Genomic DNA, 57,671 nt, shown 5'->3' with positions numbered 1-57,671 from the left:
CCCTTTAGAACTTACGAACGTCTCTTTATCAACCCGAAGTATATAAAGCAAAATGTTAAAAATCATCCTATTTTTATATTAGGTCATTGGAGAAGTGGTACCACACATTTACATAATTTGCTTTGTCAAGATGCACAAATGGGTTATACAACCACGTTTCAAAGTGTATTTCCAGATACTATTTTTAATTTCTTTGGAAATTTCTTGTTTGAAGGATTTGCTAAAATATTAATCCCAGGAAAAAGAGCAGGAGATAATGTGGTTTTAGGGACAAAATTACCTCAAGAAGAAGAGTTTGCATTGGGAGATAAAACACCTATTAGTTTTTATTATTTCTGGATGTTTCCTCAAAAAATTAAAGAATATTATTACCGATTTATTCAGTTTAAGAGAGTTGATTACAGTCAATTAGAGCATTGGAAAGTTAACTATAAATTGCTAATTAATAAATCTCTGAAAAACACGAATAAGGAAATTTATCTTTCTAAAAACCCTCCAAATACAGGAAGAATTAAGGTGTTGTTAGACATGTTTCCCGAAGCAAAATTTATTCATATTCATAGAAATCCAGTAGAAGTCTTTTTGTCGACACATAATTTTTTCTCAAAGATGTTGCCACATTTGCAATTGCAAAATATGCCTAAAGAGGAAATTGATGATATAGTTTTAGATTTATATAAAAATTTGATGAGTGATTATTTTGCTCAACGTGACCTAATTCCTAAAGAAAATCTGGTGGAAGTGTCTTTTGATAATCTTCAGGAAGATCCAATGAAAGTGCTAAATAATATTTATAAAAAATTGAATCTATTAGGTTTTGAAGCAGCTGAGCCTAAATTTAAAACCTATATTGAAAGTAAAAAAAGTTATAAAAAGAATACGCATAAAATAACTAAAAGTCATTTAGAGACATTAATGACTTCTTGTAAATTTGCTTTTGAGGAATACAATTATAATATTCCAGAAAATATAGAAATTATAAATGATTAAAAATTGTTTTAAATATAGTTGGTTGCTTTTTATTTTGATGTTTCAAAATGTGTTGGCGCAAGAAGATTGGGAAATGGTTAAGGAAGAAGATGGTATAAAAGTTTATACGAAACCAGTTAGTACATCAGATTTTAAGGCTTTTAAGGCTACAATGACTATAGATGAAAGTATTCAATCATTTCTTTCGGTTTTATATGATATAGAAGGACTTACAAGTTGGGGTTATAAATTGGAAGACGCTTCATTGCTTAAAAAATCTGGAGATTCTCTTCAAATTTATTATGCTGAAGCTAAAGTGCCTTTTCCATATAAGAATAGAGATGGAGTATATGCAAATACTTTTAAATGGGATGCTAACGCCAAAATACTTCATGTTGAAATTAAACTTCTAGATAAATATATTGCTGAAAAAGAAGGTTTAGTAAGGTTAACAGGAAAAGGATATTGGAAAGCTAAAGTTTTAACTTCTGGAAAACTTGAAATTGTTTTCGAAATGGAAGTAGATCCAGGAGGAGGAATTCCAGCTTGGATGGCCAATATGTTTGCAGATGATTCGCCTTATTATACGATGTTTGAACTTCAAAAAGTGGTTAAAAATAAAAAGTATCAGAATAAGACCTATAGTTTTATTAATTAGTCATTAATTTTTCAACTTCAAATTCTTCATCTTTAAGACCTTGATCGAATTTTACGTTTTTCATAACAATTTTTGTGGAATGATTTTTTTGTAAATCTTCCATTAATACTTCTTGAGCATACCAGTAGTTTCCTTTTTTAACATATTTGTAAGTAGCCAGTTTTTCATAGGCTTTATCTTTATCAAAAAATGCCATTTTTACTGGGTAATTATGTTTTTTATCTATAGAAATAACAATTTTAGAATAAGTTGTCTTATTTGTTTTAGGTGTTAATTCTAACATGTATGTGTCTGGTTTATCAGATTTAAGCAATTTAGGAGTATACCTTTCACTATAAGGCGTGCCACTCATGTCTTCATAAGAAAAATCTGTTCCAGTAAAAGATTGGTTTTTACTTAATAACGAAATCTTTATTGGCTTCCCAAAAGATGGCATATAAAGCCACATAATATCTCCAGGAAGGCTTAATGTAGCAATGCCAGCTTTTTTCTCAGGCTTGGTATATCTATACATTTTTCTATCTGTTCCTTTTTGTTTTAAAATAGCTTCACGTACTTTTTCGTCTTCATATTTATTAGTAACTGTCATTTCTACAATTGCTATTTTATCTTTTGGTGCAGACATAAGATTGTCCATATTTTGTAATAAAGTTTCAGCATTTTGTGCTTTAATTGAAACTGGAAATACAAGCAGAATAAAGGTTAGCGTAGATAATAATTTAAAGTTCATTTGAGTATTTATTTAATATGTTTTTTGTTTACTAAAATTAAAATGGCTGGAAGCAAAGTAATGGCTCCAAGTCCAGAACTTATCATGCTAATAGCAATAAGTAATCCGAAATATTGCAGAGGAACCATATCTGAAAAAACCAACATTAAAAAGCCAGCAGAAACTGCAATAACATTAATAATAATGGCATTTCCACTTATTATGATTGATTCTTTAATGGCAGTTTTAAAATTTTGCGTGTTTTTAAACACATGATTGAAATGTGAAATAATATGAATTGAATAATCGATTCCTATTCCTAAAGCAACACTTGCTACTAGAACCGTTGCAATATTTAATGAAATACCAGATAATCCCATAACTCCAAAGAGAATTAATATGGCTGCAATAATTGGAATAGAAGCATAAAAACCACTTTTTAATGAGCGTAAAATAAGTCCAACTATAAAGATGACGAATATAATGGCTATAGATATGCTTCCCATTTGACTGTTTATTAAACTTTGATCCATAGTGATATCTACAAAAGGCATTCCAGTTATTTCAATCTGACAGTTTTCGGTTGAATTTTCTTTAATAAAAGCATTCATATATTCTGCAAACACTTTTTTAGATTGATTGTCTGGCGATTTGAATTTCGAAATAATAATGCCTTCAACTAAGTCATCACTGACAAATCTCTCTAAAGCTTCGTTACCATCTAATAAAAACCAAAGTTGTTCAATTTGTACAGGATCTTCAGGAATATCTCGATTTCCAGTTATAGCAAAATTTAATTCAGAAATTAAAACAGCAATAGACATAGACGTATAAATATCTGGACTTTGCTCCATATATTCAGCTGTCTTTTGCATGGTTTTTAAAACTTCTGGACTTTGCATGTTTCCTTTAAATAAAACAAATACAGGTTTGGTGCCTCCAAACTTATCAACCATTATTTTTTCGGCTAATCTGGTTGGATTATTTTTTTTAAAGTACTCTTGGATATCTACACTTCGTTTAATGGAAAACAGACCAAAGATGCTTGTGGCTATTAGCAGAATCCAAATAACTAAAATACGTTTTGGGTACTTAAAGAGGAGTTTGTTTAAAGGTTCTAAAAGATAGGTGGTAATAGATGAATTGTTTGGATTTTTTATTTCTGTAGTTACCTTTTTTGTCTTTTTAAAAGACATGATGGCAGGAACAAAAAAGATTGATAATAGGCAAGCAAATAAAGTTCCTAAGGCTGTGAAAATGCCAAAATCTACTATCATTTCTAAATAGGCTCCAAAGATAAAAGATACAAAACCAATCATAGTTGTTGTGGCTGCTAAAATTACTGGAACCAATACATAGGCTAGAGCAGTTTGAACAGTATCACTTCTATTTTGAGCATGAAGTTGGTTAATTCTGTTAATAACATGTATGGCATAAGCGCTTCCGATTGCTAATAAAATGATAGGAATATTATTGGAAATCATAGACATGCTAAAGCCTAAAAATGCCATAAGGCCTAAACTCCAAACTATAGAAATAACGGCTGTTAAAAGTGGTAAAATAACTCCTGAAATAGTTTTAAAACTAAAGAATAAAATAAAAGCAATAACTAAAAAAGCAAGAGGTAATAATCTAGTTAGATCACTTTTCATTAACTCTGAAATATAAGTAACAAGCATTGGAGAGCCTGTATAATATAGTGTTTCTGGTAAATTGAGCTGTTTTGTTTTATCTAGAACATTTTTGGCAACGGCATTGACATTGGCTTCGTCTTCGAGATTAAAAATGATTAAGGTTGAGGTTTCGTCTTCAGACACAATAGTGCCTTTATACATATTATTTGAAAGAATGTTGTTTCTAAGTGTTTGAAACTCTTCAGGACTTGTAGGTAATTCAAATTCATCGACAAGTCTACCAACTTCAATACCATAATCACTTCCTTTAATATTGATAATGTTTGTTAAGCTTGAAACAGAGGCTATACCATCTATTTTTGAAAGAGAATCGGTTAAAATCCTTACATGCTCCAGAACTTTTGTTTGATAGATATTATCTGTTTCCAAGATAATAACTCCCATATTATTGCCACCAAAATTTTTGCTAATGTGCTTTAAAAGTTTCGCATTTTTATCGTCGTCTGGTAAAGATTTAATAATGTCTGCATCAATGGTTAAGTTAGATAGTTGAAATCCGAAGAAGCAAGTACTTATAATTACCAAGATTATGGTAATCCATCTAAAAGAGATTATTTTTTTGTAGATATTATTGCTGTTAAATGCCATATTTTAACGAATCTGAATCGTAGAATCAATATATAAATATCGTGAATTTATTTAGTTTAAAGTACAAATGGATTACCATATTTTTGGAATAATAGCTTTTCTGTTTTTTGGATAATCATCAAAATATTCTTGATACCATTTATGATGTTTTAAAGCTCTTGGTAGTAGGTTCGCTACAGTCCAGATTAGGAAGCATGTAGCTGGTAAATTCCAAGCCATTATTGCAAAACCTGTCCATTGAAACATCTCACTTAAATGATTTGGACAAGAAATATATTTAAACAAAAAACCATTAGGAATTTTGTAGCCTACTTCGTTAGGTTTCCTTAAATTAATTAGAATGTTATCACTAATTTGATTTGTTATGAAGCTAAGTACAAAAATAGTTAGTCCTAAGTAAAACGTCCAATTTTCAAAAGCTAATTCACTATAGTTTTCAAAATGTGCTAAGAAATAACCATTTAATCCTGCATTTATAAAATTGAAGAAGATGGCTGAAAACACTATGGTTAATGGCATTTTTTTTCCTTTAGTACGTATTCTAAAAGGAAAGATAAATGTTCTGTTAAAATAATGTATAAGCCAAAAAATGCTAAGAAATTGTGCGTAAGAACTCTGACTAAAATTTAAATAGAAATATAAGATAATTGCAAAAGAAGGTAGTTCCATTAGAATCCAACCTAATTTATTTGATATTTCTGGTCCCCAACCTTTTTTAATGTGTCTGCCATAAGGTGCAGTAACAAATTGTAATAATATAAATGTAGCAATTCCAATAATTGCCCAAATAATACAGATGGAATTAAATTGTTCTAAACTCATGTTTTGTTTTCTGTTTTAAACCATGTAATTAAATCACCAATCGTGTTTTTAATTGGTCTAATATTATGGTTTAAATCTTTAATTGCTTTAGACGAATCTACGTTTTTTGGTGCTTTTTTTAAGATAACTAAACTTTCTCTTGTTACTGGCCACCTCATCTTAAATAGTATATTGAAAACATATAAAATAGGACTTAAAAAAATCAAAAACCCTAATGGAATAATTATAGGATTTCTTTTTTTGTTAGTAATTGCAGCTATGTCTTTCAAGCTATAATAATTGCCACCAACTAAATAAACCTCACCAGTTTTTCCTTTTTTAAAACTATTAATTATGGTTTGAGAAACATCTCTAACATCCACTAAATTATATCCTCCAGTTGTTAATGCAGGAATGCTACCATTATACATGTCAAGAATAGTTTGACCAAAATGCGAAGGTATATAATCTGGAGGACCAATAATAGAAGTTGGTCTAATTATAAATGCATCTAATTGCTTTTTGTGTACAGCATTTAAAACATTTTGCTCAGAAAGTGCTTTGGTGTAACCATAAAGAAAATCGGTTTTTGTTTTATAAGGTCTGTTTTCATCAAAAACAGCATTGTTTTTAGTTTCTGTAACAGCATTTGAAGAACTAATATAAATTAATCGTTTATTTTTATTCAAACTGGCTTTAATGGCGACTTCGGTTCCATGAACATTTGTATTGTAAACAATATCTCGATCTTTATCACCTATAGAAATGATACTTGCAGAGTGAATTAGGATGGATGTGTTTTCAATAAGTTTTTCAATGCAATCCTTATCTGTAACGTCACCTTTTATCCAAGTTAAATTTGGATGATTTATTTTAGGAATGGTATTCCTATATAAAGCTTTAATGCTAAAATCTTGTTCTAAAAGAAGTTGAATTAAACAAGTTCCTAAATGACCACTTCCTCCAGTAAGGCTTATTTGTTGCTGTTTTGTCATTTAAGGAAATATAGAATATTTAGTTTTAGCCAAAGTAACTAAATAACATATTAAGTCAAAATATATAATTGAAATGAAATAGTTTTTATATGTTAAAATATCTATAATCCATAAGGTAAAATCATTTTTTTTGGTTATATTATAGTAAGTCAATTTATTAACTTAAAATTATATTAAAGAACATGGGAAAAGAAAGTAGTACGTTATTAGGAATATTAGCTGGAACAGCAATTGGTGCAACTTTAGGAATATTATTTGCTCCAGATAAAGGGTCAAAAACAAGGCAAAGAATTGCAGATGAAGCAGCTACAGTAAGAGATAAAATGTCTGAAGGAGCAGAACATTTACGAGATAAAGTAGCAGATACGGTTTCATCTAAAAGAGAAAGTTTAGATGAAAAACTAGATCATATTATAAGTGACGCTAGTCATAAAACGGAAGATGTTATAACTTCATTAGAAAAAAGGTTGAATGATTTAAAAGCTAAAAATAAGAAATATCAAAAATCTTAATCTGAATGAATATTTTAGAAACAATTAAAGAAACATCTGGTAAGATGGCAGATGCAGGAGAGACGTATGTTAAAAAAACAGAGGAATATTATAAATTAAAGGTATTTCAACAAATTACTGTCTCCATAAGTTTTGTTACAAAAGGACTTATTATTGGAGGTGTCTTATTTTTAGCATTATTTTTTCTAGCATTTTCGTTAGCATTTGCCATTGGTAAATGGTTAGATAGCCTAGCTTTAGGCTATTTAATTATAGCTGCTTTATTTTTAATTATAACAGTTATTTTATATTACAACAGACATGTTATAAACAAAAAAATTATTCAAGCACTTTCATCTAAATTTTTTGATTCTTAGACTATGAAGAAATATCAATCTTTTGAAGATATAGAAGCAGATTTAAAGCGACTAAGCTTGGAACGTAAAATAGCATTAGAAGAAATGAAACTTCTTAAAAGCGAGTTTAAAGAAGGTTTAAAACCAACAAATTGGTTTACAACTGTATTAGCTGTTGCAGGCAAATATGGTTTTTACGTGCTATTGAAGAAATTTTTAAAGTAATTCTTCGAATTAGCTCAGTACAGGTTTAAAGCAACTAAATGTTTTACACAATAATAAATATCAATAGAACCATAATAACTGTTAATAACTTATAAGTAAGGTTTTGTACAAAAAACCTACTTTTGTTCTATTAAAATAAATAGAAAAATGTCTGAAACAATAGAAAAAGTAAAGTGTTTAATAATAGGATCTGGACCTGCAGGATATACTGCAGCTATATATGCTGCCAGAGCAAATATGAAACCTGTTTTATACCAAGGAACGCAACCAGGTGGACAATTAACCACAACTAACGAGGTTGAAAACTTTCCTGGTTATCCAGATGGGATTACTGGACCAGAAATGATGATGGAATTACAAAAACAAGCTGAACGTTTTGAAACAGATGTTCGTGATGGTTGGGTAACTAAAGTTGATTTCTCTGGAGATGTACACAAAGTTTGGGTAAACGATACTAAAGAAATACATTGTGATACAGTTATTATTTCTACAGGAGCTTCGGCTAAGTATTTAGGATTAGATTCTGAACAAAAATATTTAAAACTTGGTGGAGGCGTTTCTGCTTGTGCTGTATGTGATGGTTTCTTTTACAGAAATCAAGAAGTGGTGATTGTTGGAGCAGGAGATTCTGCTTGCGAAGAAGCACATTACTTATCTAAATTGTGTAAAAAAGTAACCATGTTGGTAAGACGCGACGAGTTTAGAGCATCTAAAATTATGGCTGCTCGTGTAAAAAACACTCCAAATATTGAAATATTATTTAATACAGAAACAGATGAAGTTTTAGGAGATGGACAAGTAGTTACAGGAGTTCGTGTATTTAATAATCAAACTCAGGAAAAACATGAGATTCCAGCAACTGGATTTTTTGTAGCTATAGGTCACAAACCAAACACAGATATCTTTAAAGACTTTTTAAACTTAGACGAAACAGGATATATTATAAACGTTCCAGGAACTTCTAAAACCAATATAGAAGGTGTTTTTGTTTCTGGTGATGCAGCAGATCATGTGTACAGACAAGCAGTTACAGCAGCAGGAACAGGATGTATGGCTGCTTTAGATGCCGAAAGATGGTTAGCAGCAAAAGATTCTACGTTTGAAGTTTCTACTTCGACGTATAACTAATTAGGTATATTTATAAAATATAGAAACCGAAACAAATGTTTCGGTTTTTTTGTACCTTGTTGTCACTTTCCCCAAGAAATTATTAGTAATATTTTATTAACACCTAAACTCAAAAATATGAAACAACTATTTTTTGCTCTGTTATTTTTATTTTCTTTTTCAGTTTTTTCTCAAGAATCTGTAAAGCCTGAACCACCACCACAAAAAAATGTTACAAATACGTATCATGGTATAACATTAAATGACCCTTATCAATATCTCGAAAACCTAGATGATCCTAGTGTTGTTGCTTGGATGAAGGATAACACTAATTATGCAAATTCAATTCTTGATAATATATCAGGAAAGCAAGAAATACTTGATAAAATGTTGGAGCTTATTAATAGAACTACTGCAGCCATTGGAAGTTTAAGAATAACAGATGATAATACTTATTTTTATTTAAAGAGAGTTCCAGGTGAAGAAATTAGTAAGATGTATAAACGTGATGGTTATGATGGAAATGAAGTTTTGTTTTTCGATCCGACACAATATAAAAAAGAAGAAGGAACTTATACGGTTTCAAGTATTACTCCAAATATTAAAGGTGATAAAATAGCAGTTTCTGTTTCAGCTGATGGTTCTGAAAACCCAGAATTACTCATCTTTAAAAAATCAGGAGAACAATTTAATGAGGTTTTGCATCTAGCCAGTGGAATTTCATGGCATAAATCAGGAGATAGTTTCTTTTATAATAAACTAAATTCAGCCGATTTAAAAGATATGAACAGACAAATATATACTTCAAATTATGTTCATAGAATAGGTACAGATCAATCTTTAGATGAAAAATATTTTTCAAAAGATGATTATGGTCCATTAAATATTTTTGAGTCTGAGTATCCTTATATTTCTTATTCAAAGGAGGCAAATAAGAATTTTTTGTTTACAAGCTCAGTAGATAAGAACTCAAAATTATATGTAGAGGATTTTAATATTCCTAATAATTGGAAGCCTATATTAACAAGAGAAAATAAAGTTACTAGTACAACATTTAATTCAACAGATGTTTATTATTTGACTTATAATGAAGCACCAAATTATAAAATTGTTAAAGCGCCAATAAGTAGTCCAGAATTTTCAAATGCTACGATTGTTATAGAAGAATCTAAAACAGAGAATATAACTCAAATTGCAACGTCTAAAGATGGTCTATATTATTGTACTGTAAAAAATGGAGTAGAGGCAAAAGTGTATTTTTTACCTTCAAACAAAACAATTCCTATTGAATTAGGACTGCCTTTTACAGCAGGAAGTGCTAGTGTTTCAACTAGAGGAAGTGATTATAGTGAGGTATGGGTAAATATATCTGGCTGGACCTCACCAAACAAAAGGTATTTATATAATGCTGAAAACAATACGTTTACCTATGAACCTTTATCTACTCCAGCTGAATATCCAGAATTAGAAAATCTTGTTGCTAAAGAAGTTATGGTGAAATCTCATGATGGAGTTATGGTTCCTGTATCAATTATTTATAATAAAGACATGAAAATGGATGGTCAAACTCCTGCAGTTATGTATAGCTATGGTTCTTATGGGAATTCTACTAGTCCATTTTTCAGTCCTATAACATTGGCTTATACTATATATGGAGGTGTTTTGGTAGTTCCACATGTTAGAGGAGGAGGCGAACTAGGAGATGCTTGGCATAAAGCTGGGCAAAAACTTAACAAACCTAATACCTGGAAGGATGCTATTGCAACAGCAGAGTATCTTATTGATGAAGGATATACTTCGGCTGATAAACTCTCGTTTTTTGGTGGTAGTGCTGGTGGTATTTTGGTTGGAAGATCTGTTACCGAACGTCCTGACTTATTTGTTGCAGCATCTCCAATGGTAGGAGCCATGAATACTGTAAGAATGGAAGAAACACCAAATGGTCCAGTTAATACGCCTGAGTTTGGAACTGTTAAGGACCCTGAAGAGTTTAAAGGACTGTTAGAAATGGACTCTTATCATCATTTAGAACCTGGAACAGATTATCCAGCTATGTTAATAACTGCTGGAATTAATGACCCTCGAGTTATAGCTTGGCAGCCAGCTAAATTTGCTGCTAAAATGCAGCATGATAATGCAGGAGATTCTCCTATTTTATTTTTGACTGATTTTGATGGTGGTCATGGTGGTGGAGTTGCATTAACTCAAGCATTGAATAACTTTTCAAACATTTTTACATTCTTTTACTGGCAATCTGGTCATCCAGATTTTAAACTTAAAGAAAAAGTGAAAAATTAATGTCATAAAAAATCCGAAACTTCATGTTTCGGATTTTATTTTATAGAGACAAGAAAAAGTTAAATTATAAGCCTGAAAGTTGATTATAATTTAAGAATTAAAATGAATTTAAACTTAAGACAAGAACATCCTAAAGATTATGTAGAGGAATTTATTGTTATTGAAAAGGCTTTTGAACCAGTAATGTTAAGCGATCATAAAGAGCAATTTTTAGTTGAACGCTTAAGGAAATCAAAGAACTTTATTCCTGAGCTATCTATAATAGCAGAAATTGGAAATAAAAAATAACTAAAACGTATTCAATTCATTAGCACTTGCTCCAGTCTCTGTTCTACCTGAACTCCAAGGTAAAGGAATTGGAAGTATATTAATCAAACATGCTCATAAAAGAGCAAATGAATTAGGATATAACTCTATTGTTTTATTAGGTCACAAAAATTATTATCCGAGATTTGGTTACAAGCAAGCAGTTAAATTCCATATCGAATTTCCATTTAATGCTCCAAAAGAGAATTGTATGGCTATAGAATTAACTAAAAATGGATTAGATGGAGTTAATGGATTGGTAGAGTACCCAAAGGAATTTTTTGAATAATACGCTTACAAAAAAACCATCCCAATCTTTAAGTGTCAAAGATTAAGATGGCTTTTACTATGGTTGATTGTTGTTTTTTTAATGTCCTCTTATAGAACCAGAAACACCATCGCTAGTTTTAATAACTTCTGGATTTCCTGAGTATCTTATATCGCCACCACTAGATGCCTTTGCAGTTAGCTTCTTAGAAGTGTTAACTCTAATGTTTGCACCACTTGTTGCTTTTACTTGAGCATTTAATGTGTTCAGATCTTCGGCTTCAATAGAGCTTCCACTAGTTGCTTCAGCAATAAAACTGTTAGTTTTACCTTTTAATTCTATATCGCTTCCACTTGTTGAGTGGCAATTAACAGATTCAGCATCTATAGATAACTCAATATCGCTACCACTAGTAGAATTAATTTCTAAATCTGAAACACGAATAGTATTTGTTGAAACTACATCACTACCACTAATTGCTTTTATGGCTGAAATATGATTGAAATGTAACATCACTTTTTTAGCAGATGATCTGCCAATATTTTCACTTGCTGTAATAACAAGTACATCGTTTTCTATGTTAGTAGTTATAATGTCGTGAAGATTTTCGTCTGCTTCAACACGTAAACTTTCTGAGTCGCTTTGTGTTAAATAGACATCTAGACCTCTGCTTATTTTAATAGTATTAAAAGATCCATCTAAAGGTCGTTCTTTGGTTATAACGTTTCCGTTTCCATTTACTCCAGTTCCAAAATTAGCATCGAAATTGCAAGACATCATTAAGATGGCTAGGATGATGGAAACCATAATTTTTGTTAGTGTACTCATAACTGTTCGTTTTTTGATTGATTAATTTTTTTTGATTGATGATTCAAAGATTGATTATATATGGATATTTATAAAAAATTAGTTACTTAACTGTTAATATTTATTCCTCAACTGTATCTTTATCTTCCGAAGTGATATTAATACCATTTTCATCTATGTTTACTCTAACAGTTTCACTTTCAGCTTTTACTCCTTCGTCGTCGATTTTAAGATTAGAACCTTCAGCTTTAATTTCTAAGCCATTATCATCTATTTTTATATGAGAATCGTTGTCGTTAATATTTACTCTTACTTTATATTCTTCATCAGGACAATCTAAACATTTAATTTCGTTTTGCATGATTTTTAAATAATGCTCTTCCATACCATTGTCTAAAATATCGTCATGATAACTAGAGTTTCTATGAAAACTATAGGTGTTGTCATCTGCATAAAGCGTAGTGCCTTCAGGTAAATACAAGATAAGTTCTACTTCTTGGTCGCTAAATTTATTTTCGTAAGCAGTAGTTAAGAAAGCGTCTAATAAGAGTTCATTTCCAATTAAAGCATAGTTGTAATTAATGTTTTTTGCTCTTTCTTTAGCTTGTTGATAACTACTTCCTTCGGCACTTTTTTCTATTTTTAAATATGCCAGACTATCTTTTGTAGATCTTACAATCAATCTGATATCTGAAGAATAGATAATTTTTTCATCATTATCATTGTAAACTAATCTAACTGAATTTCCACTTCTGTAAGCGTTATTTTTATAAGCATCATTAGAAGCCATTTTAACTCTAAGCGTATCATTAGCCGTAATATTAAGTGTTTCTTTATTGTTTACACTAGCATCGAAAGCGTGTTCTGAAGCTTGTTTAACACCAATAACAATTAAGCTGATTATTGCTATAAACCAGATTCCTAATAATGAAAACTTAGCTATGTTTCCAATAGACTTTAAGTTGTTTATTAGAATTTTCAATCCTAAATAGAAAACAAAAAAGAATGGGATTCCAATAGCAAATAACATTAATAAAGAAACTAGCCAAATAGGTGTGTTTGCTGCATTTGCTGCATCAATAAAGTCGAATCCAGGAACATGTATTAAATCTGTAGCTCCAACTGTAAAGAATCCGATTATTAACCCTATTAATGTCGCTGCTCCAACAATTATTAGCATGATGCCAATAAATTTTGCAAATACTTTAAGGAAAAACATTATGATATCTCCAATAGTTTCGAAAAACGATTTAGATGTTGATTTTAAACGATTTCCTTGTTTTTGAAAATCTACGTTTTTTGCTGCATCTGAAACTGAATCTGAAACATTTTTGGCTTTTTCTGAAATAGTATCTGTTACATTTTCAAAACCGTCTTTAATTTTTTTTTCGATGTTGCTAATATTTACAGGTTCACCTGTCATAGTTAGCTTGTCGGCTGTTGATACAGCTTCTGGAACTAAAATCCAGAATAATAAATATATAAAGATAAATGTACCACCAGAACCTAAAGCTAGTAAAATCCAAAGTAGTCTAACCCAAAGCGTATCTATGCCTAAGTAATGACCTAGACCAGAACAAACGCCTCCAATATATGAGTTGTCTGTATCTCTAAATAGCTTTTTAGCACGTCCAGATGGTCTACTTTGATATGTTTTTGGTTCATCTTCAAAGATTTCGTCATCCACAAGATAATCTTCCGGTTGTCCCATGATTGTAATCACTTCATCAACCTCTTTGTTTCCAATAACTTGTTTTTCGTGTTTTACACGTTCGCTAAAAAGTTCTGCAATTCTAGCTTCTATATCAGCTATTATTTCAGAGCGTCCTTGAGAGTCTGTAAATGAACGTTTTATAGCCTCAAGATAGCGTTGTAATTTAAGATATGCATCTTCATCTATGTGAAAAAATATACCTGCTAAATTTATGTTGACTGTTTTATTCATTTTGTTGTGTTTTTTTGTCTGGTTACTATATTAACTGCATTTTGTAATTCACTCCAAGTGGTGTTTAATTCATTTAGAAACAGTTTACCTGTTTCTGTAAGACCATAATATTTTCTTGGTGGTCCAGAGGTAGATTCTTCCCATCTGTAGTTGAGAAGTCCTGCATTTTTAAGGCGAGTTAGTAAAGGGTAAATAGTACCTTCTACTACTAACAATTTTGCATCTTTAAGTGTTCCTAAAATTTCTGCTACATATGCATCCTCATCTTTAAGGACAGATAATATGCAGTATTCTAACACACCTTTTCGCATTTGTGCCTTTGTGTTTTCTATCTTCATAGTGTCATTCGTTTTAATTTTTTTAAACTGTTCATTTTTTGATTTGATTTATGCTTCTACGTATTTAACATAAAAGGATTGATGATTTATTTCAAAAAGTTGATTGTTAATGGGTATTTATAATATTCTCCATCTTTTGCAGCCAAACTTGCTTTAACTATAAAAACTAATTCCAGTATAAATCCTGTAAAAGCAATAAAACCTAATCCTCCAGTTATATACAAAAGTGGTGAAGGTTTTGTTAGACTCAAATGGATGCTATCAAACGTGTTAATATCAATAAAGTCTAAGCCATTAAATAGGTTGAATATAAAAAAGGGAATAGTAATCATTCCTAATACAATGGCATATAATAAAATACTTATTTGAAAATTAATGGCCTGTTTTCCATGATCATCAACAAATTCTGATTTGTCTTTATTAGCAATCCATAAAATTAATGGACCAATAAAATTTCCTAGAGGAATAATAAATCTAGAGAATGTTGAAAGATGTATAAAAGTGGCAATATTTTTCTGATGATTATCTAACATTTTAAAAGCATATAATAGTTTCTTATGCAAATATATATCTAAAAGAAGGTATTATGCAATACAAAGTACTAAAATTTAACAAAAAATTAACAAATGTTTATTCAGTTATTTTTAATAAATTGTGACTTAGTTAGTATGTTTCAATATTAGATTGTTTATGGTTAGAAAATATTCTATTGTCTTTGTTTTACTATGTTCTATTTGTTTTTCTCAAACCTATCCTATTGATGAGAATATTATGGAATCAGTTTGGGAAGACTACCAACCACCAACAAATACACCTAAATATTTAGTGCCATTTTTAAATGAGCAAGGGAATGAAATTACTAGAATTAGTGATGCTGGAGTATTTGGTACAACAGGACAAAATTTAAGACATCACTATAGTTTAGACCAACCTTGGAACTCAGATGGGACATTAATTAAATTAGCTGGTTATCCAGCAGCAATATTAGATGGTAAGACTTATAAGTTTTTATACTGGAGAAATATACCTAGTTCGGCAACATGGAGTAATATAGACCCATTAAAGATGTATGGAACTTCAGGTAAAAGCATAGTTAGTTATAATGTTGTTACAAATGTTAGAACCACATTAAAAACTTTTCTACAATATGAAGAAATTGATTACGGTATAAACAAGGGTAATATAACTAATAATGATAAATACATGCCTATACTTGGAAAAGCTAGTGGTGTTATAGAATTAATAGTTTTTGACTTAAAACTAAATAAGGTTCATGCTCAAGTAAGTTTGCCTAGTCAACCAAATTGGATTACTATATCACCTCTTGGTAATTACGCTGTAGCACATTATTCTTTTTCAAGAGTAGATGTATATGATATTGATTTAACACAAGCTCCTAGAGCGATTACTAATTATACAACACATTCAGATTTTGGAATAGATTCTTTTGGTAATGAGGTTTATATAGCTTTTGGTGATTTAGAAACTAGACCTAATGATTACTATATGAAAATGGTAAGGTTAAGTGATGGCGTTACAACGCCTTTATTTTATCATCCAAATGGTTATGGTGTATGGAGTGGACATATAAGTGCTAGAAATATAAACAGACCAGGTTGGGCTTATGTTAGTGAAGGTTGTTGTGAAACTATTGGAAAAAAAGAAATCTTTGCTATTAAATTAGATGGAAGTAATACCATTGAAAGATTTGGGTATCATCATGCTACTTATAAAGATTCCTATCAGCAGGAGCCTCATGCTGTGCCAAATAGAGATGGTACAAAAATTATGTTTGCAAGTAGTTGGAATGGATTATTTATTACAGAATATCCACCTGCTTTTATCGTTGAAAAGAAATAATCACTATAATTTTTGAAATCTTACCTTTGGTAGGTTAAACTTTTTTAATCTTTTAAACTATAAAATGAAGATATCTCCAAGAAAACTTAATGCCTTTTTACTTTTTAAATTACCAGCAGCTTATTTTACTGGTGTTCGTACAAAGTATATTGACAATGTAAAATGTATTGTAACAGTAAAGCATAGATGGATTAATCAAAATCCGTTTAAATCTTTGTTTTGGGCAGTACAAGGTATGGCAGCCGAACTAACTACAGGTGCATTAATAATAAATAAAATAAAGGCATCAGACAAAAATATTGCAATGCTTTTAGTAAAGAATGATGCAAGCTATTCTAAAAAGGCTACTGGAAGAATTACTTTCGAATGTCTTGAAGGAGATTTAATAGATTCAGTTATAGAAGAAGCTATAAAAACAGGAGAAGGACAAACAGTAACACTTAATGTAGTTGGAAGTAATAGTAAAGGAGAAGAAGTTTCTAGATTTAGTTTTACTTGGTCAATGAAAGTCAGAACTTAAGTGTAACAAAAAAATATTTTTTACTACTTATTTGTAGCATTAACTAAAAAAATAAAAAAATGACAGCACACGAAATCGATTACAAAATACATGGCGAAGAAATGCAATTTGTTGAAATTGAATTAGATCCACAAGAAGGAGTTGTGGCAGAAGCAGGTAGTTTTATGATGATGGACGATGGTATTAAAATGGAAACTATTTTTGGCGATGGCTCTAAAAAGAATGAAGGGTTTTTAGGTTCAATACTTGGAGCAGGAAAACGTATTCTAACTGGTGAAAGTTTGTTCATGACAGCTTTTTACAATACACTTTCAGGTAAAAGAAATGTTAGTTTTGCTTCGCCTTATCCTGGAAAAATTATTCCAATAGATTTAACAGACTTTAGAGGTAAATTTATCTGTCAGAAAGATGCGTTCCTATGTGCAGCAAAAGGTGTAAGTGTAGGGATTGAATTTTCTAAAAAATTAGGTCGTGGACTTTTTGGAGGTGAAGGTTTTATTATGCAAAAACTTGAAGGCGATGGTATGGCATTTGTTCATGCTGGAGGAACTATGGCTAAAAAAGAATTACAAGCTGGAGAAGTATTAAAAGTAGATACAGGCTGTATTATTGGATTTACACAAGATATTAATTACGATATTGAGTTTATAGGAGGCATTAAAAACACTGTTTTTGGTGGTGAAGGTTTATTCTTTGCAAAACTACAAGGTCCAGGAACAGTTTATATACAATCTCTGCCATTTAGTAGATTAGCAGATCGTGTTTTAGCATCAGCACCAAAAGGTGGAGGTAAAGATAAAGGAGAAGGCAGTATTCTTGGAGGTTTAGGAGATTTATTAGATGGAGATAATAGGTTTTAAGAAGACAAATCACTGTTAAAGTTTTGTTTAAATTGAAAACCAATCCTTTTTTTTATTAAATTTAGACAACTAAAAAAACATATAAGCCTATTAAACAAATCTACTTTTTTTAACCTAAACTAAAATAATTATGGCGAGAGCAATGTTTGAGTACACAAAAACTGTGCTTAATAAAGTAAGTTTTGATGCTACATTGTTTTGCAAAGAAGTACAAAAAGCCCTTCAAAGATTATTACCTTATGAAATTGAAGAGTTGAAGATTTATATACAATCTCTTGTACAGCAAAACCCGGACTTAAATCAATGTCTAATCTATTTAAAATCTTAAATAAAACGAAAGCGACCAACAGGTCGCTTTTTTATTTAGGTAACGGACTAATTATTTCAACATTCTGAAATGCAATTGCTCCTCTAATAATTCCAGATATTACATTCTGCATAGCTTCAATAATTTGCATTTTAAGTTCGCTTTTATGGTATATAAGGCTTACTTCTCGAGCAGGACTTGGTTCATTAAAATAATGTAGATTTTCCTTGGCTTTATCATTTAAATCTAATGTGTGTAGATATGGAAGAAGCGTCATTCCCAAGCCTTCGTTAGAAAGCTTAATTAACGTTTCTATACTTCCACTTTCTATTTGAAAATGAGAATCTGATTGATTTTTAAATGCCTTACAAAGGTTTATTACGCCATCTCTAAAACAATGGCCATCTTCAAGAAGTAGCATGTCGTCAATATCTAAATCCGAAGTGTTAATTTTCTTTTTACCATGTAGTCTATGGTGTTCAGGTATGTAACCAACAAAAGGCTCAAAATATAGCACACGTTCTTTAATGTTTTCAGATTCTAAAGGTGTAGCTGCAATAGCAGCATCAAGATGTCCTTCGTTTAGTCTGGAAATAATTTCTTCTGTTGTTAGTTCTTCAATTTTAAGCTTAATTTTCGGGTATTTTTTCACAAAAGCTTTTAAAAACATAGGTAATAGAGTAGGCATAATAGTTGGAATAATACCAAGTTTAAATTCGCCACCTATAAATCCTTTTTGTTGATCTACTATATCTTGAATTCTATAAGACTCATTGACAATATTCTTTGCTTGATTTACAATTTTTTTTCCAACTTCAGTTAGTTCAATTGGCTTTTTGCTTCTATCAAAAATTAAGACATCTAATTCATCTTCTAATTTTTGTATTTGCATACTTAAAGTAGGTTGAGTAACAAAGCACTTTTCTGCAGCTTTAGTGAAATTCTGATTTTCGGCAACTGCTAATACATAATACAATTGTGTAATGGTCATATCTATCAAATTAGACTATAAAAATATAAAAACTATCAATAAAACTTATAGTTAAGACTGTTAATAATAGAATAAAATTGTAGTAAATATTAAAAAAGCGACCAATAAATATATTAGGTCGCTTTTTTAATAAAATAATTTATTTTAGAAACGAATATGTATTTCTAAGTTTTCTTTTAAAAGTTCAAATTTAGCATCTGTAAATGTTGGAGGTCCAAATAACATTGGATTATTAGACATACCATAAGATTCGCTTGGTCTTCCAGTTGCATCGAAATCCATTTTACTGTTATCATTCTCATCATGTAAAACCATAATAGCATAATTTCCAGGAGCAACATTTTCAAAAGTAACAGTTACAATACCATCTACAATCTCACTTTTAGAGTTTTGCAAGCCTTTGCCTTTCATAAAAGTATCTTCATTATGTAGACCAATAAGCATGCTGCCATTATCGCTTAAAGCATTGTCTACTTTAACAGTAATACTGTATGTTTCTATGTTGTCTTGAGAGTGACTTAAAGTTGTAGTTAAAACGAGTGATAAAATTAAAGCTAGAGTTTTCATTTAATTATTTTTTATTGATTAATATAATTCAAAAGTCAAAAAATTAATGGAGGTTGAATAACATTAGTTACTCAATTGTAATTTAATTAGCTTGAATTGTTATAAATATATAATTACTAGAATGAAACGAATGCATGTTGTTTGTAATTGTAAAGAGAATTAATTTGTTAGAACCTTTAATATTGTTAGTATTTACCTTTATTTTGTAAACAAATTAGAATAAAATTTTCATAATAAGATTATTGTAATATATGTTTTATGCTATAGATATTTTAGGAACCATAGCTTTTTCTATTTCGGGAGTTTTGGTGGCATTAAGTAAAAGAATGGATCCATTTGGAATATTGATTATTGCTTTTGTTACTGCAGTTGGAGGTGGTACACTTCGTGATGTTTTAATAGGAGACACACCAGTTAGTTGGATGAATAATATGACATATACTTATGTTATAATAATATCTACTGTATTTGCAGTTGTGTTTAGAAAGAGATTAGAATACCTTAGGAAATCGTTGCTATTGTTCGATACTATTGGAATAGGTCTATATACTGTTGTAGGAGTAGAAAAAGGAATTTCAGCAGGATTGAATCCAATTATTTGTGTAGCATTAGGAACTATTTCTGCATGTTTTGGAGGAGTTATTAGGGATATTCTTTGTAACGATATTCCAGTTATTTTTAGAAAAGAAATTTATGCTACTGCATGTATAGTTGGAGGGTTTTCTTATTTTATTATTAAAAAATTACCAATTGAAATAGATATAGCCTTTGCTTTGGCTGGAGTTATTGTTATACTTATTAGGTTATTGGCTATTAAGTTTAAAATTAGTTTGCCAAGTTTATATCGCGATTAGTTTGCAAATAAGTAAACTAATATAATTCACTATTCAATAATTTCAACTTTTTCAATGTAAATATTGCTAAGAGGCCAATCTGCAACGTCTGTTTTTTGGGCTGCAATTTTATCAACTACTTCTAACCCTTTAGTAACTTTTCCAAAAATGGTATAATCTCCATCTAAATGATGAGCACCACCTTCCTGCTGAACAATGAAAAACTCGAAAGGTGAGGCTAATTTATACGGATTATCTATTTCACCACTAGGCATACTAATAACACCTCTATCATGTTTAAAGCCTCTTTTGGTGTCTGTTGGCAAGAGGTATCTACCAATTTTATTGCGTTTTTTAGATACTTCTGGATTATCTGAATTTCCTGCTTGAATTATAAAGTTATTTATCACGCGATAAAACTGGGTATCATTAAAATAATCTTGTTTGGTTAAGTAAATAAAATTGGCGCGATGAAATTTGGTTTCATTAAATAATAAAATCTCAATATCACCAAAACTGGTAGTGATCCGAACTTTGTTTTCTTTATTTTCTTTTTCATATTGAAGAAAAAACTCCATGGCATTTTCGTCTGTTAATCTAAATGACTCTTCAGTTTCAGCTTTAATTTCGATTTCACTTTCAGAAAAAGTATCTTTTTTAATTATTTTGGTTGTTTCTGTATTTGATGTATTCGTTTTTTTATCAGATTGTTTATCTTCACAATTCAATAAAAAGAAACAAACTACAACTATAGAAATATATTTCATTAATGAATTTTGATACTTTTTTAAATCAGATTTATTAATAGTTGCTTTAATAGATGTCATATAGAATACTATGGAATTTGATAAATTTTGTAAGCTAATTTCAAAAATAGAAAATATACCACTTCCAGCCGAAACATCTCAGTTAAAAATGTCGCCACCATTTAGAGAAGCTCTACAAGAACGGCAAAAACACATGATTAAGGATGCTAAGAGAGCAGGAGTTATGGCTTTGTTTTATCCAAATAATGAACAAACTTATTTGGTTTTAATATTGCGAAAAACATACAAAGGAGTACATTCTGCACAAGTAGGATTTCCGGGAGGGAAACTGGAAGAGGCAGATGCTTCTATTGAGGCTGCAGCTGTAAGAGAAACTTTTGAAGAAGTTGGAGTGCCTGAAAATTGTATAGAGGTTTTAAGACAATTAACGCAAGTTTACATACCACCAAGTAATTTTTTTGTTCAGCCATTTATTGGAATTTCTAGAATGACTCCAAGTTTTATTAAACAAGATGATGAGGTTGAAGATATTTTAGAAATAACTTTACAAGATTTTATTAACGATATTAATGTGGTGCAAAAAAAAGTGGCAACATCTTATAATAGAGATGTTTTAGTTCCAGCATTTAACTTAAATGGACATATAGTTTGGGGAGCAACAGCCATGATGCTAAGCGAAATTAAAGACTTGTTAAAACAAGTCATGTAAAGGTTCTGTTTTATTACCTTTGCATTAACTAACTAAGAATACTACTTTATGGGTTTGTTTAAAAGAAATCCTTTCGGACATATACTTTTTATAAAAAAATGGGTTATTAGAATCATTGGATCTTTATCTCACAGAAGATTTAGAGGGTTTAATGAACTTCAAATAGAAGGATCTGAAATCATTAAAAATTTACCGGAAACAAACGTTTTGTTTATTTCAAATCATCAAACATATTTTGCTGATGTTGTTGCCATGTTTCATGTTTTTAATGCTAGTTTAAGTAATAGAGAAGATAATATTAAAAATATTGGTTACTTATGGAATCCAAAATTGAACATCTATTATGTTGCTGCAAAAGAAACTATGAAATCTGGTTTATTACCTAAAATTTTAGCTTATGCTGGTTCTATTAGTATAGAACGTACTTGGCGAGCAAAAGGAGAAGATGTAAAAAGACAAGTGAAGATGAGCGATATTTCTAATATAAAAAAAGCTCTAGACGATGGTTGGGTAATTACCTTTCCACAAGGTACTACAACACCATTTAAGCCTATTAGAAAAGGAACAGCCCATATAATTAAACATTATAAACCTACTGTTGTTCCAATAGTAATTGATGGCTTTAGGCGTTCTTTCGATAAAAAAGGTTTAAGAGTTAAAAAGAAAAACATCTTACAGACTTTTGAAATTAAAGAGCCTCTAGTAATTGATTATGAAAATGAAAGTATAGCAGATATTGTTGAGAAAATAGAATATGCTATCGAACAACATCCTTCATTTTTAAAAGTAATTCCTCGTGAAGATTTAGAAGAAAAGGAAGAACTAAATAAAAAGCGAAAATGGCGTCTTGAAGACAATTATTAATTTAATTTTAAAAATATTTTTCTAAGACCTCGTAAACTTGTTAGAAGTCTTGAATTAGACCTCTAGTTTTTTAAGTTCTTTGTAATTTCCATTTAAGCGTTTTAATAAAATGCCATAAATTAAGTAGTAAAATCCTAGTATAATTGCAATTAAGATGCCTAAAAATACAATGGTTATAATAATTGTAATAGCATAAAATTTAAACACCTCACCATTTGCACTCGCATTTTCAATTAGAGAAATCATTTCTTGGTCTCTGTCAAACTGTATTCCTAAAGCAATAAAAGCTGAAATAGCCATAAATATTAAATTAAAACCTACATATTGTTTTACAGTACGTCTTGTTTTTAATATATTTTCCATTAAAACTTTAGCATTATCTGTAGCAGAAATAGTTCTATAATTCATGTAAAATCTATAGAAAAAATAAATTAGTATGGCATATGCTATAACCATTAAAGGAATCATAATATTATCTGCATGATAGCTTTCAAAACGTTTATTATATTCAGTGCCTTTAAAAGCTAAGGAGATTAATGTCCAAAAAGCAAACTCCAATAAACTTATAATAAAAATCCATTTAACAATTGAAGAAGATTTCTTCAATATCATTTTATAAATTTCGTTATAAGAAAGTTTTGGATATTTTGAATCCTCATCCTTCTTCCAATCTTTTTTTAATAATTCTAATTCATCCATATGTTTACGGATTTAAAATAGTCCTTAATTTGTTTTTCACTCGATTCATCTTTACTCTTGCATTTACTTCGCTAATTCCTATTGTTTCACTAATTTCTTTATAATTTTTGTCTTCTAAATAAAGAAAGACAAGTGCTTTCTCAATATCGTTTAATTGGTGTACAGCCTTGTATAACAACTTTAATTGTTCTTCCTCAGTATCATCATATGGTTCAGATGAAAGCTTATATTGAAAGGCATCAAATTCTTCAGTTTTAATAGATCTTTTTCGTTTTCTATAAAGTGTAATGGCAGTATTTAGGCCAACACGATACATCCATGTACTAAATTTTGAATCGCCTCGAAATTTAGGGTAGGCTTTCCAAAGTTGTATGGTTATTTCTTGAAATAAATCGTTATGTGCTTCTTGATTGTTTGTGTAAATTCTACACACCTTATGCACAATGTTTTGATTCTTTTCTAGCTCTTCAATAAAATTATGTTCTAATTCTTTATTCAAACTGTTGGTTTAGTTATACTATAGGTAGCCTTTTTTTTAATTTGTTACAAAAACTTGAAACATTATTTAAAAATAGTGTTTAACAAGCTTAAATTGTATCTTTGATATAGGTTTTTTTCTTATTATGAATATCCCAAAATCTAAATTTCCTAGAATTGTAATTATTGGTGGTGGCTTTGCAGGTGTTAATTTGGTAAAGATGCTTGCAAATAAAAAGGTGCAAGTAGTTTTATTAGACAAACGAAATTACCATACATTTCAACCCTTATTATACCAAGTGTCTTCAGCAGGTTTAGAGCCTGATTCAATTGCATATCCTTTAAGAAAAATTATTAAAAGACAAAACAACACATTTTTTAGATTGGCAGAAGTTAATTCTATTGATTCATCTTCTAAAAAAGTGATAACAGATATTGGCGAATTAGCTTTCGATTATCTAGTAATTGCCACAGGAACAAAAACAAATTATTTTGGTAATAAAGCTATTGAATTGAATAGTATGCCAATGAAAACTGTTCCTCAAGCATTAAACATTAGAAGTTTAATTCTTCAAAACTTTGAAAAAGCTGCTATTGCAGATTCTAAAGAAGATAGAGAAGCTTATCTAAATTTTGTAATAGTTGGAGGAGGACCAACAGGAGTAGAGTTGGCTGGAGCTATAGCTGAGCTCAAGAATCATATTTTACCAAGAGATTATCATGATTTGAATCCTAAAGATATGCAAATACACTTGTTAGAAGGTGGTTCTAAAATTTTACCTCCTATGAGTGCGCATGCTTCTAATAAATCTTTAGAGTTTTTAGAAGAATTAGGAGTTATTGTGCATTGTAACACATTTGTTAAAGATTATAACGGATTAAAAGTGTCTACAAATACAGATTTAATTCTTGAAACAGAAACTCTAATTTGGGCAGCTGGTGTTACTGGAAATCCAATTCATGGTCTAACTGCAAATTCTTTAATAGAGAAAGCTAACAGATATCGTGTAAATAGATACAATCAAGTAGAAGGATATAATAATATTTTTGCTCTTGGCGATATTGCTTTAATGGAAACAGAAGCGTATCCAAATGGTCATCCTCAAGTGGCTCAACCTGCTATTCAACAAGGTAAATTATTAGGAAAAAACCTGATTAAATTAATAGAAGAAAAGCCCTTAAAAAAGTTTGAATATAAAGACAAAGGTTCTATGGCAACTATAGGAAGAAATAAAGCTGTAGTAGATTTAAAAGCTTATAAATTTGCTGGCTTTTTTGCTTGGTTTGTTTGGATGTTTGTGCACTTAATGTCTTTGGTTGGTTTTAGAAATCGTGTAGTGGTTTTCTTTAATTGGACTTATAATTATATCAATTTTGATAAAGCAGCAAGGTTGATAATAAGGCCTTTTAAAAAGTTAAATTAGTTGTTTAGTATTTAAGTATTAAGCAATTGATATTAAAATACATATGAATCTACTATAGATATAATCTATCGTTGTTTTAGAAGCCCAAATACGATGCAGAGTTGTGCAAAAGCATAGGTAAACATAATACTAAAATTTGAATAAGGCAAAGGTTGATAAAATTTATTTAATGCCAGAATACTATCCGAAACCATAAATAAAATCGCTCCAATAAATACCAAAATAAAACTATTTTTTACTACGAAACCTTGTCTTAAGAAAGCTGTAGTTGCCATACTTAAAATAACTGCCATATATAAAATAACAGGTATCAACATAGAGCCTAAACCATCTTTTAAAAAGTAGTATAATATTATGCCATATAACAACATTAAAACAATAAAATAGTATGGATTTTTAGATCTATTTCTTTGCTTTAAAAATACCAGTACATAAAAAATATGGGCTGTTAAAAAAGCTAGTAATCCTCCAATAAAAAAGTTAGCAGATTGGTTTACAAACATGAGTAGAATATCTCCAAGTAAGGAAAAAACCAAAGCTAAAAAAATCATATATTTAATTTTCTTTTCAATGTGAGAGCCTTGTTTCCAGAAAAACAAAATCAATGAAATCAGTAAAGCTGGTTTTGCTACGTAGTTGAAGTTTGCAATACTTTCAAAACTAGAGGTCGTTATTTCTAAGACAAGTAGAATAATAAATATAATTGAAAACGATTTTTCAGATTTTGTAAGCATCAGTTTTATGTTAAAACCAAATATATTCAATTCGTCATACAATTTTTACAATTCGGTTATTTTTAGTTTCTAGGCATTATATTTCTAAAGAGATTTGTTCTATCAATATAAAAAAACGAACTGTAAAATCAATCAAATGAAACTATCTATCCTTTTTATTTTTTTATTCGCTACTTTATCAAGTGTTTCTCAAACCATAGTTAGTGGAATAGTAACAGATAATAAAGATAATCCTATAGAAGGAGCCAACGTATATTTAGATGGTACTTACGATGGAACTACAACAAACGAAAACGGTGAATTTTCATTTAAAACCGATGAGGCAGGAGAGAAAATTCTAAAAATTTCATTTTTAGCATACGAAACATTTTCTCTCTCAAAAGATGTTTCTGCATTAAATAATTTGAAAATTAAACTTCGCGATGATATCAATGCATTAGATACTGTAGTAATTTCAGCTGGTACATTTTCAGCTGGAGACAATAGTAAAATTTCAGTATTAAAACCATTAGATGTAGTAACAACTGCTAGTGCTTTAGGAGATTTTGTTGGTGCTTTGCAAACCTTACCTGGAACAACAACAGTCGCAGAAGATGGTAGATTGTTTGTTAGAGGAGGAGAGGCTGATGAAACTCAAATATTTATTGATGGCATTCGTGTATTTACACCTTATGTACCAACAACTAGCAATACGCCAACAAGAGGACGTTATTCGCCTTTTTTGTTCGATGGGATTACTTTTTCAACTGGAGGATATTCGGCCGAATATGGTCAGGCATTATCTTCTGTATTACTTTTAAATACTATTGAAGAACCAGATCAGGAGAAAACAGATATTGGTATCATGAGTGTTGGAGCAGTTCTAGGACATACTGAAAAATGGGAAACAAGCTCTTTAAGTGTCAATGGAGCTTATATTAATTTAGCACCTTATGTGGCTTTATTTCCAGATAGAAACGATTGGATTGAGCCTTTTCAAGGTGGATCTGGAGAAGCTGTTTTTAGAAAAAAGTTAAATAATGGTTTGCTTAAAATGTATTCTGCTTTTGAGTTTAGTAGTTTTGATCTTATTCAAGAAGATATAAATTTCCCTGAAGGAATTCATAATAAATTAAACAATAAAAACCTTTATTTTAATGGATCTTATAAAGGCGTATTAAGTAATAATTGGTCTGTTTTTGGTGGCTTAAGTTATACCTATAATAAAATTGACTTTGAAGTAATAGACGATAAGATTGAAGATAAGGAAAATTCGTATCACGCTAAGTTTAAGATGAAACATCATTTTAATAATAGGTTTAAATTGAATTTTGGAGCAGAATATTTTTCAACTAATTTTAATGAAAACTATAATAATCCTTTTATTAATGAAATCTCTTATGGGTTTAAAAACAACATATCTGCTGCATTTACAGAAGTAGATGTGTTTTTCTCAAAAAACTTGGCATTAAAGACTGGCTTAAGGCTGGAGTATAGCGAATTGTTTAAGGAATTAACTTTATCTCCCAGAATATCTTTGGCATATAAAACATCTGCAAAAAGTCAGATATCTCTAGCCTATGGTAATTTTTATCAGAATCCAAATAACAATATCTTAAAGTTTGAACAGGATTTAAATGCTGAAAACACCAGACACTATATATTAAATTATCAACTTAATAATGAGGGTAAAATATTTAGAGCTGAAGCTTATTATAAACAGTATGATAATTTAATAAAATACGATACAGAATATGCAGATTTTACAAGTAATTATAATAATTCAGGTACTGCTTATGCAAAAGGAATAGACCTATTTTGGAGAGATAATAAAAGTATTAAAAACTTAGACTACTGGGTTAGTTATAGTTTTTTGGATAGCGAAAGGGATTATAAAAACTATCCAATAACAGCAACTCCAAATTTTGTAAATACACACAACCTTTCGGTTGTAACTAAATATTGGATTGAAAATTGGAAAAGTCAAATTGGGATGAGTTATAGTTTTGCTTCAGGTAGAACATATACTAATCCAAATTTGGAAGGTTTTTTAAATCAGAAAACAAAATCTTATAATAGTTTAAGTCTTAACTGGGCGTATTTAATATCACAGCAAAAAATTCTATATTTTTCTGTAAATAATGTCTTAGGAATTAAGAACATAAATGGTTACCAATATGCAGATGCTCCAGATATTAATGGAAACTACGCTAGTAGAGCATTAAGACCAGCAGCAGATCAGTTCTTTTTTGTAGGCTTCTTTTGGACAATTAGCGAGAAAGGGACAGATAATCAACTGGATAATTTGTAAGTAGATTTCTTCATCTTTATTGTATTTTAAACATGACGAATGTCATAGTATTTTGAAAGTTAGAGTATTAACTTTAATACTATAAATTGTATCGTCATGGAAGTAAAAAAGAATCCAAATATTGCAGTAAGCAGAAACAGTAGCCTTTATTTCGCTATCGGATTAAATGTTATGTTGCTTATTACTTGGCTGTCCCTAGAGTATAAAACGTTTGATAAACCGGATGTTTTATTAGAGAATCTTACTCTTATAGAGGAGTTTGAAGAAGATATTCCTATTACAGATTTGAATATGCCTCCACCACCTCCACCACCTCCAGTTCTTTCGGCTCCCGAAACAATTACAATTGTTGAAGATGCAAAAGAAATTGAAGAAACTGTAATAGAGAGTTCTGAAACTAGTCAAGATGAAAAAATTGAAGAACGTATTGTAGAAGTGAGTGATGTTGATGTTGAAGATATAGATGAAGAAGTATCTGTTCCATTTTCAGTTGTAGAAGAAGTACCAGTTTTTCCAGGTTGTGATGGAAATTCTAACGATGAATTAAAAGCATGCTTTAGTAAAAAAATAAACGATCATATTATTAAGAACTTTAGATACCCACAAGCAGCTTTAGAATTAGGAATTTATGGTAAAGTATTTGTGCTTTTTACTATCGATAAAGATGGTAATGTTGCAAATATTAAATCTCGTGGACCAGATAAAATGTTAGAAAAAGAGGCAGAACGTATCATTGGTTTGCTACCACAAATGAAACCTGGTTATCAAAGAGGTAGACCAGTATCAGTACCATATAGTATTCCCATAAATTTTCAAATTCAGAATTAGTATTCATAAGTAATTTGAGTATTATTAAAAATAATTAAAAACACTTTCTTAAACTAAGAAGGTGTTTTTTTTATTAATTGTATACTAATTACAATTCAGAAATAATATTTAACAGTTCAAGGGAACTCTTTTTAAATGTTACCTTGTTAGTTAGATATTTGTCTTAACATTAAAAAGATATATTATGACACAAATAAAACAACTAATAGTAATTGTTGCAATTGTACTAACTGGAAGTATACAGTCTCAAACAGATTACGAAAAAGCTATGGAAAAAGCATTTTCATTATGGGAAGTAGAAGGCCTTACTGCAGCCGAACAATTTTTTGAGCGTATTGCAAATGCAGAACCTAACGAATGGTTGCCTAATTACTATGTGGCTCAAATTAATAGCTTAAAAAGTTGGGAAGAAAAGGATGCTAATATTATAAAAGCACAATTAGATAAAGCTCAAACTTTTTTAGATGTTGCAAAATCCATAAGTAAGGACAATCCAGAAATATTGGTAATGCAAGCTCATATTTACACCAATTGGGTTGTTTTTGATGGTGCATTTTATGGAATGAAATATGGAGCTACTATTTCAGAATTATATGAAAAAGCCTACAGGTTAGCTCCAGAAAATCCAAGAGTTGTATTTAGTAAAGCAGATTGGGGTTATGGAAGTGCTCAATATTTTGGACAAGACACAGCTCCTTATTGTAAAGAGATTGAAAAATCGTTAGAACTTTTTGCTAACTTTAAACCAGAAACAAATTTTTCGCCAACATGGGGAAAAGAGAGAGCAGAACAGGTATTAAAAGAATGTAAATAAAATCATGAATAGTAACACTAAAAATATCTTAATAACCTTTGGCATTGGTTGTGTAGTTTTTGTAATAGGAAATGCCATTTTCAATGGTTTTGAATTTGAAAGTGTTAATGAATTTCTAATTCATTTTTCATTCTATCAACTATATGCATTCGTTCTTGGATATTCTAATATGTACTTTTTTGGTTATCTAGAAAAATATCCATGGAAAGAAAACGATAGTATTAAGAGGATTATTGTTGGTATTGTAGGCTCTATCGTTATTACTCTTATTGGGCTATTTATATTAAGAATGTTAACAGCTGTGTTTTATGGAGATAAAACGTTTGAAGAATTTATAACCAACGAATCATATAGAAATTACACATTTGGATTGTGGATTACACTCTCTATAGTTATTACGTTTCATGCTATTTATTTCTTTAAAAAGAATCAAGAGAAAAAAGTTAAAGAATCTCAAATTGTAGCTAAAACACAAACTGCTAAATTCGATGCCTTAAAAAATCAGTTAGACCCACATTTTTTATTTAATAGTTTAAATGTGTTGACCAGTTTAATTGAAGAGAATCCAGAAAAAGCACAGGATTTTACTACGTCTTTATCTAAAATATATCGTTATGTTTTGGAGCAAAAAAATAAAGATTTAGTATCTGTAGACGAAGAGCTTAAATTTGCAAAAACATACATGTCTTTATTAAAAATGAGGTTTGAAGACAGTATTATTTTCGATATTCCAGAACAAGCATCAAATCCAGATAGCAAAGTTGTTCCGTTGTCTCTTCAATTATTATTAGAGAATGCTGTAAAGCATAACATGGTTACAGAAAGTAAACCGTTGCATATTAAAATTTATGAAGATGAAGGAAGTTTAGTTGTAGAGAATAATTTACAGCTAAAACAAATAGTCAAAAAGAGTAGTGGCGTTGGTTTGAGTAATATAACAGAACGTTACCAATTATTAACAAAAAGAAAAGTAAACATCAATCAACAAGCAGACAGTTTTGCAGTGTCAATACCTATGCTTACTAAACAAATTACCATTATGGAAACAAAATCATCACACAACAGAGAAGACGCTTATTACAGAGCAAAAAAGCAAGTAGAAGAAATTAAAGGCTTTTATGGGAATTTAATTTCTTATTGTATTGTTATTCCTTTTTTAGCATTTTTAAATTATCAAACATCATGGAATTTCCAATGGTTCTGGTTTCCAATGTTAGGTTGGGGAATGGGCTTGGTATTTCACGGATTTGCAGTATTTGGATATGGTAAATCTTGGGAACAAAGAAAAATACAAGAGATTTTAGAAAAAGAAGACGAGTTTAATCAAAATAAATGGAAATAATTATGGAACGAGATTTTTCAGAACTAGAGCGTTTAGAACGTGCTAGAAAACGCGTTAAAAAGATTAAAGGGTTTTACTCACATTTATTAGTGTATGTAGTAATTAATATCATGATTGTTATTATTAACATTCAAGACTTGGCACCTGGAGAAAGTTATTTTCAGTATAAAAATTTCTTCACATTATTTTTCTGGGGAATTGGCTTAGCAGTTCATGGATTAAGTGTGTTTTTACCAGATTTTATATTAGGGAAAAACTGGGAAGAGCGCAAAATTAAAGAGTATATGAATAACGATAAAAAGCATTGGAAATAAGCTTTTTTTGATTAAATGAATACGAACCAACCAACTTATTAAAATATGAAAGTCATTATTATTGAAGACGAAAAACCTTCTGCAAGGCGCTTACAAAGAATGCTAGATAAAATGGGGATTCAAGCAGAAACTATGTTACATTCTGTTGAAGAATCTGTAGCGTGGTTTCAAAAAAATGAACATCCAGATTTAATATTTTTAGATATTCAATTAAGTGATGGTCTTTCATTTGAAATTTTCGACTTAGTAGAGGTTAAATCTTCAATTATTTTCACAACAGCTTATGATGAATATGCACTTCAAGCATTTAAACTAAATAGTGTAGATTATTTATTAAAGCCAATAGATCCAGAGGAAATGGAACTAGCTGTAAATAAGTTTAATGCTAATCATCATAAACAACAACCAATAACATTAAATTTTGATGAAATTAAAAGTTTACTAGTATCTCCTCAAAAAGAATATAAAAAACGTTTTTCTGTAAAAGTTGGTCAGCATTTAAAGCTTATTGCAATAAATGAAATAGAATGTGTTTATAGCGAAAATAAAGGAACATATTTACACACTGTTGCAGGTAGAAATTATTTAATAGATTTAACCTTAGAACAATTAGAAAGTGAACTTGATCCAGATTTGTTTTTCAGGGTAAACAGAACATTTTATGTAAATATTAAAGCCATAAAAGACATGGTTAGTTATACGAATTCGCGTTTACAGATTAAACTACATTCTTATAAAGATCAAGACGTTATTGTAGCAAGAGAACGTGTTAAAGATTTTAAAAACTGGTTAGAATAAAATTAATCTTCAATCCTATTATCATCAAAAGATGAAGGTAATAATTTAGGAATAAACTTAATAACTAAAGGTAGTAATAGAGCACCTCCTGGAAGCATAAAAATAGCCAGACTTGGTATGGATTTAAAAATATCTAATAACTGTGATTGAACTTTTTTTTGTTCTTCGTCGTTTAAATCTCTAACAGTCGATTTAGATAATAAGACCATTAATTCCTTGCTTTCTAAAAGTTCTTTCTGTAAACGTTTACTATTTCTGGATATTAATTTAGTAACCATTTTACTCGAGTTAGAGTAAAAGGTTTTTACTATGTTTTGCGAACTTAATAATGCAATTTTATCTTTATTATTATTGTAAAACTCTTCAATAAAATTGATGGAATTATCAATGCGTTCTTGTTCTAAATTTAGTTGTTCTCCAAGTTTTAAAAGTAAGGTTTTTTCGTTTTTATCAATTTGTAAATCTCCCCAAGTTGCCATACTGGCAATATCCATGATATAATATTTTTCTAAATCGGTATTTACAAATTCTAATGCCTCTTTAAAAGTTAGATTTTTATGGGATTTATATCTTATAGATTGTTCAACTAATTTTATTAAACTATTGTCGTATTCGGTTTTTTTCTTTTTAGAATTTAAAACTTCACTAACAATAGTTTCAATGGCAGATTCTAAATGTTGTATGTGTTTTTCAGAAATTATTTGAGTTTGCAGAAACGCTTTGTAAGCCAAGATATCTGTAAAAAGTAACGCGTTTGTAATAAAATAATTAAAGCTTCTATCAATTAGGTTATCGTCTATTTGAATACGCTTATGAATAATTTTCTCTAATAAGGAAGCAGACTTCTTTTCACCTAAAATTTCAGCAAAAATAGAGGTGGAATGGGCATTAATTTCAACATAAAAATTAATAATGCTTTCAACAAAATCATGTTTCGATGTGTTATTTTCTCTATATATAAAGTTCAATGCAAGTAAAAAATTCACTTTGCAAATTTCTTCTTCAGTCATTTCAGGATAATTAAGATAGTCTTTTACTACCTTAATATTGCTTCCATATATAAAACCACTTTCTCTTAAAGAATCATAAAACGTGTTATAGTCTGTCTGATTCCAAATTGGAGTTTTGCTTAATTCTTTGAGTAACTTTTTTATCCAGCCACTTGCCGATGGATTCATGATGCAATTATTTCTAAGTGTAAAGATAATTTTTATATCTAAAACCTAGCAAAACTTTGTGGTGTAAAAAAAATATAAAACCGACCTCTACTTTTTTTCGTAGGTATGTGTGAGAGACAATTATTAATTAACAAAAAACTCACTATTATGAAAACAATGAAAGTAATTTTAGGAATTAGCGCATTAGCAGTAGCTAGTTTCTTTATGGTAGCAGCAGATCACATCGATGCTCCTGCTGTACAAGGTGGTACAAGCGATATCACAGATTTTTATGCCTTTCAGGCGCAAAACTCAGACAATGTAGTATTTGTTGCAAATGTTCAAGGTCTTTTAAGTCCTTCGGCAACTGCTGATGCCACTTTCGATGAAAATGTATTAATAGAATTTAATATAGACACAACAGGTGACTATGTTGAAAATCTGGTAATACAAGCCATTCCAAGAGATGGGAAAATGTATTTCTTCGGACCAACAAATCCGGGAACAACTGGTCTTAACAGTATGATTGAAACTTTAGGAGCTCAATCTATAGTAGATATTACTCCTTATGGAACAGACGCGATTATTAAAACTAGTAATGGTTTGAAAATATTTGCTGGACCTAGAGACGATCCATTCTTTATGGATTTTGCGCAATATGGCGAAATACTTGCTGGAAATGCAACTGGATTTAATAATCCTGGCTCAGATACTTTTGCAGGATCTAATGTCATGTCTATTGTGGTAGAAGTACCAAAAAGCATGCTAGGTGGTTCTGGAACTGTTAACACTTGGGTAGAATCTAAGAGAAAACAATAATAACCTTTAAAAACAAGAATTATGAAAAACTTATTAAATATAAAAAACATCCTTGGCATCTTATTTATATCACTACTAGCATTTAATTGCTCAAATGACGATGATGCTATGAATAGTGGAAACCCAATGCCAACAGAACCAGATTTCTCAGGTATTTATGCACAACAAGACCAAATGGGAAGACCAGCAGTAAATACTGTTTTTGTATCCTCATCAAGTAAAGATATGTATAATGTAACGCCTCCATCACAACAAAATGCAGCGTTTCAAAGCATGTTTCAAACAAATTTAATGGCTTTAAGTCCAGCTTATGCTAATCCAGGAGATACTAATGCACTTGGTTTAGATGCTGCAACTTTCACAGGTTTGTTAGCTACTGATGTATTAAATCTGTCTTTAGATGGTACAACAACTTTTTACGATGGTACCAATGTGTTAACAGGTCGTGCTTTAGCAGACGATGTAATTACAGTAGAACTACTATTAATTTTTGGTGGTGAAGATTTTTCTGAAAACCCACAACTATCTAACGATAATGTTGATGCAAACGATAAACCTTTTTCTGCTTCATTTCCTTACTTAGCTTCGGCTTGGTAAGATTTTAATAACCATTGGAGCATGGTTTCATGCTCTAATGGTTTTTATAAAGCCAAAATCAAAAATCAACAACAATAAACAACAACAAGATGAACACGTATAACAAATTCCTACCTATGGTTTTATTACTTCTGTTTTTAACAAGTTGTCATACAAACCAAAATAACATTACAGATGTAGAAGATTACAATCTATATCTAAATTCAAAAGAAAATACAACGAAGCAAAAAGCCACTGAGGAACTAAATTTTTGGGAAGAAAAGCTAGAAAAAGAACCGAGTCAGTATCCTTATTTGGCTAAAATTGCTTCGGCACAATCTCAAATGTTCCAAACTACAGGAAACATAGATTATTTAATAGATGCCGAAAAAAGCTTAGTTCAAGTCAATGAGCATACAAATTATAAGCAATCAGGATATTTACGTGCCTTAGCTAGAAATTATATTTCTCAGCATAAGTTTAAAGAAGCATTAGAGATTTTAAAGAAAGCTGAAACAAATGGCGATAATTTAAAAGGATCTCAAAAAATGTTATTTGATGTCTATTTAGAATTAGGAAATATAGATTCTGCAAAAGACTATCTCTATAAAATTAAAGATGTTTCAGATTTCGATTATTTAATCCGTTTATCAAAATGGAGTGATTATCAAGGAGATTTACAGTCTGCCATAAAGTATATGGAACAAGCTATGGCAATTTCTGTAGCATCAAATGTGTCTGGTTTTATGCAATGGACCTACACCAATATTGCTGATTTTTATGGTCACAACGGACAAATAGAGAAGTCTTATGACTATTACTTAAAAGCATTGGCTTTAAATCCAGACGATGCCTATGCTAAAAAAGGTATTGCGTGGATTGTATATTCTTATGAAAAAAATGCAGATGAAGCGCTTCGTATTTTAAATAGTATTTCTGAAAATTATCAAGCGCCAGATTATTATTTGCTTAAAGCTGAAATTGCTGAATATCAAAATAATTTTGAGGCTAAAGAAGAAAACTTAAATGCTTATTTTAAAGCAGTTGCTAATACGAAATATGGCAACATGTATAATAAACACAATGCTATTTTATATGCCGAAGAGTTACAAAAACTTGATGAAGCTTTACAGATTGCACAAACTGAAATCAACAACAGGCCAACACCACAATCTTACGATTTATTGGCTTGGACATACTACCATAGAGGGAATTATATAAATGCCTTATTAATAGCCGAAGAGCATGTGGCTAATAAAACCTTTGAACCTGAAACTTTATACCATTTAGCTAAAATTTATAAAGCTAACGGAAAGCTTTCTGAAGCCGAAAGTTTAAAAATGGAATTACTGGAAAGCACATTTGAGCTTGGACCAGTTATGGAAAGAGATATTAAAAAAATATAATATTAAAAGATTGAAATAGTCGGAACCAACGAAAAACCTGTTTTATTAATAGTATAAAAAAATTGAGGGATTTGGTAGTGTTTTTTGTTGGTTTTTTGGGAAGCGTCAAGTTTGTTTAAACTTGGCGTTTTTTGTTTTTTAAGCTTAAATTTAGCGGTTTAAGTACATAAAATAAATCTTCTTTAGTAGATTGTAACCTAACGTGTTTGTGAATGATTAGTGGCGCCTGCCTGTCGTAGGCAGGTGTTTAAGCACTAAAGTTAGCAAATAAATCACAGATAGAAAGTCCGCGAGGACTTTCGTAAGTAGGCTTGCACCAGCAATTAATTTTATACGGTGTTGGCTGTAGTTTTTTTCTTTTTAATTCTCAATATTATTATTAAAATCAGGATTACTCCAAATATAATTTTCCATTTGTGTAACTTAAAATATCCGCTAAAATGACTTTTCGTATTTGATAATTCTCCATTTTGGTCGAAATATTCAAAAGTTCCAACTTTCACACCTTTTATGTAATTCCCTTGTTCTTTAATTTTGTGGTTTGGATAAAACTCTTTCCAAAATCCATTTTTCACATATTCGTGAGTTGGTTCATCTCCCCAAGAAATATAATAGATTCCACCTTTATGTTGTTTTACTAAACAGTTTTTATGACTTTCAGTTTTAGGTGCAAAAAGAGGTTTTTTACAATCGTTGGATTCAACAGGTTTTCTTTTCCCTGTTAAAATTATTGAATGAATCTTACGATTATAAATTTCCGTTGGTTCAATTGGATATTCATTATCGTTGTCAAAACGATTAACAAGAAATGTGATATTCTCATTTTTTATTATCCAGTATTTTTTTCGATTCGTTGAAGTAAGTTTTGAGTTCGGAAACTTTTCAAAAACTTCTTTGACAGTTGTACTGTCTAAATCTATTTTTAATGAATTATTTAACTCACCATTAAATGGTTTGTAGAGCAAAATTTTCTCTATCAATTGTTCAGTTTTGTAATCCGTCTGAAAAATTATTCCATTACTTGGAATTTCAATTGACGAGTTAAATCCGTAAGAAGAATCACAGTCATCTGTATGTGGACAATTCAGAGTTTTTGTCTCGTTTAATTCGAAGTTTTGATATTCAGAACGAACGTCAGATAAAGTTGAATAACCGAATTCAATATTATCAAAATTTTCGCCAATTTCTATAGAATGGTTTTGTCCGAAACAATATGTTGCGAGAAAAAACAGTATAAAATTTAGGAAATTTTTCATTCGGTTCAAATTACAGCCAACTAGGGATATAAGCACTAATATACTCATTATCCATAAATGTTTTTGGATAACAGAGATTTAGTAAGTAAACAGTTCAATAAAATTTAAGAAGTTTGTTCAACAGCACCAAGCGTGTAAAGTTGTTCTAGCGTTGGAGATTCGCTTCCTCCAGCTGGTTCTAAAGTAATCCCAAAGGCTTCAGAAGCATTGGCATTTTCTATAGTAAAGAGCTTGTTGTCGTCTGTGCTAAAGTCATCTATAGTGCCAAGACTAGTAGGCGTTAACGGATTCAATGTTAACGACCAAACTTGATACACTTTTCCTTGTGGTGGTTCTGGTAAACCTTGTACGTCTAAAACAACTGTATTGGTTTTTTTATCCCAATAGGCTTTTGCATAAGAGTCTGGAGACACAGCTTGTCCAGCAAGTGGAACTGCTATAATATCTTTATCTCTTAAGAAAGTGATTAATTGTTTGGTTTCTGTTAAATCGTTACTGTATTTTTCAAGTGTAACTTCTAAAAGCTCCTTATCGGTTTCAACGGTTTGTATTTGGTCTTTTAAGTTGTTATTTTGGTTTACAAACCACATTAGTCCAAGTCCAATAACAAGTGTTGCTGCCCAACCTACATAACTAAACCAATTTGTTCCAGGTTTGTGTAGTGGTCTTACAGGTGTGTCTTTGTCTGTTTGGATGCCTAATTTTTCTTTTACTGCTTGAAAAAGATGTTTTGTGTCTGTTGGTGATACTGCTGCAGTTAATGTAACTATAGCAGATTCTATTTTTAGAACTTCGTCAAGTAATTCTGGATGTTTTAATAAAAGGGCATAGATTTCCTGATTTTCTTTTTCAGAAAGTGTTCCTGCAACATACAGTTCTAAAATTCCAGATTCTATGTATTCTTTAATATCCATTCTACACTTCAAGCATCAACCTTAATTCGTTGATACAATTTCTATTTCTTGTTTTTATAGTTCCAATAGGCATTTCTAAGGTTTCTGAAGCTTCTTTTTGTGTATAACCTTTAAAATATAAAAGCTCTATCACCTCAATACACTTCTTTTTTAACTTCCCAACAAACTTCTTAATGCCAATAGCATCGGTTTTGTCTTCCAAACTGTCATGGTCCTGTATAATATCTACGAAATAATCTGAGTTGAGGTTTTTACCTGCGTTTTTAAAGCTTTTTGAACGTATTTTATCTATTGCTGCATTTCGAGAAATGTTGATCAGCCAAGTGAAAAATCGTCCTTTTTTAGAAGAATAGCTGTCTGCACTATGCCAAGCTTTAATAAAAACTTCTTGCATCACATCTTGGGCTATATCATGATCTCTAACAATATTGTATATAACACCAAGCATGCTCTCGCTATACATGTTGTATAAGGTTTCGAAAGCCTTTTCATCTTTATCTTGAAATTTAGATACTAGTTGTTCTAACTGCATATAATGTTTATAGAGTTCTAAAATACTAATTAAATTCTAAGGAAGTAATAAGTAACAAGCTTTTATTTGTAAGATATCTTTTTTAAAACCGACTCGCCTTTTTTTTCGTAGGTAATAGTAAGAAAGTCTAAGACTTTAATATTAGTAGTTGCTTAAAAGTTAAAAAGCTGTTAATGATAAAAAGGTCTTGAATATGTCGTCTTATTTTTACCAGTTAAACCGTTGCCAATCAAAAATTTTCAAATATGAAACAGATTTTTACTTTTTTTTGTCTTTTAATAGTCTTTAATCTTAACGCCCAAAACATAAAAGGTGTTATTACAGATAAAAATCTTCAACCTCTTGAGGGTGTCTATATATTCAATACAAATTCTTCAAGTCATGCGCATACTATTGCAAATGGTTCTTTTGTTATAGAGAATAACAAAACTGGAGATTCTTTAACCATTGGATTATTGGGATATGAGAAAACATTTCTTGTTTTAAACGAAAGTCACTTTGATAAAGGAATTACAGTTGCTTTAAAAGGGAAAACTATTTTGTTGGACGAGTTGGTAATTACAGAACAAATTGATGCATTAAATAGTATTTCGAAAGTAGATTTAGAAACCAATCCAGTAAATTCTTCACAAGAAATATTGCGTACCGTTCCTGGTTTAATTATTGGTCAACATGCAGGAGGAGGAAAGGCCGAACAAATTTTTCTACGTGGTTTCGATATTGATCATGGAACAGATATTAATCTCTCTGTCGATGGTATTCCGGTAAATATGGTGTCTCATGCACATGGACAAGGTTATAGCGATTTACATTTTGTAATACCAGAAACCTTAAATAATATTAACTTCGGAAAAGGTCCTTATTACGCGAATAAAGGAGATTTCAATACGGCTGGATTTGTAGAGTTTAATACTAAAGAAGATATTGGATTTAGTGAAATTAGCTTTAGTTACGGACAATTTAATTATTTAAGAACACTTGCTATGTTCGATTTATTAGGTAATACACCTAATCAAAATGCCTACGTGGCTTTCGAATATATTCAGTTTGATGGACCTTATCAATCACCTCAAAATTTTAATAGAATCAATCTCTTCGGAAAATATACTACTTATTTAAAAGGAAATGATAAGTTATCAGTAACGCTTTCACATTTTAATAGTCGTTGGGATGCTTCAGGTCAGATTCCTCAAAGAGCTATAGATAATGGCATGATTAATCGTTGGGGTTCTATAGATGATACTGAAGGAGGTAACACGTCCAGAACCAATTTGAATGTTGAGTATAATTCAATTCTAAGAGAAGATTTGCAGTTTAAATCTAACGTGTTTTATTCACAATATAACTTTGAATTATATTCAAACTTCACATTCTTTTTAGAAGACCCAATTAATGGCGACCAGATTAAACAAAAGGAAGCTAGAGATATTTTTGGGTTTAATACAGAATTTATTAAAGATTCAAAATTAGGATCAGCAGACGCTACTTATTCTGGAGGATTTGGTATGCGATACGATTTTGTAAACGATGTGGAATTATCTCATACAGTAAACAGAAATGAAACATTAAGCTACATGGCTTTAGGAGATGTAAACGAAACCAATTTGTATGCTTATGTCAATGCTAATTTAGAATTCGGAAAGTTTATTGTAGCTCCAGCTTTGCGCTTAGACTATTTTAAATTTATGTATAATGATGCTTTGGTTAGCGATTATGAAACACTTTCTGAAGCAAAAACTATAGTAAACCCAAAATTAAATTTCTTTTTTAACCAGAATGAAAATTTACAATGGTTCTTAAAAACAGGAATCGGCTTCCACTCGAATGATGCTAGAGTAGTAGTACAGCAACAAGGAGAAGATATTTTACCAAGAGCTTATGGAGCCGATTTTGGAGCTATCTGGAAACCCGTTCCAAAAGTAGTTTTTAATACAGCTTTATGGTATTTATTCTTAGAACAAGAGTTTGTATATGTTGGAGACGCAGGAATTGTTGAGCCTAGTGGGAAATCTAGGCGTTATGGTTTAGATTTAGGACTGAGATATCAAATTACAGATTGGTTGTATTTCGATACAGATGCTACCTTAACAGATGCTAGAAGTGTCGATGAACCTTCAGGCGAAGATTATATTCCTTTAGCACCAGATTTTACGCTTACAGGAGGCTTGTCGGTTAATAATCTAAAAGGTTTCTCTGGAGGCATTCGTTATCGTTATATAGATGATAGACCAGCAAACGAAGATAACTCTATAGTTGCAGATGGTTATTTTGTAACCGATTTAAATTTAAGCTACGAGTTTACAAATAATTTAGTATTTGGGATAGCAATTGAAAATTTGTTTGATACCGAATGGAATGAAACACAATTTGCAACCGAATCTAGACTAGAAAACGAATTAGAGCCAGTTGAAGAAATTCATTTTACACCTGGAACGCCTTTCTTTTTGAAAGCGAATGTTAGTTATAGGTTTTAAGAAATAAAAAGGTTTTTAATAAAAAAAAAGCTGCCATTTGGCAGCTTTTTAGATTTAAAACTTTATAGAATTTATTCAATAATTCCACCACAACTTACACGTCCGCCAGCATCACCTGTTGGCTGCGTAGTAAAATCGTCCACACCTTGGTGAACTATAATAGCTTTTCCTATAATTTCTTTATTAGAATCTCCACAACCTATACACCATTGGTCTGTACTAAAAGTAATAGTTGCATTTCCGTTAGCATCTGCTTCCATGTTTCCTATATCTCCTTTATGGTAGCCTTTAGCGTCTCCCCATTTTCCATGTGGTTCGCTTGTTGGATTCCAATGTCCACCAGTAGATTTTCCATCAGCTGAAGAGCAATCTGCTTTTTCATGTAAATGGATGGCATGTGTTCCTGGAGTTAAACCATCAAAAACAGCAACCATTGTTACTTTTCCTTCGGTTTCAGTAAAAACAGCATTTCCAGAGACATTACTGTCACTCTTTGGTTCTAATTTTATTTTAATTTTTTTCACTTCTTCATTTACTGTTTCAACTACTTTTTCTTCAGTTTTCGTTTCTTCTGGAGTATTTTCTTTTTTCTCTTTTTTACATCCAATAGCAAAACTTAAAGTTAGTAATAGCGCAAATAATATTGATTTTTTCATTATAAAATATTGTTTAATGTTTACTCAAAGTTACACAATAATTAAGTGTTTTTAAAATTTTAAACTGCCTAATATGATAAAAGTCATATTTTTAAAAAGGGCTAAAATATACTTTTGTAGCTGAAGTTGTTTTATATGAATAATTCTTTAGTAAATAAATACAATGTTGCTGGTCCACGTTATACCAGTTATCCAACTGTGCCTTATTGGGATATTAAAACCTTTTCTTTTGAAAAATGGAAGGAAACTTTAATGCAATCTTTTAAGGAAAGTAATAGTTCTGAAGGATTAAGCTTGTATTTACATTTACCTTTTTGTGAGAGTTTATGTACGTTTTGTGGTTGTAATAAAAGAATTACTAAAAGGCATGAAGTAGAATCTCCATACATAACAGCCATTTTAAAAGAATGGGCTTTATACTGCGAGTTATTTAATGCGAAACCAAAAATTAAGGAAATACATCTAGGTGGTGGTACACCTACTTTCTTTTCTACAGATAATTTAAAAAAATTAATTAATGGTCTTTTAGATAAAGCCATCTTAGCTGATGGTTACGAATTTAGTTTCGAAGGACATCCAAACAATACAACTAAAGAACATTTACAGACATTATTCGATTTGGGTTTTAGACGCGTAAGTTTTGGTGTTCAAGATTATAATAAAACGGTTCAAATAGCAATACATAGAATTCAGCCATTCGAAAACGTAAAACGTGTTACAGAACAAGCCAGAGAGATAGGTTATACATCTGTAGGACATGATATTATTTTTGGACTTCCTTTTCAAACAGAAGAGCATGTAGAAGAAACCATCCTTAAAACAAAAGAATTAAAGCCTGACCGTTTAGCGTTTTATAGTTATGCACATGTGCCATGGATTAAAGGTAATGGTCAGCGAGGTTTTAAAGAAGAAAATTTACCATCTGCAGAATCTAAAAGAAGGCAATACGAGCTTGGCAAAGAATTGTTAGCAAAGGCTGGATATGTTGAAATTGGCATGGATCATTTTGCTTTAAAGACAGATTCACTCTACAAATCTATAGAGCAACAAAAATTACATAGAAATTTTATGGGTTATACTGCTTCAAAAACTCAGGCAATGATTGGGTTAGGAGTGTCTTCCATAAGTGATAGTTGGTATGGTTTTGCACAAAATGTAAAAGGTTTAGAAGAGTATTATCAATTAATAGAAGAAAATCAAATACCAATATATAGAGGTCATATTTTAAATGATATGGACTTAATTATTAGAAAGCACATATTAAACCTTATGTGTCAGTTTAAAACAACTTGGACTACTAATCATCTATATTTTAAAGAACTTCCTGAAGTACTTGTAAGTTTAAAAGAAATGGAGCTAGATAAATTGGTGGAAATAGATTCTAACGAAATTCGTGTTACCGAAAAAGGAAAACCATTTGTAAGAAACATTTGTATGGCTTTCGACTTGTTATTGCAAGAAAAGAAACCAGAAACACAATTGTTTTCTATGACTATATAAAATACAACCAAACAAAATGAAAAAAATAATTGTACCAGTAGATTTCTCAGAGCATTCCGAATATGCTCTTGAAGCTGCATCTATGTTGGCTAAAAAGAATAATGCAGAAATTTTAGCTTTGCATATGTTAGAAATTTCTAACGCTGTAATGAATAAGGTGGATGGCATGAAACAAATGGAATCTCTTTTCTTTTTAAAATTAGCAGAAAAGAGATTCGAAGAATTCTTAAATAAAAATTATTTAAAAGGCATTAAGGTTACTCCTATTATAAAGCATTTCAAGGTTTTTAGTGAAGTTAACGATGTAGCAAAAGAACACGAAGCAGACCTTATTGTTATGGGTTCGCAAGGAGCTAGTGGCTTAAAAGAAGTTTTTATTGGTTCTAATACTGAAAAGGTTGTTAGACATTCAGATATACCAGTTTTAATTATTAAGCACAATCCAATATTAATGGATTTTGAAAACGTGGTTTTTGCTTGCGATTTTTCAGAAGATGCCATTGAGCAATATATAAGAGCTAAAGAAATGGTTGAAAAACTAGGCTCTAAAATGCATTTAGTATATGTTAACTTGCCTAGTTCAAGATTTAAAAGTTCATCTGAAATGGAAAAACTTGTAGCTTCATTTTTACGAAAAGCAGAAGGAAATATTGAAAAAATGAAAGAAGTAAATTATGTTAATGATTATACTATAGAACAAGGAATATTAAACTTTTCGAATGTTATTGGAGCCGACTTAATAGCTGTAGCAACTCGAGGAAGAAAAGGTATTTCTCATTTCTTTGAAGGTAGTATTTCTGAAGATATAGCAAATCATTCAACCTTGCCAGTTATGACATTTAAAATATAATATTAAAATTTTTATTACTTTTTCAAAGTTTAGAAGGGTTGGGCAATTGTTCAGCTCTTTTTTTTAAAAAAAGATATAAAAAAAGACTAAATAATCTCAAACATGATTAAAGTCATATTTTATTGTAAGTATAGCCATTAAATTTGCCCTATTAATTAAAATATATTATGAAAGTAACACTAAAAATTATTACCGTATTATTTATTACTCTACTTATAAGTTGTGGAGGAAAAGAAGAAAAAAAAGAAGAAGCTCCTACTTTTCAACAAAAGGCTCCAACTGAGAAAAAAGAAGCTCCTAAAACCGAAACTGCAGTAAAAGCTTCAGAAAAAATAGATCTAACTAATAAAGGTGTTGGTCCAATTACATCAGTAGACTTGTCTGCAGATATAGACCAATCTATGGTTGCCAAAGGAGAAGATGTATTTAAAAAAATGTGTACAGCTTGCCATAGAGTTGACAAAAAATTTATCGGTCCAGCTCCTAATGGTATTCTAGAGCGTAGAACTCCAGAATGGGTAATGAACATGATTTTAAATCCAGAAGAAATGACTAAATCAGATCCTCTAGCTAAAGAATTATTAATTGAATTTAATGGTTCGCCAATGGCAAACCAAAATTTAACTGAAGAAGAAGCAAGAGCTGTATTAGAATATTTTAGAACACTTAAATAATTCAATATGAAAACAACTAACCTTAAATTTTTATTTACGACACTTTTAGTTGTTTTGTTAATTAGTTGCAAAAATGAAGCTAATACAACAGAACAAGTAGAAGCTGCTTCAACAGAAGCACCTGAAAGACAAGGACAGGCATTTATCGAAGACGATGAAGCGACGCCAAACGTATTACAAATAGCAATTGGTTCTCCAGATCATACAACTTTAGTAGCAGCAGTACAAGCTGCACAATTAGAGAATGCTCTAGTTAATGCTGGACCTTTAATGGTATTTGCGCCAACAAACGAAGCGTTTGCTGCTTTGCCAGAAGGTACAGTTGACGACCTTTTAAAACCAGAAAATAAAGATGCCTTAGCAGATATATTAAAGTATCATGTTACTCCTGGAAACTATTCTAAAGATTTCTTGAAAAAGTTTAAAAAATTAGGTCAAGCAAATAACCAATACGTCGCTGTTGAAGTAAAAGGAGACGATGTGTACGTAGGAGGAGCAAAAATAATTGCAAGTGTTCCAGCTGGTAATGGAATAGTGCATGTAATAGATAAAGTAATGTTGCCACCAACAGAATAAACACTAATTAAATATTATAACAATGAAAAACATTTTTAAATTATCAATTGGGTTTTTAATTACAGCTATAGCTTTTACAAGTTGTGGTGATCAAAAATCTAGCAAATCAAATGGTGCTTTAAGCTCTAGTAAAGCAGAAAAAGTATATGTAGCACCAGGAGAGCACGATTCTCATTATGCATTTATTTCTGGTGGATATAGTGGTAACCTTACTGTTTATGGCTTACCTTCAGGAAGAATGTTTAAAGAAATTCCAGTATTCTCTCAATTTCCAACAAATGGATATGGATATTCTGAAGAAACAAAACCATTATTAGAAACATCTTACGGATTTGTGCCTTGGGATGATTCGCATCACCCAGATATCTCTCAAACTAACGGTAAATTAGATGGTCGTTGGGTTTTTATTAATGGAAACAATACACCTCGTATTGCAAGAATTAGTTTAACATCTTTTGAAACTGAAGAAATTATTGAAGTTCCAAATAGTGCTGGTAACCACAGTTCATCTTTTATTACTGAGAATACTGAGTATGTAGTTGCAGGAACAAGATTTTCTGTACCAGTACCACAAAAAGACATGGCTATAAAAGACTATAAAGGAAACTTTAAAGGTGCTTTATCTTTTATCTCTGTAGATCCAGAACATGGACATATGGATATTAAATTCCAAGTACTAATGCCAGGTTTTAACTACGATTTATCACATCCAGGTCGTGGAAAATCTCACGGATGGTTCTTCTTTACTACTTATAATACAGAAGAAGCTAGCACGTTGTTAGAAGTAAATGCTTCTCAAAACGATAAAGATTTTATTGCAGCTATAAACTGGAAAAAAATTGAAGAATATGTAAATAATGGTGGTGGTACAATGATGCCAGCAAATTATGCACATAACGTTTATGACGAAAACACACACACTGCAACTTCTACTATGAAAAAAGAAGTACGTGTTATCAACCCATCAGAAGTTCCTGGAGCAATATATTTATTACCAACTCCAAAATCACCTCATGGTTGTGACGTTGATCCTTCTGGAGAATACATTGTAGGAAATGGTAAATTATCTGCTAACTTAACAGTACACTCATTTACTAAAATGCTTGATGCTATTGAGAACGAGAAATTTGATGGAGATGCTTATGGAATTCCAATTTTAAAATTCGAAGATGTGCTTGCAGGTTCTGTAGAGCAACCAGGTTTAGGACCTTTACATACAGAATTTGATGGTCAAGGAAACGCATATACTACTTTCTTTATCTCTTCTGAAGTTGTAAAATGGAAATTAGGTACTTGGGAAGTATTAGACAGAAAACCAACATATTATTCTGTAGGTCACTTAACAATTCCTGGAGGTAACTCAAGAGAGCCATTTGGTAAATATATGTTTGCTATGAACAAAATTACCAAAGACCGTTATTTACCAGTTGGTCCAGAAATGGAACATTCTGCGCAACTATATGATATTTCAGGAGATAAAATGGAATTACTTTTAGATTTCCCTACTCATGGTGAACCTCACTATGCAGCAGCAATTCCAGCAGAAATTATTAAAGATAAATCTAGAAAGATCTATAAACTAGCAGAAAATGAACACCCAAGAAAAGCTACAAATGAAAGCGAAACTAAAGTAGTTAGAGACGGTAAAAACGTACATGTTTACATGACACTAATACGTAGCCACTTTACTCCAGATAATATTGAAGGTATTAAAGTAGGTGATAAAGTGTTTTTCCATGTAACAAACTTAGAGCAAGATTTCGATGTACCTCATGGTTTTGCAATGATTGGTGCTAATAACGCTGAGTTGTTAATAGCTCCTGGTCAAACTAAAACTTTAACTTGGGAAGCTAAGCAAGTTGGTGTGTGGCCATTCTATTGTACAGATTTCTGTTCTGCTTTACACCAAGAAATGCAAGGATATATTCGTGTGTCTCCAGCAGATTCTAACATAGAATTATCTTGGTCATTAGGTGAAGATTAATAAATAGTTTACACGCATATAAGTTTAGGAAAATTTTGTTTTAGTGTTTATTTTCCTATATAAGGCGAGAGTTGATTTGTCGCTCTCGCCTTTCTTTTTAAACACTATTAACTAAATGGTTAACTCAATAGTAAATTAATATTATGAAAAAGGCTGGTATTATAATGGTTATAGGATCACTTTTGTTGTTAGGACTTTTTAAATTTCCTTTATGGAATATCATGCTTGGTGCTCCACAATATCCAGAACCATTAGGAATGAATATTCATCTTGATGGAATTCAAGGTGTCGAAGAATTCGATATTCAAAACATCGATGGTTTAAATCATTACATTGGAATGAAAACCATTCCAAAAGCAGAAGAAATGTGGGAGTTTTCAGTATTCCCTAAAGTAATACTTGGAATGAGCCTACTAGGAGTTCTTATTGGAGTTCTTGGATTTGCTGGTAAAATAAGTTATAAATTCTTTTTAGGTTGGTTTGTGCTTATGTCTGTTTTAGGTATTCTAGGAATGTATGATTTTAATCTTTGGTTAACTGAATATGGTAGTGACTTAGATCCAAAGGCAATATTAAAACTAAAAAACCCAGATGGTACACCTATGTCTTACAAACCACCATTATTTGGACATCAAAAATTATTGAACTTTGATGTAACTTCCTTGCCTCATATTGGAGGATATCTTATGTTTGTAGGAATGTTTTTAACCCTTGTTGCATTTTGGTTGGGTAGAAAATTTAGCTTAAAAACAGCTAAGTAATATATCTAACAAAATCTCAAACAAAACACTAAAATTATGCAAAGATTAAAACAATTTTCCTTTGTAGCATTGCTATTGGTATTAACCAGTTGTAATGTTGGGCCACAAGCTATTGACTATGGAACTGATGGTTGTCATTTTTGTAAAATGACCATAGTAGATAAGGTTCATGCTGCAGAAATAGTAACTAATAAAGGTAAAGTATACAAGTTTGATGCTTCAGAATGTATGATAAACTTCATGAAAGATTTTGAAGCTTCCGAAATAAAATTATATCTAACAAATATATATACAGAACCAGAAACACTTGTCGATGCAACTAAAGCAACTTTTTTAATTAGTAAGAATGTTCCAAGTCCTATGGGAGCTTTTTTAACAGCTTTTAAAACTAAAGAAGATGCCTTAAAAGTTCAAGCTGAAAAAGAAGGAACACTTTACTCTTGGGATGAATTATTGATTCATTTTAAAGAAGATTAACATGAAAATTAAAATAGTTTCTATTATAGCTATGTTATTAGCCAGTGTCTTGCATGCTCAAACAATTGATGTATGCGAAGATTGTCCGATATCAAAATTAAACGATGCGATTAAAGTTGCAAAAAGCTTTGACACTATTGTAGTTAAAAAAGGGACTTATAAAGAACATGATATTTTAGTAGATAAGCCTTTAACCATTATTGGCGAAAATTATCCTGTAATAGATGGTGAAATGAAAGGTGAAATAATCACCATAGTTTCAGATAGTGTTACCGTTGATGGCTTATTTATTATTAATGTAGGAACAAGTTATACGGAAGATTATGCAGCTATTCGTGTAAAAAGAAGTAACGATTTTGTTATAAAAAATCTGGTTTTAGAAAAGCTGTTTTTTGGAATTTATATTGAAAAAGGGCGTAACGGTAAGATATTTCATAATAAAATAATTGGAGATGCTAAAGAAGAATATAATTCGGGAAATGGTATCCAATTATGGTATAGTAAGAACGTTGAAATTGAACATAATTTTGTTGAACGTGTTCGAGATGGAATATATTTAGAATTTTCAGACGATTGTATTATAAAAAACAATGTAAGTGCCAATAATATCCGTTATGGATTACATTTTATGTTCTCTAACGACGATATTTATCAAGACAATATCTTCCAAAACAATGGAGCAGGAGTAGCTGTCATGTTTTCAAAAAAGATTAAAATGTATAACAACAATTTTAAGGAAAACTGGGGAACAGCATCTTATGGCTTACTTCTAAAAGAAATTAACGATGCCGAAATAGAAGGAAATACTTTTACTGATAATACCATTGGTATTAACATAGAAGGATCGAATAGAATTAATTATAAAAATAATAACTTTATTAGTAACGGTTGGGCAGTTAAAGTTCGTGGAGCTTGCTATACCAATCATTTTATAAGTAATAATTTCTTGTACAATTCCTTTGACATTTCTTATAACAGTAATATAAACGATAATATATTTAATAATAACTACTGGAGTAATTATACAGGTTATGATTTAGATAAAAATGGGATTGGAGACATTCCATACAGACCAGTAAAACTGTTTTCGTATATTGTAAACAGAACACCTGAGACTATTATTTTGCTTCGTAGTTTGTTTATTGATATTATTGATTTTTCTGAAAAAGTATCACCTGTATTTACACCAGATAATTTATTGGATAATAACCCTAAAATGAAAAAAATAGAATGGTAAGCATTCAAAATTTACATAAAAAATTCGGAAAGAACCAAGTTTTAAGTGGTCTTGATCTGGAAATTGGAGAAGGTGGCATTTTTGCTGTTCTTGGACCTAATGGTTCAGGGAAAACAACACTAATTAAATGCCTGTTAGGTATGGTTATTCCTAACAAAGGAAACATTAATGTACTAGGAGAAAACGTAAAAAACGGTTCAGCCTACAGACATAAAATAGATTATTTACCACAGATTGCAAATTTTCCTAACAATCTAAAAGTTAAAGAATTAATTAAAATGATTAAGGATTTACGTGGTAATACAACCCTAGATCAAGAATTAATTAGTCTCTTTAAACTAGAGCCATTTTTAGATAAAAAATTAGGGAACCTCTCTGGAGGAACCAAACAAAAAGTAAACCTTGTGTTAACTTTTATGTTCGATAGCCCTTTAGTAATCTTAGATGAGCCAACTTCTGGTCTAGATCCAATTTCATTATTAAGATTAAAAAAATTGATTCAAGCCGAAAAAGCAAAAGGAAAGACCATTCTTATTACATCGCATATTATGAGTTTTGTTGAAGAAATTTCAGATGAAATTGTGTTTCTCCTTGAAGGACAAATTTATTTTAAAGGTACCATTAGCGAACTTAAAAGCAAAACCAATCAACCAGATTTCGAACATGCCATCGCATCTATATTAACAGACAATCATGCTTAAAATATTAAAATATAGTTTTTACGATTTAATGAGAAGCCGTTGGAGCTACGTGTATTTTGCATTCTATTTATTGCTTGGAGTAGTGCTATTGTTTTTAAATAACGACCTCTCTAAAGCAGTAATAACCTTAATGAATGTTATAATTGTTTTAGTGCCATTAATTGGAACCATTTTTGGTGTCATGTACTATTATAATTCCAAAGAATTTACAGAGCTTCTATTAGCGCAACCTTTAAAACGATCCTCTATATTTTTAGGACAGTATTTAGGTGTTGCCATTTCATTGTCTATGAGTTTAATTTTAGGTTTAGGAATCCCATTCATTTTTTATGGTTTATTTAAATCTTCAGCCATTTGGGATTTTTCACTTCTATTAATAACAGGTACTTTTTTAACCTTTATTTTTACTGCTTTAGCATTTAATATTGCTTTATCTAACGAAAATAAAATTAAAGGTTTTGGTTATGCCATATTACTTTGGTTGTTTTTAGCCATTATTTACGATGGAATTTTCTTAATGACTTTAATTTTGTTTGAAGATTATCCTTTAGACAAATTATCATTAATAGGTACCATGTTAAATCCTATAGATTTATCTAGAACACTTATTTTGTTAAAGCTTGATATATCTGCATTACTAGGTTATACAGGAGCTATTTTCAAACAATTTTTCGGCACTAATTTTGGTTTAATTATTTCCATTTCTATGTTATCAGTATGGGTAATAATGCCAGTTTTAAGAATCGTTTTTAAAGCTAAAAGGAAAGATTTTTAATAGTAAAATTTGTCTACTGAAGTTTTATATTTGAAATTCGTCTTTGATTTCTGCTATTAAAAGCGTAAATTAATTTACTTTTAAAGTTTAGAAACAAACATTATAAATTTATTTAAAATGAATAAAATCATCGTACCAATCGACTTTTCAGAGCATTCAGAATATGCTTTAGAAGCTGCAGTAAAATTAGCAAAAAATGGTGATACAGAAATTTTAGCACTACACATGCTAGAAATTTCTGATGCAGTACTTAATAAAACAGATTCTGAACAACAACAAAAAGCTATTTTCTTTTTAAGGCTTGCTGAAAAGAGATTCAACGAATTTCTTGATAAACCTTACTTAAAAAATGTTAATATTACTCCTATAGTTAAACATTTTAAAGTGTTTAGCGAAGTTAACGATGTAGCTCTAGAACATAATGCAGACTTAATAATAATGGGTTCTCATGGTTCTAGTGGACTGTCTGAAATATTTGTTGGTTCTAATACTGAAAAAGTTGTAAGACATGCAGATATTCCTGTACTTGTTTTGAAACATAAATTCGAAAAGGACAATTTTAAAGATGTTGTATTTGCTAGCGATTTTTCTTCAAAATCTGTAGCAGTATATTTAAAAGCTTCAAAACTTTTTAAGGCGTTAAATGCTAAATTACATTTGCTTTATGTAAACTTACCTTCAGATAGGTTTAAAAGTACTAACGAGATAGATGAAATTGTAGCTACTTTTTTAATGACAGCTGATGGTAATTTAGACAACCTACAGCACATTAATTTTGTATCTGATTATACAGTTGAAAAAGGTGTTTTAAACTTTGCTAATAAAATAGGAGCAGATTTAATTGCTGTTGCTACTCATGGTAGAACTGGAATTGCTCATTTCTTTGAAGGTAGTATTTCAGAAGACATTGCAAATCATGCTATTTTACCAGTAATGACATTTAAATTGTAATAGAACTTATTAAAAAATATGTTGAGAGCTGGATGTAAATTCAGCTCTTTTTTTATAACATATATTTTTTTGAAATCTGACTTTAATCATGTTTTGCAAGTAATATCTTGCTTAAATTTGCCCTATGATTTCAGCGATAACTCATAAAATAACAGCATTTGTTCTTGTGTTTATATTATTTGCACATAATATAAATACACTTGTTATTGTGGGAGATTTTCTTGTAAATCAAGACTTTATTGCTAAAACTTTATGTATTCAAAAAGACGACCAACAAGGTTGTAATGGTAAATGTCATTTAAGCAAACAATTATCTGAAAGCAGTACAGAATCTAATAGCCAGAATCCACTTCAAGAAAGTAAAAGAATAGCTTTAGATGTTTTTTGTGTTTCAAGCATCAATACTATAGACTCACAATTTATAGAATACAAATTACCTCAAATAATACTTACACATAAGTCGCCTAAAATCGTAAAAACGTATTTAGATATCGACACACCACCTCCAATTTTTAGTTAATTTTTCTTATCACATAAACTCAATGAGTTTAAGCAATTTCTGGCTTATTTATATAAGTTGGGTAATATGCTACATGAAATATTAAACTAAAAAATACTAAAATGAAATTAAAATATATATTACCAATTCTATTTATTGCCTTAATGTCTACTGCTTGTTCATCAGACGATGATAATAACGATACACCTCCTGTAATCAACGAAGTGGAAGGGTTAACTAAAATCCAAGACATAATAAACAACAATCATACAATTGAATTGTGGAGTAAATCTGGAGATTTTTATACAGGATATAACGATGTCAGTATTCGAATAAAAGACAATACAAACAATACCTTTTTTGAAGATTTCACAATCAGCTGGTTGCCAGTTATGCAAATGCCAACCATGCAACATTCTTGTCCAAAATCTACCATTACAAAAGCACCTGGAAGAGATACAGTTTATCAAGGTTTCGTTATTTATCAAATGACAAATACTGATGGTTCTGGATGGTCTTTAACATTAGATTATGCTATTGATGGTATGATCTATTCAGTAACAGACACCATTACAGTTTTGCAAAATAACGATCAAAATGTAACTAGTTTTATGGGAAGCGATAATGTACGTTATATCTTAGCTTTAATAGAGCCTAAAGACCCAAAAATTGCTATTAACAATATGAAAGTTGGCTTATACAAAATGGAAAACATGATGTCTTTTCCTATTGTTGAAGATTATACAATTACTCTAGATCCTAGAATGCCAGGAATGGGGAACCATAGTTCTCCAAACAATACAGACTTAACATATAGATCTGTAGAAGGGAATTATCAAGGAAATTTATCTTTAACCATGACAGGTTACTGGGTTTTAAACTTAAAACTTTTAGATGACATGGATACTGTTTTAAAAGGTGAAGATGTAACTGAAGATAATCCACAAAGCAGTCTTTATTTAGAATTAGAATTCTAACAAAAGTCAATTTATCTAAATTTTAAAAGACACATTAACATGTGTTAGTGTGTCTTTTAAAAAAATCACTAAAAATTATTTTTTATGAAAAAGCTCACCTTATTGTGTGTTGGCTTTCTAATTGGTGTCTCTATCTATGCACAAGAAGACACATATATAATTGAAAAAGACACAACTCAATTAGAAGAAGTTATTTTAATTGGTCAAAGAAAACTAAGTAATTATTGTCAAGAAAAAACGCTATCTAGCATTGACGACTATCTAGAAAAATCAAACAGAATTACCATGATAAAACGAGGTAATTATGCTTGGGAACCAGCTATGAATAACATGGCAAGTCAAAGATTGGTTGTTACCATAGATGGAATGCAAATATTTGGAGCATGTACAGATAAAATGGATCCAATTACATCTTATGTAGATGTGTCTAATCTAGACAAAGTAAGTGTCGATTCTGGACAGGAAGGAACAGAAAATGGCCATTGTGTAGGAGGAGGAATCGATTTAAAAATGCCTCGTTCTAAATTTTATGGTACAGGTTTAAAATCTAGTTTCGATTTAGGTTATGAAACTAATGGAAATTATAGAACTGCAGGCTTAGATTTGGAATATACTGGAGATAAATTCTATGTAAATGCTGATGGTATTTTTAGAAAGTCTGATAATTATGATGCTGGAGGAAATATGGAAGTATTGTATTCTCAGTTTCAAAAGTATAATATCTCTCTGCAAGGAGGTTATAAGCTTTCAGAAAACCATGTTTTAGCAGCTAATGTTATCTACGATAAAGCAACAGATGTTGGCTATCCAGCCTTACCAATGGATGTGTCTTTAGCAGAAGCTCTTATAACTTCGGTAACACATACATTTAAAAGCGATTCTACTACAATAAAATCTTTAGAAACTAAATTATATTATAATACCATTACACATATTATGGACGATTCTAAACGTCCAGATGTGCCTATTAGAATGGATATGCCTGGTTGGAGTGATACCTATGGATTCTATTCTAAAGCAACTTTAATTGAAGGAAAACACAATCTGTTATTCAATGTTAATGGGTTTTATAACCGTTCTTTAGCCGAAATGACTATGTATCCAAACGATTCTAATCAGCCAGCTATGTTTATGTATACTTGGCCAGATATAAGAACTCTATATACTGGAATTTATGTAAAAGATGGGTTTGCTTTAAGTGAAGAAAAAACTATTTCTGCTTCGGCTAGATTTGGATACCATAATAATACCATTGCCGAAGAAGTAGGTTTGGAAAGCTTACAGATTTTTTATCCAGATTTAACCGATTCTAAAACACGGTTTTTAATGAGTTTTTCTACAGATTATCAAATTAAGAAAGAAAAATACGATGCTACTTTTGGAGTTGGTTATGGAGAGAGAGCACCTTCTGTTAGTGAAGGTTACGGGTTTTTCTTATATAATAGTTTCGATAATTTCGACTATATAGGAAATCCAACCTTAAAAAATGAAAAAGCCTTAGAAGCAAATTTTGCTACAAATTACTATATGAAAAAATTTAAAATTGGTTTAGAAACATCTTACTTCTATCTTATGGATTATATAGTTGGCGAAATAGATCCAGACTTAAGCGCAATGACAATTGGAGCAAATGGAGTTAAAATCTATAACAGCTTGTCTAACGCTAGAATTTTTGATGTTTATTTAAATTCTGAATATAAAATATCTAATGCGTTTTCTGTAAATGGAACCATTGGTTATAACTGTGGAAAAGGAAGTAACAACGAAAATTTACCTCTTATAAAGCCATTTTCTTATTTAGCTGAAGTTAATTATACCAGAGAATTATTTAGTGCAGCAATACAATTAGATGGTAACGGAAACCAGACAAATTACAGTAGCTTTTATGGTGAAAATGAAACAGCTTCGTTTGCAATTTTAAATCTGAATCTAGGGAATATATTCTATTTAAAAGAAAACAAATTGGTTTTTAAATATGGAATTGAAAATATATTAGACACAAATTATTCAACCTATGCAGATTGGAATAACATTTCTCAAAAAGGTCGTAATTTTTATATAAATGCATCCTTTGTTTTAAATTAATATGATTTAAATATGTAAATAAAAAACAGTCGTTTCCAGATAATATGAACCAAAAACAGGTATATTAGTGTTTATATAACGAGTTGTGCTTCATTAAACCCGAACTATAAATGAAAATAGAAAAAGTAAAAAATTACAATCAAAAAATTCTAGCAATTCTAGGAACACTTGCCATTATTCTAGTCATTGTTTCAATTTTAGGAATAGGTGGAATAGCAATTTCGGAACTTGTGAGATTTAATAGTTATGATGATACTGAAACTGGAATTCTATCAGATGAAAAAATTGAGGAATTACAAAAAGAGAATAAAAGAGAACAAGTAATTTCATATCAAAATCCAAAACTGATTGACACTTTAAATTCTGTATATATAATTCCTGTGTCTCATAAAAACTTAAATGAAGCAGAAGATATAAATGGACTTTTGAATATTAGAAAAACATCTAGCAGTAGTTATAAATCAAGTGATAGTAGATATTCTAGACAATATTACGGAGCATATAACAATCTAATTATTTATAATCAAAAAAATGAATTGACAAAAAAACTATTTGACAAAAGAGTTAACTTCAATAATATTGATACGGAATATTTTTCTGATGAAATCCTTTTACTGTTTAAAGTTGCTGAAAAAGACACATACAAAGATGGAGTAATCAATTTATCGGATTTTAAATCACTTTATATTTATTCATTAAACGAAAAGAAATTAAAGAAAATTGAGAACGCGGAAATGGATATTGTTTCTTATAAATTCTTAAACGAAAGTAAAGACTTAATTGTCAGTTTTGGAATTGATAAAAATAATGATGGAAAATATGAGGATATAAACGAACCAACAATTATTAAAAAATATAATTATAAAACAGAAAAACTAACTGATATTATTGGAGAAAAAACAAATTCTGAACTTCAAAAAATGTTAGAAGGAACTGAAAAATAACGAAAGCACAACAAAGAACTGAGTTAAAAAACAAACAATTTTAAGCTAATTTTGAAACAAAGTTTTCATCGTATGACAAACCACTCTTTGCGATAGCAAAGGCTTGCTTTAACAGCTTATTGGCCACCGCAATTAATGCTAATTTCTTACTCTTTCCTTTAGCTACAATCCTATCAAAAAGTGCCTTACATGCTTTATTATATTTACAAGCTGAAAACGCTGCTAAAAATAGTAGATTCCTTAATTTCTTATTACCCACTTTACTAATTCTACTTCTCCCTCTTACACTACTACCTGATTCCCGTATCGTGGGTGTAATTCCAACATAACTACATAG

General features: G+C 30.4%; 62 protein-coding genes (1 of these 62 running past the window's edge). 42 read left to right on the top strand and 20 right to left on the bottom strand.

The annotated features are described in order from the left end of the window. Both LX78_RS14015 and LX78_RS14010 read left to right on the top strand, forming a co-directional pair. On the top strand, positions 1-990 hold the 3' portion of the coding sequence (locus LX78_RS14015; protein WP_109683407.1) for a sulfotransferase family protein. Its footprint begins 156 nt before the window's first position; the window shows 990 of its 1,146 coding nt (coding positions 157-1,146); its start codon lies beyond the left edge, outside the window; it ends in the stop codon at positions 988-990. Continuing rightward, positions 983-1,627: an SRPBCC family protein gene (locus LX78_RS14010; protein ID WP_146192592.1), complete on the top strand. Its 645-nt coding sequence runs from the start codon at positions 983-985 to the stop codon at positions 1,625-1,627. The genes LX78_RS14015 and LX78_RS14010 overlap by 8 nt, the downstream gene beginning before the upstream one ends. On the opposite strand, the gene LX78_RS14005 is transcribed toward LX78_RS14010, so the two are convergent. The 4 genes from LX78_RS14005 to LX78_RS13990 all read right to left on the bottom strand — a co-directional run bounded on the left by LX78_RS14005 (position 1,620) and on the right by LX78_RS13990 (position 6,414). Next, on the bottom strand, positions 1,620-2,357 hold the full coding sequence (locus tag LX78_RS14005) for an outer membrane lipoprotein-sorting protein (protein WP_109683405.1): 738 nt from the start codon (positions 2,355-2,357) through the stop codon (positions 1,620-1,622). The genes LX78_RS14010 and LX78_RS14005 overlap by 8 nt on opposite strands. A gap of 8 nt (positions 2,358-2,365) precedes the next feature. After that, positions 2,366-4,618, bottom strand: a complete 2,253-nt coding sequence (locus LX78_RS14000; RefSeq protein ID WP_109683404.1) for an efflux RND transporter permease subunit — start codon at positions 4,616-4,618, stop codon at positions 2,366-2,368. Between the two features lie 72 nt (positions 4,619-4,690). After that, a complete protein-coding gene (locus tag LX78_RS13995; protein ID WP_109683403.1) occupies positions 4,691-5,440 on the bottom strand; it encodes a DUF1295 domain-containing protein in 750 nt (249 codons plus the stop codon). Continuing rightward, positions 5,437-6,414 (bottom strand): NAD-dependent epimerase/dehydratase family protein, encoded by a 978-nt coding sequence (locus LX78_RS13990; protein ID WP_109683402.1) that lies wholly within the window; start codon positions 6,412-6,414, stop codon positions 5,437-5,439. The genes LX78_RS13995 and LX78_RS13990 overlap by 4 nt, the downstream gene beginning before the upstream one ends. Positions 6,415-6,596: 182 nt before the next feature. Here LX78_RS13990 and LX78_RS13985 point away from each other — a divergent pair, with 182 nt between their 5' ends. The 7 genes from LX78_RS13985 to LX78_RS15025 all read left to right on the top strand — a co-directional run bounded on the left by LX78_RS13985 (position 6,597) and on the right by LX78_RS15025 (position 11,486). After that, entirely contained in the window at positions 6,597-6,926 is a 330-nt protein-coding gene (locus LX78_RS13985) for a YtxH domain-containing protein (protein ID WP_109683401.1), read from the top strand. Between the two features lie 5 nt (positions 6,927-6,931). After that, on the top strand, positions 6,932-7,282 hold the full coding sequence (locus LX78_RS13980) for a hypothetical protein (protein WP_109683400.1): 351 nt from the start codon (positions 6,932-6,934) through the stop codon (positions 7,280-7,282). A gap of 3 nt (positions 7,283-7,285) precedes the next feature. Beyond that, a complete protein-coding gene (locus LX78_RS13975; protein WP_109683399.1) occupies positions 7,286-7,486 on the top strand; it encodes a DUF6327 family protein in 201 nt (66 codons plus the stop codon). Positions 7,487-7,633: 147 nt separating this feature from the next. Further along, positions 7,634-8,614 carry a thioredoxin-disulfide reductase gene (trxB, locus tag LX78_RS13970; protein WP_109683398.1) on the top strand — a complete coding sequence of 327 codons (981 nt, stop codon included), beginning with the start codon at positions 7,634-7,636 and terminating at the stop codon, positions 8,612-8,614. A gap of 117 nt (positions 8,615-8,731) precedes the next feature. Continuing rightward, positions 8,732-10,891, top strand: a complete 2,160-nt coding sequence (locus LX78_RS13965) for a prolyl oligopeptidase family serine peptidase (protein ID WP_109683397.1) — start codon at positions 8,732-8,734, stop codon at positions 10,889-10,891. 102 nt (positions 10,892-10,993) lie between these two features. After that, complete coding sequence (locus tag LX78_RS15030; RefSeq protein ID WP_342766621.1) at positions 10,994-11,179, top strand: hypothetical protein; 186 nt, start codon at positions 10,994-10,996, stop codon at positions 11,177-11,179. Positions 11,180-11,246: 67 nt separating this feature from the next. Next, positions 11,247-11,486 carry a GNAT family N-acetyltransferase gene (locus LX78_RS15025; protein ID WP_342766622.1) on the top strand — a complete coding sequence of 80 codons (240 nt, stop codon included), beginning with the start codon at positions 11,247-11,249 and terminating at the stop codon, positions 11,484-11,486. A 78-nt stretch (positions 11,487-11,564) separates the two neighbouring features. Here the strand turns inward: LX78_RS15025 and LX78_RS13955 are convergent, their stop codons facing one another. The 4 genes from LX78_RS13955 to LX78_RS13940 form a co-directional block, all read right to left on the bottom strand. Further along, positions 11,565-12,293: a head GIN domain-containing protein gene (locus tag LX78_RS13955; protein ID WP_245881543.1), complete on the bottom strand. Its 729-nt coding sequence runs from the start codon at positions 12,291-12,293 to the stop codon at positions 11,565-11,567. Positions 12,294-12,393: 100 nt separating this feature from the next. Then, positions 12,394-14,217, bottom strand: coding sequence for a PspC domain-containing protein (locus LX78_RS13950; protein ID WP_109683396.1), 1,824 nt, complete (start codon positions 14,215-14,217; stop codon positions 12,394-12,396). Beyond that, complete coding sequence (locus LX78_RS13945; RefSeq protein WP_109683395.1) at positions 14,214-14,555, bottom strand: PadR family transcriptional regulator; 342 nt, start codon at positions 14,553-14,555, stop codon at positions 14,214-14,216. Before LX78_RS13945 ends, LX78_RS13950 begins: the two co-directional genes overlap by 4 nt. A gap of 86 nt (positions 14,556-14,641) precedes the next feature. After that, entirely contained in the window at positions 14,642-15,088 is a 447-nt protein-coding gene (locus tag LX78_RS13940) for a DUF4870 domain-containing protein (protein ID WP_109683394.1), read from the bottom strand. A gap of 157 nt (positions 15,089-15,245) precedes the next feature. On the opposite strand from LX78_RS13940, the gene LX78_RS13935 reads away from it, so the two are divergent. The 4 genes from LX78_RS13935 to LX78_RS13920 all read left to right on the top strand — a co-directional run bounded on the left by LX78_RS13935 (position 15,246) and on the right by LX78_RS13920 (position 18,123). Beyond that, positions 15,246-16,415, top strand: coding sequence for a YncE family protein (locus LX78_RS13935; protein ID WP_109683393.1), 1,170 nt, complete (start codon positions 15,246-15,248; stop codon positions 16,413-16,415). 64 nt (positions 16,416-16,479) lie between these two features. Next, on the top strand, positions 16,480-16,935 hold the full coding sequence (locus LX78_RS13930; RefSeq protein WP_109683392.1) for a DUF4442 domain-containing protein: 456 nt from the start codon (positions 16,480-16,482) through the stop codon (positions 16,933-16,935). A 59-nt stretch (positions 16,936-16,994) separates the two neighbouring features. Then, a complete protein-coding gene (locus tag LX78_RS13925) occupies positions 16,995-17,795 on the top strand; it encodes a TIGR00266 family protein (RefSeq protein WP_109683391.1) in 801 nt (266 codons plus the stop codon). Between the two features lie 130 nt (positions 17,796-17,925). After that, positions 17,926-18,123 (top strand): hypothetical protein, encoded by a 198-nt coding sequence (locus LX78_RS13920; RefSeq protein ID WP_109683390.1) that lies wholly within the window; start codon positions 17,926-17,928, stop codon positions 18,121-18,123. A gap of 31 nt (positions 18,124-18,154) precedes the next feature. Here the strand turns inward: LX78_RS13920 and LX78_RS13915 are convergent, their stop codons facing one another. After that, a complete protein-coding gene (locus tag LX78_RS13915) occupies positions 18,155-19,093 on the bottom strand; it encodes a LysR substrate-binding domain-containing protein (RefSeq protein ID WP_109683389.1) in 939 nt (312 codons plus the stop codon). A 144-nt stretch (positions 19,094-19,237) separates the two neighbouring features. Next, positions 19,238-19,660 carry a DUF2141 domain-containing protein gene (locus LX78_RS13910; protein ID WP_109683388.1) on the bottom strand — a complete coding sequence of 141 codons (423 nt, stop codon included), beginning with the start codon at positions 19,658-19,660 and terminating at the stop codon, positions 19,238-19,240. A 251-nt stretch (positions 19,661-19,911) separates the two neighbouring features. On the opposite strand from LX78_RS13910, the gene LX78_RS13905 reads away from it, so the two are divergent. Continuing rightward, positions 19,912-20,514 carry a trimeric intracellular cation channel family protein gene (locus LX78_RS13905; protein WP_109683387.1) on the top strand — a complete coding sequence of 201 codons (603 nt, stop codon included), beginning with the start codon at positions 19,912-19,914 and terminating at the stop codon, positions 20,512-20,514. A gap of 29 nt (positions 20,515-20,543) precedes the next feature. Here the strand turns inward: LX78_RS13905 and LX78_RS13900 are convergent, their stop codons facing one another. Then, positions 20,544-21,320, bottom strand: coding sequence for a peptidylprolyl isomerase (locus LX78_RS13900; RefSeq protein ID WP_342766620.1), 777 nt, complete (start codon positions 21,318-21,320; stop codon positions 20,544-20,546). Between the two features lie 10 nt (positions 21,321-21,330). On the opposite strand from LX78_RS13900, the gene LX78_RS13895 reads away from it, so the two are divergent. Both LX78_RS13895 and LX78_RS13890 read left to right on the top strand, forming a co-directional pair. After that, complete coding sequence (locus LX78_RS13895) at positions 21,331-21,969, top strand: NUDIX hydrolase (RefSeq protein ID WP_109683386.1); 639 nt, start codon at positions 21,331-21,333, stop codon at positions 21,967-21,969. Positions 21,970-22,017: 48 nt separating this feature from the next. Then, a complete protein-coding gene (locus LX78_RS13890) occupies positions 22,018-22,833 on the top strand; it encodes a lysophospholipid acyltransferase family protein (protein WP_109683385.1) in 816 nt (271 codons plus the stop codon). A 54-nt stretch (positions 22,834-22,887) separates the two neighbouring features. Here LX78_RS13890 and LX78_RS13885 read toward each other — a convergent pair whose 3' ends face one another. Both LX78_RS13885 and LX78_RS13880 read right to left on the bottom strand, forming a co-directional pair. Continuing rightward, the gene (locus LX78_RS13885; protein WP_109683384.1) at positions 22,888-23,532 is read right to left on the bottom strand and encodes a hypothetical protein; all 645 of its coding nucleotides are present in this window, start codon (positions 23,530-23,532) and stop codon (positions 22,888-22,890) included. 4 nt (positions 23,533-23,536) lie between these two features. After that, positions 23,537-24,031 (bottom strand): RNA polymerase sigma factor, encoded by a 495-nt coding sequence (locus tag LX78_RS13880; protein WP_109683383.1) that lies wholly within the window; start codon positions 24,029-24,031, stop codon positions 23,537-23,539. A 124-nt stretch (positions 24,032-24,155) separates the two neighbouring features. Here LX78_RS13880 and LX78_RS13875 point away from each other — a divergent pair, with 124 nt between their 5' ends. Beyond that, entirely contained in the window at positions 24,156-25,433 is a 1,278-nt protein-coding gene (locus LX78_RS13875) for an NAD(P)/FAD-dependent oxidoreductase (RefSeq protein WP_109683382.1), read from the top strand. 65 nt (positions 25,434-25,498) lie between these two features. Here LX78_RS13875 and LX78_RS13870 read toward each other — a convergent pair whose 3' ends face one another. Then, the gene (locus LX78_RS13870) at positions 25,499-26,167 is read right to left on the bottom strand and encodes a lysoplasmalogenase (protein ID WP_109683381.1); all 669 of its coding nucleotides are present in this window, start codon (positions 26,165-26,167) and stop codon (positions 25,499-25,501) included. A 136-nt stretch (positions 26,168-26,303) separates the two neighbouring features. Here LX78_RS13870 and LX78_RS13865 point away from each other — a divergent pair, with 136 nt between their 5' ends. The 6 genes from LX78_RS13865 (at position 26,304) to LX78_RS13840 (ending at position 32,553) form a co-directional block, all read left to right on the top strand. Next, positions 26,304-28,457 (top strand): TonB-dependent receptor, encoded by a 2,154-nt coding sequence (locus LX78_RS13865; RefSeq protein WP_109683380.1) that lies wholly within the window; start codon positions 26,304-26,306, stop codon positions 28,455-28,457. A 96-nt stretch (positions 28,458-28,553) separates the two neighbouring features. Further along, entirely contained in the window at positions 28,554-29,285 is a 732-nt protein-coding gene (locus LX78_RS13860; protein ID WP_109683379.1) for an energy transducer TonB, read from the top strand. Between the two features lie 184 nt (positions 29,286-29,469). Beyond that, complete coding sequence (locus tag LX78_RS13855) at positions 29,470-30,099, top strand: hypothetical protein (RefSeq protein ID WP_109683378.1); 630 nt, start codon at positions 29,470-29,472, stop codon at positions 30,097-30,099. A 4-nt stretch (positions 30,100-30,103) separates the two neighbouring features. Next, positions 30,104-31,441, top strand: coding sequence for a 2TM domain-containing protein (locus LX78_RS13850; protein ID WP_109683377.1), 1,338 nt, complete (start codon positions 30,104-30,106; stop codon positions 31,439-31,441). After that, the gene (locus tag LX78_RS13845) at positions 31,432-31,755 is read left to right on the top strand and encodes a 2TM domain-containing protein (protein ID WP_245881542.1); all 324 of its coding nucleotides are present in this window, start codon (positions 31,432-31,434) and stop codon (positions 31,753-31,755) included. Before LX78_RS13850 ends, LX78_RS13845 begins: the two co-directional genes overlap by 10 nt. A gap of 45 nt (positions 31,756-31,800) precedes the next feature. Next, a complete protein-coding gene (locus LX78_RS13840; RefSeq protein ID WP_109683376.1) occupies positions 31,801-32,553 on the top strand; it encodes a LytR/AlgR family response regulator transcription factor in 753 nt (250 codons plus the stop codon). A 2-nt stretch (positions 32,554-32,555) separates the two neighbouring features. On the opposite strand, the gene LX78_RS13835 is transcribed toward LX78_RS13840, so the two are convergent. Beyond that, on the bottom strand, positions 32,556-33,731 hold the full coding sequence (locus LX78_RS13835; RefSeq protein WP_109683375.1) for an LETM1-related biofilm-associated protein: 1,176 nt from the start codon (positions 33,729-33,731) through the stop codon (positions 32,556-32,558). Positions 33,732-33,878: 147 nt separating this feature from the next. On the opposite strand from LX78_RS13835, the gene LX78_RS15060 reads away from it, so the two are divergent. The 3 genes from LX78_RS15060 (at position 33,879) to LX78_RS13820 (ending at position 36,511) form a co-directional block, all read left to right on the top strand. Then, positions 33,879-34,529: a DUF4331 family protein gene (locus LX78_RS15060; RefSeq protein ID WP_109683418.1), complete on the top strand. Its 651-nt coding sequence runs from the start codon at positions 33,879-33,881 to the stop codon at positions 34,527-34,529. 21 nt (positions 34,530-34,550) lie between these two features. Continuing rightward, on the top strand, positions 34,551-35,126 hold the full coding sequence (locus tag LX78_RS15055) for a DUF4331 family protein (protein WP_109683374.1): 576 nt from the start codon (positions 34,551-34,553) through the stop codon (positions 35,124-35,126). An 89-nt stretch (positions 35,127-35,215) separates the two neighbouring features. Then, positions 35,216-36,511, top strand: a complete 1,296-nt coding sequence (locus tag LX78_RS13820; RefSeq protein WP_245881541.1) for a tetratricopeptide repeat protein — start codon at positions 35,216-35,218, stop codon at positions 36,509-36,511. A 329-nt stretch (positions 36,512-36,840) separates the two neighbouring features. On the opposite strand, the gene LX78_RS13815 is transcribed toward LX78_RS13820, so the two are convergent. The 3 genes from LX78_RS13815 to LX78_RS13805 form a co-directional block, all read right to left on the bottom strand. Then, positions 36,841-37,767 carry a toxin-antitoxin system YwqK family antitoxin gene (locus tag LX78_RS13815; protein ID WP_109683372.1) on the bottom strand — a complete coding sequence of 309 codons (927 nt, stop codon included), beginning with the start codon at positions 37,765-37,767 and terminating at the stop codon, positions 36,841-36,843. A gap of 104 nt (positions 37,768-37,871) precedes the next feature. Beyond that, positions 37,872-38,681, bottom strand: coding sequence for an anti-sigma factor (locus LX78_RS13810; RefSeq protein WP_109683371.1), 810 nt, complete (start codon positions 38,679-38,681; stop codon positions 37,872-37,874). A gap of 1 nt (position 38,682) precedes the next feature. Continuing rightward, on the bottom strand, positions 38,683-39,213 hold the full coding sequence (locus tag LX78_RS13805) for an RNA polymerase sigma factor (RefSeq protein ID WP_109683370.1): 531 nt from the start codon (positions 39,211-39,213) through the stop codon (positions 38,683-38,685). A gap of 245 nt (positions 39,214-39,458) precedes the next feature. On the opposite strand from LX78_RS13805, the gene LX78_RS13800 reads away from it, so the two are divergent. Further along, positions 39,459-41,687: a TonB-dependent receptor gene (locus tag LX78_RS13800; protein ID WP_109683369.1), complete on the top strand. Its 2,229-nt coding sequence runs from the start codon at positions 39,459-39,461 to the stop codon at positions 41,685-41,687. Positions 41,688-41,758: 71 nt separating this feature from the next. Here LX78_RS13800 and LX78_RS13795 read toward each other — a convergent pair whose 3' ends face one another. After that, positions 41,759-42,343, bottom strand: coding sequence for a superoxide dismutase family protein (locus tag LX78_RS13795; RefSeq protein ID WP_109683368.1), 585 nt, complete (start codon positions 42,341-42,343; stop codon positions 41,759-41,761). Positions 42,344-42,478: 135 nt separating this feature from the next. On the opposite strand from LX78_RS13795, the gene hemN reads away from it, so the two are divergent. The 15 genes from hemN to LX78_RS13720 all read left to right on the top strand — a co-directional run bounded on the left by hemN (position 42,479) and on the right by LX78_RS13720 (position 57,334). Continuing rightward, entirely contained in the window at positions 42,479-43,843 is a 1,365-nt protein-coding gene (gene hemN / locus LX78_RS13790; RefSeq protein WP_109683367.1) for an oxygen-independent coproporphyrinogen III oxidase, read from the top strand. 16 nt (positions 43,844-43,859) lie between these two features. Beyond that, positions 43,860-44,693 carry a universal stress protein gene (locus tag LX78_RS13785; protein ID WP_109683366.1) on the top strand — a complete coding sequence of 278 codons (834 nt, stop codon included), beginning with the start codon at positions 43,860-43,862 and terminating at the stop codon, positions 44,691-44,693. A 167-nt stretch (positions 44,694-44,860) separates the two neighbouring features. Next, positions 44,861-45,367 (top strand): c-type cytochrome, encoded by a 507-nt coding sequence (locus LX78_RS13780; RefSeq protein WP_109683365.1) that lies wholly within the window; start codon positions 44,861-44,863, stop codon positions 45,365-45,367. A 6-nt stretch (positions 45,368-45,373) separates the two neighbouring features. Further along, positions 45,374-45,943, top strand: a complete 570-nt coding sequence (locus tag LX78_RS13775) for a fasciclin domain-containing protein (RefSeq protein ID WP_109683364.1) — start codon at positions 45,374-45,376, stop codon at positions 45,941-45,943. 22 nt (positions 45,944-45,965) lie between these two features. Continuing rightward, complete coding sequence (gene nosZ, locus LX78_RS13770) at positions 45,966-47,927, top strand: Sec-dependent nitrous-oxide reductase (protein ID WP_109683363.1); 1,962 nt, start codon at positions 45,966-45,968, stop codon at positions 47,925-47,927. Positions 47,928-48,070: 143 nt separating this feature from the next. Further along, positions 48,071-48,688 (top strand): hypothetical protein, encoded by a 618-nt coding sequence (locus tag LX78_RS13765; RefSeq protein WP_109683362.1) that lies wholly within the window; start codon positions 48,071-48,073, stop codon positions 48,686-48,688. Positions 48,689-48,724: 36 nt separating this feature from the next. Beyond that, the gene (locus LX78_RS13760; protein WP_109683361.1) at positions 48,725-49,165 is read left to right on the top strand and encodes a nitrous oxide reductase accessory protein NosL; all 441 of its coding nucleotides are present in this window, start codon (positions 48,725-48,727) and stop codon (positions 49,163-49,165) included. Position 49,166: 1 nt separating this feature from the next. Beyond that, positions 49,167-50,402 carry a nitrous oxide reductase family maturation protein NosD gene (locus LX78_RS13755; protein WP_109683360.1) on the top strand — a complete coding sequence of 412 codons (1,236 nt, stop codon included), beginning with the start codon at positions 49,167-49,169 and terminating at the stop codon, positions 50,400-50,402. Then, positions 50,396-51,103 (top strand): ABC transporter ATP-binding protein, encoded by a 708-nt coding sequence (locus LX78_RS13750; RefSeq protein WP_109683359.1) that lies wholly within the window; start codon positions 50,396-50,398, stop codon positions 51,101-51,103. Before LX78_RS13755 ends, LX78_RS13750 begins: the two co-directional genes overlap by 7 nt. Beyond that, the gene (locus tag LX78_RS13745; protein WP_109683358.1) at positions 51,096-51,878 is read left to right on the top strand and encodes an ABC transporter permease; all 783 of its coding nucleotides are present in this window, start codon (positions 51,096-51,098) and stop codon (positions 51,876-51,878) included. Before LX78_RS13750 ends, LX78_RS13745 begins: the two co-directional genes overlap by 8 nt. Before the next feature lie 117 nt (positions 51,879-51,995). Then, positions 51,996-52,829: a universal stress protein gene (locus LX78_RS13740; protein ID WP_109683357.1), complete on the top strand. Its 834-nt coding sequence runs from the start codon at positions 51,996-51,998 to the stop codon at positions 52,827-52,829. Positions 52,830-52,953: 124 nt separating this feature from the next. Next, positions 52,954-53,349: a hypothetical protein gene (locus LX78_RS13735; RefSeq protein ID WP_109683356.1), complete on the top strand. Its 396-nt coding sequence runs from the start codon at positions 52,954-52,956 to the stop codon at positions 53,347-53,349. Positions 53,350-53,450: 101 nt separating this feature from the next. After that, positions 53,451-54,305 carry a hypothetical protein gene (locus tag LX78_RS13730; RefSeq protein WP_245881540.1) on the top strand — a complete coding sequence of 285 codons (855 nt, stop codon included), beginning with the start codon at positions 53,451-53,453 and terminating at the stop codon, positions 54,303-54,305. Positions 54,306-54,389: 84 nt separating this feature from the next. Beyond that, complete coding sequence (locus LX78_RS13725; RefSeq protein ID WP_109683354.1) at positions 54,390-56,390, top strand: TonB-dependent receptor plug domain-containing protein; 2,001 nt, start codon at positions 54,390-54,392, stop codon at positions 56,388-56,390. Between the two features lie 110 nt (positions 56,391-56,500). Next, positions 56,501-57,334: a hypothetical protein gene (locus LX78_RS13720; protein ID WP_109683353.1), complete on the top strand. Its 834-nt coding sequence runs from the start codon at positions 56,501-56,503 to the stop codon at positions 57,332-57,334. 40 nt (positions 57,335-57,374) lie between these two features. On the opposite strand, the gene LX78_RS13715 is transcribed toward LX78_RS13720, so the two are convergent. Further along, positions 57,375-57,671, bottom strand: a 297-nt coding sequence (locus LX78_RS13715; protein ID WP_146192591.1) for a transposase, incomplete at its 5' end; no start/stop codon positions are given.

It is taken from the genome of Xanthomarina spongicola, assembly GCF_003148645.1.
GTDB classification, from domain to species: domain Bacteria; phylum Bacteroidota; class Bacteroidia; order Flavobacteriales; family Flavobacteriaceae; genus Xanthomarina; species Xanthomarina spongicola.
Note: the sequence above shows the minus strand (reverse complement) of the source record. Positions and strands in the feature narration are given on the sequence as shown.

What these genes read in the sequence shown, in the direction of transcription:
- LX78_RS14010 (WP_146192592.1), top strand. Translation starts at nt 983, where the DNA reads ATGATTAAAAATTGTTTTAAATATAGTTGGTTGCTTTTTATTTTGATG.
- LX78_RS14005 (WP_109683405.1), bottom strand. Translation starts at nt 2,357, where the DNA reads ATGAACTTTAAATTATTATCTACGCTAACCTTTATTCTGCTTGTATTT.
- LX78_RS14000 (WP_109683404.1), bottom strand. Translation starts at nt 4,618, where the DNA reads ATGGCATTTAACAGCAATAATATCTACAAAAAAATAATCTCTTTTAGA.
- LX78_RS13995 (WP_109683403.1), bottom strand. Translation starts at nt 5,440, where the DNA reads ATGAGTTTAGAACAATTTAATTCCATCTGTATTATTTGGGCAATTATT.
- LX78_RS13990 (WP_109683402.1), bottom strand. Translation starts at nt 6,414, where the DNA reads ATGACAAAACAGCAACAAATAAGCCTTACTGGAGGAAGTGGTCATTTA.
- LX78_RS13985 (WP_109683401.1), top strand. Translation starts at nt 6,597, where the DNA reads ATGGGAAAAGAAAGTAGTACGTTATTAGGAATATTAGCTGGAACAGCA.
- LX78_RS13980 (WP_109683400.1), top strand. Translation starts at nt 6,932, where the DNA reads ATGAATATTTTAGAAACAATTAAAGAAACATCTGGTAAGATGGCAGAT.
- LX78_RS13975 (WP_109683399.1), top strand. Translation starts at nt 7,286, where the DNA reads ATGAAGAAATATCAATCTTTTGAAGATATAGAAGCAGATTTAAAGCGA.
- trxB (WP_109683398.1), top strand. Translation starts at nt 7,634, where the DNA reads ATGTCTGAAACAATAGAAAAAGTAAAGTGTTTAATAATAGGATCTGGA.
- LX78_RS13965 (WP_109683397.1), top strand. Translation starts at nt 8,732, where the DNA reads ATGAAACAACTATTTTTTGCTCTGTTATTTTTATTTTCTTTTTCAGTT.
- LX78_RS15030 (WP_342766621.1), top strand. Translation starts at nt 10,994, where the DNA reads ATGAATTTAAACTTAAGACAAGAACATCCTAAAGATTATGTAGAGGAA.
- LX78_RS13955 (WP_245881543.1), bottom strand. Translation starts at nt 12,293, where the DNA reads ATGAGTACACTAACAAAAATTATGGTTTCCATCATCCTAGCCATCTTA.
- LX78_RS13950 (WP_109683396.1), bottom strand. Translation starts at nt 14,217, where the DNA reads ATGAATAAAACAGTCAACATAAATTTAGCAGGTATATTTTTTCACATA.
- LX78_RS13945 (WP_109683395.1), bottom strand. Translation starts at nt 14,555, where the DNA reads ATGAAGATAGAAAACACAAAGGCACAAATGCGAAAAGGTGTGTTAGAA.
- LX78_RS13940 (WP_109683394.1), bottom strand. Translation starts at nt 15,088, where the DNA reads ATGTTAGATAATCATCAGAAAAATATTGCCACTTTTATACATCTTTCA.
- LX78_RS13935 (WP_109683393.1), top strand. Translation starts at nt 15,246, where the DNA reads ATGGTTAGAAAATATTCTATTGTCTTTGTTTTACTATGTTCTATTTGT.
- LX78_RS13930 (WP_109683392.1), top strand. Translation starts at nt 16,480, where the DNA reads ATGAAGATATCTCCAAGAAAACTTAATGCCTTTTTACTTTTTAAATTA.
- LX78_RS13925 (WP_109683391.1), top strand. Translation starts at nt 16,995, where the DNA reads ATGACAGCACACGAAATCGATTACAAAATACATGGCGAAGAAATGCAA.
- LX78_RS13920 (WP_109683390.1), top strand. Translation starts at nt 17,926, where the DNA reads ATGGCGAGAGCAATGTTTGAGTACACAAAAACTGTGCTTAATAAAGTA.
- LX78_RS13915 (WP_109683389.1), bottom strand. Translation starts at nt 19,093, where the DNA reads ATGACCATTACACAATTGTATTATGTATTAGCAGTTGCCGAAAATCAG.
- LX78_RS13910 (WP_109683388.1), bottom strand. Translation starts at nt 19,660, where the DNA reads ATGAAAACTCTAGCTTTAATTTTATCACTCGTTTTAACTACAACTTTA.
- LX78_RS13905 (WP_109683387.1), top strand. Translation starts at nt 19,912, where the DNA reads ATGTTTTATGCTATAGATATTTTAGGAACCATAGCTTTTTCTATTTCG.
- LX78_RS13900 (WP_342766620.1), bottom strand. Translation starts at nt 21,320, where the DNA reads ATGACATCTATTAAAGCAACTATTAATAAATCTGATTTAAAAAAGTAT.
- LX78_RS13895 (WP_109683386.1), top strand. Translation starts at nt 21,331, where the DNA reads ATGGAATTTGATAAATTTTGTAAGCTAATTTCAAAAATAGAAAATATA.
- LX78_RS13890 (WP_109683385.1), top strand. Translation starts at nt 22,018, where the DNA reads ATGGGTTTGTTTAAAAGAAATCCTTTCGGACATATACTTTTTATAAAA.
- LX78_RS13885 (WP_109683384.1), bottom strand. Translation starts at nt 23,532, where the DNA reads ATGGATGAATTAGAATTATTAAAAAAAGATTGGAAGAAGGATGAGGAT.
- LX78_RS13875 (WP_109683382.1), top strand. Translation starts at nt 24,156, where the DNA reads ATGAATATCCCAAAATCTAAATTTCCTAGAATTGTAATTATTGGTGGT.
- LX78_RS13870 (WP_109683381.1), bottom strand. Translation starts at nt 26,167, where the DNA reads ATGCTTACAAAATCTGAAAAATCGTTTTCAATTATATTTATTATTCTA.
- LX78_RS13865 (WP_109683380.1), top strand. Translation starts at nt 26,304, where the DNA reads ATGAAACTATCTATCCTTTTTATTTTTTTATTCGCTACTTTATCAAGT.
- LX78_RS13860 (WP_109683379.1), top strand. Translation starts at nt 28,554, where the DNA reads ATGGAAGTAAAAAAGAATCCAAATATTGCAGTAAGCAGAAACAGTAGC.
- LX78_RS13855 (WP_109683378.1), top strand. Translation starts at nt 29,470, where the DNA reads ATGACACAAATAAAACAACTAATAGTAATTGTTGCAATTGTACTAACT.
- LX78_RS13850 (WP_109683377.1), top strand. Translation starts at nt 30,104, where the DNA reads ATGAATAGTAACACTAAAAATATCTTAATAACCTTTGGCATTGGTTGT.
- LX78_RS13845 (WP_245881542.1), top strand. Translation starts at nt 31,432, where the DNA reads ATGGAAATAATTATGGAACGAGATTTTTCAGAACTAGAGCGTTTAGAA.
- LX78_RS13840 (WP_109683376.1), top strand. Translation starts at nt 31,801, where the DNA reads ATGAAAGTCATTATTATTGAAGACGAAAAACCTTCTGCAAGGCGCTTA.
- LX78_RS13835 (WP_109683375.1), bottom strand. Translation starts at nt 33,731, where the DNA reads ATGAATCCATCGGCAAGTGGCTGGATAAAAAAGTTACTCAAAGAATTA.
- LX78_RS15060 (WP_109683418.1), top strand. Translation starts at nt 33,879, where the DNA reads ATGAAAACAATGAAAGTAATTTTAGGAATTAGCGCATTAGCAGTAGCT.
- LX78_RS15055 (WP_109683374.1), top strand. Translation starts at nt 34,551, where the DNA reads ATGAAAAACTTATTAAATATAAAAAACATCCTTGGCATCTTATTTATA.
- LX78_RS13820 (WP_245881541.1), top strand. Translation starts at nt 35,216, where the DNA reads ATGAACACGTATAACAAATTCCTACCTATGGTTTTATTACTTCTGTTT.
- LX78_RS13815 (WP_109683372.1), bottom strand. Translation starts at nt 37,767, where the DNA reads ATGAAAAATTTCCTAAATTTTATACTGTTTTTTCTCGCAACATATTGT.
- LX78_RS13810 (WP_109683371.1), bottom strand. Translation starts at nt 38,681, where the DNA reads ATGGATATTAAAGAATACATAGAATCTGGAATTTTAGAACTGTATGTT.
- LX78_RS13805 (WP_109683370.1), bottom strand. Translation starts at nt 39,213, where the DNA reads ATGCAGTTAGAACAACTAGTATCTAAATTTCAAGATAAAGATGAAAAG.
- LX78_RS13800 (WP_109683369.1), top strand. Translation starts at nt 39,459, where the DNA reads ATGAAACAGATTTTTACTTTTTTTTGTCTTTTAATAGTCTTTAATCTT.
- LX78_RS13795 (WP_109683368.1), bottom strand. Translation starts at nt 42,343, where the DNA reads ATGAAAAAATCAATATTATTTGCGCTATTACTAACTTTAAGTTTTGCT.
- hemN (WP_109683367.1), top strand. Translation starts at nt 42,479, where the DNA reads ATGAATAATTCTTTAGTAAATAAATACAATGTTGCTGGTCCACGTTAT.
- LX78_RS13785 (WP_109683366.1), top strand. Translation starts at nt 43,860, where the DNA reads ATGAAAAAAATAATTGTACCAGTAGATTTCTCAGAGCATTCCGAATAT.
- LX78_RS13780 (WP_109683365.1), top strand. Translation starts at nt 44,861, where the DNA reads ATGAAAGTAACACTAAAAATTATTACCGTATTATTTATTACTCTACTT.
- LX78_RS13775 (WP_109683364.1), top strand. Translation starts at nt 45,374, where the DNA reads ATGAAAACAACTAACCTTAAATTTTTATTTACGACACTTTTAGTTGTT.
- nosZ (WP_109683363.1), top strand. Translation starts at nt 45,966, where the DNA reads ATGAAAAACATTTTTAAATTATCAATTGGGTTTTTAATTACAGCTATA.
- LX78_RS13765 (WP_109683362.1), top strand. Translation starts at nt 48,071, where the DNA reads ATGAAAAAGGCTGGTATTATAATGGTTATAGGATCACTTTTGTTGTTA.
- LX78_RS13760 (WP_109683361.1), top strand. Translation starts at nt 48,725, where the DNA reads ATGCAAAGATTAAAACAATTTTCCTTTGTAGCATTGCTATTGGTATTA.
- LX78_RS13755 (WP_109683360.1), top strand. Translation starts at nt 49,167, where the DNA reads ATGAAAATTAAAATAGTTTCTATTATAGCTATGTTATTAGCCAGTGTC.
- LX78_RS13750 (WP_109683359.1), top strand. Translation starts at nt 50,396, where the DNA reads ATGGTAAGCATTCAAAATTTACATAAAAAATTCGGAAAGAACCAAGTT.
- LX78_RS13745 (WP_109683358.1), top strand. Translation starts at nt 51,096, where the DNA reads ATGCTTAAAATATTAAAATATAGTTTTTACGATTTAATGAGAAGCCGT.
- LX78_RS13740 (WP_109683357.1), top strand. Translation starts at nt 51,996, where the DNA reads ATGAATAAAATCATCGTACCAATCGACTTTTCAGAGCATTCAGAATAT.
- LX78_RS13735 (WP_109683356.1), top strand. Translation starts at nt 52,954, where the DNA reads ATGATTTCAGCGATAACTCATAAAATAACAGCATTTGTTCTTGTGTTT.
- LX78_RS13730 (WP_245881540.1), top strand. Translation starts at nt 53,451, where the DNA reads ATGAAATTAAAATATATATTACCAATTCTATTTATTGCCTTAATGTCT.
- LX78_RS13725 (WP_109683354.1), top strand. Translation starts at nt 54,390, where the DNA reads ATGAAAAAGCTCACCTTATTGTGTGTTGGCTTTCTAATTGGTGTCTCT.
- LX78_RS13720 (WP_109683353.1), top strand. Translation starts at nt 56,501, where the DNA reads ATGAAAATAGAAAAAGTAAAAAATTACAATCAAAAAATTCTAGCAATT.